Origin of the sequence: Burkholderia sp. BCC1047 (genome assembly GCF_902833155.1) — a bacterium.
GTDB lineage: Bacteria > Pseudomonadota > Gammaproteobacteria > Burkholderiales > Burkholderiaceae > Burkholderia > Burkholderia sola.
On record NZ_CADFEH010000001.1, the window covers coordinates 119040 to 176710 of the forward strand.

44 protein-coding genes and 1 pseudogene (1 of these 45 only partly in view) are annotated in these 57671 nt (G+C 68.2%); 15 read left to right on the forward strand and 30 right to left on the reverse strand.

The window, feature by feature from the left end:
* Positions 1 to 426, forward strand: partial view of a trimeric intracellular cation channel family protein gene (locus HWX55_RS00455; protein WP_175973094.1) — the 3' portion only. It extends 201 nt beyond the left edge of the window; 426 of the gene's 627 nt are visible here — the last part of the coding sequence; the start codon falls outside the window, past its left edge; its stop codon occupies positions 424 to 426.
* A gap of 9 nt (positions 427 to 435) precedes the next feature.
* Here HWX55_RS00455 and HWX55_RS00460 read toward each other — a convergent pair whose 3' ends face one another.
* Positions 436 to 861, reverse strand: coding sequence for a PACE efflux transporter (locus tag HWX55_RS00460; RefSeq protein WP_175973096.1), 426 nt, complete (start codon positions 859 to 861; stop codon positions 436 to 438).
* Between the two features lie 147 nt (positions 862 to 1008).
* On the opposite strand from HWX55_RS00460, the gene HWX55_RS00465 reads away from it, so the two are divergent.
* Positions 1009 to 1953: a LysR substrate-binding domain-containing protein gene (locus tag HWX55_RS00465; protein ID WP_175973098.1), complete on the forward strand. Its 945-nt coding sequence runs from the start codon at positions 1009 to 1011 to the stop codon at positions 1951 to 1953.
* Here the strand turns inward: HWX55_RS00465 and HWX55_RS00470 are convergent.
* The 3 genes from HWX55_RS00470 to HWX55_RS00480 all read right to left on the reverse strand — a co-directional run bounded on the left by HWX55_RS00470 (position 1940) and on the right by HWX55_RS00480 (position 4240).
* Entirely contained in the window at positions 1940 to 3094 is a 1155-nt protein-coding gene (locus HWX55_RS00470) for an exo-alpha-sialidase (RefSeq protein WP_175973101.1), read from the reverse strand. The genes HWX55_RS00465 and HWX55_RS00470 overlap by 14 nt on opposite strands.
* 77 nt (positions 3095 to 3171) lie before the next feature.
* A complete protein-coding gene (locus HWX55_RS00475; protein ID WP_175973102.1) occupies positions 3172 to 3441 on the reverse strand; it encodes a MoaD/ThiS family protein in 270 nt (89 codons plus the stop codon).
* 109 nt (positions 3442 to 3550) lie between these two features.
* Positions 3551 to 4240: an aspartyl/asparaginyl beta-hydroxylase domain-containing protein gene (locus HWX55_RS00480; RefSeq protein WP_124595454.1), complete on the reverse strand. Its 690-nt coding sequence runs from the start codon at positions 4238 to 4240 to the stop codon at positions 3551 to 3553.
* Positions 4241 to 4450: 210 nt separating this feature from the next.
* Here HWX55_RS00480 and HWX55_RS00485 point away from each other — a divergent pair, with 210 nt between their 5' ends.
* Positions 4451 to 4795 (forward strand): DUF4148 domain-containing protein, encoded by a 345-nt coding sequence (locus HWX55_RS00485; protein WP_175973105.1) that lies wholly within the window; start codon positions 4451 to 4453, stop codon positions 4793 to 4795.
* Positions 4796 to 4866: 71 nt separating this feature from the next.
* On the forward strand, positions 4867 to 5142 hold the full coding sequence (locus HWX55_RS00490) for a DUF4148 domain-containing protein (RefSeq protein ID WP_175973107.1): 276 nt from the start codon (positions 4867 to 4869) through the stop codon (positions 5140 to 5142).
* A 218-nt stretch (positions 5143 to 5360) separates the two neighbouring features.
* On the opposite strand, the gene denD is transcribed toward HWX55_RS00490, so the two are convergent.
* From denD to HWX55_RS00530, 8 genes and pseudogenes are all read right to left on the reverse strand, one after another.
* Entirely contained in the window at positions 5361 to 6332 is a 972-nt protein-coding gene (denD, locus tag HWX55_RS00495; RefSeq protein WP_175973109.1) for a D-erythronate dehydrogenase, read from the reverse strand.
* Between the two features lie 28 nt (positions 6333 to 6360).
* On the reverse strand, positions 6361 to 7137 hold the full coding sequence (gene otnI, locus HWX55_RS00500) for a 2-oxo-tetronate isomerase (RefSeq protein ID WP_175973111.1): 777 nt from the start codon (positions 7135 to 7137) through the stop codon (positions 6361 to 6363).
* 75 nt (positions 7138 to 7212) lie between these two features.
* On the reverse strand, positions 7213 to 8538 hold the full coding sequence (locus HWX55_RS00505) for an MFS transporter (RefSeq protein ID WP_175973113.1): 1326 nt from the start codon (positions 8536 to 8538) through the stop codon (positions 7213 to 7215).
* Positions 8539 to 8668: 130 nt separating this feature from the next.
* Entirely contained in the window at positions 8669 to 9307 is a 639-nt protein-coding gene (locus HWX55_RS00510) for an aldolase (RefSeq protein ID WP_175973115.1), read from the reverse strand.
* A complete protein-coding gene (gene otnK, locus HWX55_RS00515; RefSeq protein WP_175973117.1) occupies positions 9304 to 10602 on the reverse strand; it encodes a 3-oxo-tetronate kinase in 1299 nt (432 codons plus the stop codon). The genes HWX55_RS00510 and otnK overlap by 4 nt, the downstream gene beginning before the upstream one ends.
* Positions 10603 to 10621: 19 nt before the next feature.
* The gene (gene ltnD / locus HWX55_RS00520) at positions 10622 to 11710 is read right to left on the reverse strand and encodes an L-threonate dehydrogenase (protein ID WP_347879622.1); all 1089 of its coding nucleotides are present in this window, start codon (positions 11708 to 11710) and stop codon (positions 10622 to 10624) included.
* Positions 11673 to 12275, reverse strand: a pseudogene (locus HWX55_RS00525) (GntR family transcriptional regulator); the annotation flags it as partial. The gene ltnD and the pseudogene HWX55_RS00525, both read right to left, overlap by 38 nt.
* Before the next feature lie 189 nt (positions 12276 to 12464).
* Entirely contained in the window at positions 12465 to 13538 is a 1074-nt protein-coding gene (locus HWX55_RS00530) for a GlxA family transcriptional regulator (protein WP_175973119.1), read from the reverse strand.
* A 286-nt stretch (positions 13539 to 13824) separates the two neighbouring features.
* Here HWX55_RS00530 and HWX55_RS00535 point away from each other — a divergent pair, with 286 nt between their 5' ends.
* Genes HWX55_RS00535 through HWX55_RS00560 form a run of 6 tightly spaced genes read left to right on the forward strand, consistent with a single transcriptional unit; the run spans position 13825 to position 20869 of the window.
* On the forward strand, positions 13825 to 15210 hold the full coding sequence (locus HWX55_RS00535) for an L-serine ammonia-lyase (RefSeq protein ID WP_175973535.1): 1386 nt from the start codon (positions 13825 to 13827) through the stop codon (positions 15208 to 15210).
* 14 nt (positions 15211 to 15224) lie between these two features.
* A complete protein-coding gene (locus HWX55_RS00540) occupies positions 15225 to 16469 on the forward strand; it encodes a sarcosine oxidase subunit beta family protein (RefSeq protein WP_006480591.1) in 1245 nt (414 codons plus the stop codon).
* A gap of 21 nt (positions 16470 to 16490) precedes the next feature.
* Positions 16491 to 16802, forward strand: a complete 312-nt coding sequence (locus HWX55_RS00545) for a sarcosine oxidase subunit delta (protein WP_006749887.1) — start codon at positions 16491 to 16493, stop codon at positions 16800 to 16802.
* Entirely contained in the window at positions 16799 to 19810 is a 3012-nt protein-coding gene (locus HWX55_RS00550) for a sarcosine oxidase subunit alpha family protein (protein WP_175973121.1), read from the forward strand. Before HWX55_RS00545 ends, HWX55_RS00550 begins: the two co-directional genes overlap by 4 nt.
* Complete coding sequence (locus HWX55_RS00555) at positions 19800 to 20432, forward strand: sarcosine oxidase subunit gamma (RefSeq protein WP_050012237.1); 633 nt, start codon at positions 19800 to 19802, stop codon at positions 20430 to 20432. The genes HWX55_RS00550 and HWX55_RS00555 overlap by 11 nt, the downstream gene beginning before the upstream one ends.
* Positions 20429 to 20869 carry a dihydroneopterin aldolase gene (locus tag HWX55_RS00560; RefSeq protein ID WP_034186032.1) on the forward strand — a complete coding sequence of 147 codons (441 nt, stop codon included), beginning with the start codon at positions 20429 to 20431 and terminating at the stop codon, positions 20867 to 20869. Before HWX55_RS00555 ends, HWX55_RS00560 begins: the two co-directional genes overlap by 4 nt.
* Positions 20870 to 21002: 133 nt before the next feature.
* Here HWX55_RS00560 and HWX55_RS00565 read toward each other — a convergent pair whose 3' ends face one another.
* From HWX55_RS00565 to HWX55_RS00595, 7 genes are all read right to left on the reverse strand, one after another.
* Positions 21003 to 21419, reverse strand: coding sequence for a lysozyme inhibitor LprI family protein (locus HWX55_RS00565; RefSeq protein WP_175973123.1), 417 nt, complete (start codon positions 21417 to 21419; stop codon positions 21003 to 21005).
* A gap of 3 nt (positions 21420 to 21422) precedes the next feature.
* Positions 21423 to 22115: a lytic transglycosylase domain-containing protein gene (locus tag HWX55_RS00570; RefSeq protein ID WP_175973126.1), complete on the reverse strand. Its 693-nt coding sequence runs from the start codon at positions 22113 to 22115 to the stop codon at positions 21423 to 21425.
* Between the two features lie 157 nt (positions 22116 to 22272).
* Positions 22273 to 22668 (reverse strand): NAD(+)--rifampin ADP-ribosyltransferase, encoded by a 396-nt coding sequence (gene arr, locus HWX55_RS00575; RefSeq protein WP_175973128.1) that lies wholly within the window; start codon positions 22666 to 22668, stop codon positions 22273 to 22275.
* Positions 22669 to 22700: 32 nt separating this feature from the next.
* Positions 22701 to 23468, reverse strand: coding sequence for an ABC transporter permease (locus HWX55_RS00580; protein WP_175973130.1), 768 nt, complete (start codon positions 23466 to 23468; stop codon positions 22701 to 22703).
* Positions 23465 to 24418 carry an ABC transporter ATP-binding protein gene (locus HWX55_RS00585; RefSeq protein ID WP_175973132.1) on the reverse strand — a complete coding sequence of 318 codons (954 nt, stop codon included), beginning with the start codon at positions 24416 to 24418 and terminating at the stop codon, positions 23465 to 23467. The genes HWX55_RS00580 and HWX55_RS00585 overlap by 4 nt, the downstream gene beginning before the upstream one ends.
* A complete protein-coding gene (locus HWX55_RS00590) occupies positions 24415 to 25593 on the reverse strand; it encodes an ABC transporter permease (RefSeq protein WP_175973134.1) in 1179 nt (392 codons plus the stop codon). The genes HWX55_RS00585 and HWX55_RS00590 overlap by 4 nt, the downstream gene beginning before the upstream one ends.
* The gene (locus tag HWX55_RS00595) at positions 25590 to 26513 is read right to left on the reverse strand and encodes an ABC transporter substrate-binding protein (protein ID WP_175973136.1); all 924 of its coding nucleotides are present in this window, start codon (positions 26511 to 26513) and stop codon (positions 25590 to 25592) included. The genes HWX55_RS00590 and HWX55_RS00595 overlap by 4 nt, the downstream gene beginning before the upstream one ends.
* A 166-nt stretch (positions 26514 to 26679) precedes the next feature.
* Here HWX55_RS00595 and HWX55_RS00600 point away from each other — a divergent pair, with 166 nt between their 5' ends.
* Positions 26680 to 27609, forward strand: coding sequence for a 2-hydroxyacid dehydrogenase (locus HWX55_RS00600; protein WP_175973138.1), 930 nt, complete (start codon positions 26680 to 26682; stop codon positions 27607 to 27609).
* Positions 27610 to 27630: 21 nt separating this feature from the next.
* Here HWX55_RS00600 and HWX55_RS00605 read toward each other — a convergent pair whose 3' ends face one another.
* From HWX55_RS00605 to HWX55_RS00615, 3 genes are all read right to left on the reverse strand, one after another.
* The gene (locus HWX55_RS00605) at positions 27631 to 27999 is read right to left on the reverse strand and encodes an NUDIX hydrolase (protein WP_050012246.1); all 369 of its coding nucleotides are present in this window, start codon (positions 27997 to 27999) and stop codon (positions 27631 to 27633) included.
* A gap of 137 nt (positions 28000 to 28136) precedes the next feature.
* Positions 28137 to 30107, reverse strand: coding sequence for a Xaa-Pro dipeptidyl-peptidase (locus HWX55_RS00610; RefSeq protein WP_175973140.1), 1971 nt, complete (start codon positions 30105 to 30107; stop codon positions 28137 to 28139).
* Between the two features lie 630 nt (positions 30108 to 30737).
* Complete coding sequence (locus tag HWX55_RS00615; RefSeq protein ID WP_175973143.1) at positions 30738 to 31991, reverse strand: lipoprotein-releasing ABC transporter permease subunit; 1254 nt, start codon at positions 31989 to 31991, stop codon at positions 30738 to 30740.
* A gap of 313 nt (positions 31992 to 32304) precedes the next feature.
* Here HWX55_RS00615 and HWX55_RS00620 point away from each other — a divergent pair, with 313 nt between their 5' ends.
* Both HWX55_RS00620 and pbpC read left to right on the forward strand, forming a co-directional pair.
* Entirely contained in the window at positions 32305 to 38301 is a 5997-nt protein-coding gene (locus HWX55_RS00620) for an alpha-2-macroglobulin (protein ID WP_175973145.1), read from the forward strand.
* A 54-nt stretch (positions 38302 to 38355) separates the two neighbouring features.
* On the forward strand, positions 38356 to 40779 hold the full coding sequence (gene pbpC / locus HWX55_RS00625) for a penicillin-binding protein 1C (protein ID WP_175973146.1): 2424 nt from the start codon (positions 38356 to 38358) through the stop codon (positions 40777 to 40779).
* Positions 40780 to 40803: 24 nt separating this feature from the next.
* Here pbpC and HWX55_RS00630 read toward each other — a convergent pair whose 3' ends face one another.
* The 7 genes from HWX55_RS00630 to HWX55_RS00660 all read right to left on the reverse strand — a co-directional run bounded on the left by HWX55_RS00630 (position 40804) and on the right by HWX55_RS00660 (position 51251).
* Positions 40804 to 42210: a methyl-accepting chemotaxis protein gene (locus tag HWX55_RS00630; protein WP_175973148.1), complete on the reverse strand. Its 1407-nt coding sequence runs from the start codon at positions 42208 to 42210 to the stop codon at positions 40804 to 40806.
* A 212-nt stretch (positions 42211 to 42422) separates the two neighbouring features.
* On the reverse strand, positions 42423 to 43493 hold the full coding sequence (locus HWX55_RS00635) for a porin (protein ID WP_175973150.1): 1071 nt from the start codon (positions 43491 to 43493) through the stop codon (positions 42423 to 42425).
* A gap of 213 nt (positions 43494 to 43706) precedes the next feature.
* On the reverse strand, positions 43707 to 45689 hold the full coding sequence (gene acs / locus HWX55_RS00640; RefSeq protein WP_175973152.1) for an acetate--CoA ligase: 1983 nt from the start codon (positions 45687 to 45689) through the stop codon (positions 43707 to 43709).
* Positions 45690 to 45939: 250 nt separating this feature from the next.
* Entirely contained in the window at positions 45940 to 47832 is a 1893-nt protein-coding gene (locus HWX55_RS00645; RefSeq protein ID WP_175973154.1) for a sigma-70 family RNA polymerase sigma factor, read from the reverse strand.
* Positions 47816 to 48130, reverse strand: a complete 315-nt coding sequence (locus HWX55_RS00650; RefSeq protein WP_175973156.1) for a high-potential iron-sulfur protein — start codon at positions 48128 to 48130, stop codon at positions 47816 to 47818. Before HWX55_RS00650 ends, HWX55_RS00645 begins: the two co-directional genes overlap by 17 nt.
* A gap of 103 nt (positions 48131 to 48233) precedes the next feature.
* Complete coding sequence (locus HWX55_RS00655; RefSeq protein WP_175973158.1) at positions 48234 to 49439, reverse strand: transporter substrate-binding domain-containing protein; 1206 nt, start codon at positions 49437 to 49439, stop codon at positions 48234 to 48236.
* A 90-nt stretch (positions 49440 to 49529) separates the two neighbouring features.
* Complete coding sequence (locus HWX55_RS00660) at positions 49530 to 51251, reverse strand: methanol/ethanol family PQQ-dependent dehydrogenase (RefSeq protein WP_069617477.1); 1722 nt, start codon at positions 51249 to 51251, stop codon at positions 49530 to 49532.
* A 432-nt stretch (positions 51252 to 51683) separates the two neighbouring features.
* Between HWX55_RS00660 and HWX55_RS00665 the strand changes: the two genes are divergently transcribed.
* Positions 51684 to 54014, forward strand: a complete 2331-nt coding sequence (locus HWX55_RS00665) for a TonB-dependent receptor (RefSeq protein ID WP_175973160.1) — start codon at positions 51684 to 51686, stop codon at positions 54012 to 54014.
* Positions 54015 to 54068: 54 nt separating this feature from the next.
* Here HWX55_RS00665 and HWX55_RS00670 read toward each other — a convergent pair whose 3' ends face one another.
* The gene (locus HWX55_RS00670) at positions 54069 to 55046 is read right to left on the reverse strand and encodes an alpha/beta fold hydrolase (RefSeq protein ID WP_244140458.1); all 978 of its coding nucleotides are present in this window, start codon (positions 55044 to 55046) and stop codon (positions 54069 to 54071) included.
* Positions 55047 to 55397: 351 nt separating this feature from the next.
* Between HWX55_RS00670 and HWX55_RS00675 the strand changes: the two genes are divergently transcribed.
* On the forward strand, positions 55398 to 57446 hold the full coding sequence (locus HWX55_RS00675; protein WP_175973164.1) for a sigma-54-dependent Fis family transcriptional regulator: 2049 nt from the start codon (positions 55398 to 55400) through the stop codon (positions 57444 to 57446).
* The last annotated feature ends 225 nt before the right edge of the window (positions 57447 to 57671 follow it).

Genomic DNA, 57671 nt, shown 5'->3' on the forward strand with positions numbered 1-57671 from the left:
CGTTATCCGGCGCTCGCGTTCGCCGCCGGGCTGTTCGCCTTCGTGTTTCATGCGCGGGTCGCCGCGATCTCACCGTCGCTGCTGACGACGCTCGATGCGGCCGGCCTCGCATTGTTCGCGGTCGCCGGCGCGGTGAAGGCGCTCGAATTCCGTGTCCACCCGTTCATTGCAACGCTGATGGGCGCCGTGACCGGCTGCGGCGGCGGCGTCGTGCGCGATCTGCTGCTCGCGCGGATACCGGTCGTGCTGGTCACCGACATCTATGCGAGCGCGGCGCTGCTCGGCGCGGTCGTCGTTGTGTTGTGCCGGCGACTCGGTTGCCCGCCGGTCGTCGCGGCTGTGCTCGGCGGGCTCGCATGCTTTGCGTTGCGGATGGCGGTGGTGCGGTTCGGCTGGCAACTGCCGAAAATTGCCGCGGGCGCATAGGCGCCCGACTCACGACCCCTTCGTCGCCGCCGGCACGTCGAACACGCGATCGAACGCCCACTGGAACACGAACGCGTAGCAGAAGAAGAACGCGAACAGCGCGATATCGACGACGAACGCATCGAACCACGAGATGTCGAGCCACCACGACACGACCGGCACGAGGATGAAGATCAGCCCGCCCTCGAATCCGGTCGCGTGCAGGATCCGCCGCCCGAGCGTGCGCGCCGGCTGCCGGCGCGACGCTTCCCAGCGCTCGAACAGCGCATTGAAGATCATGTTCCACAGCATCGCGATCGCCGACATCGTCGCCGACAGCGCGCCCGAGTAGACGAGGTCCTGCTTGAAGATCGCCGCGATCGCGGGCGAGATGCAGGAAATGGCGATCGCTTCGTAGAGCACCGCCTGCGTGATCCTGCGCGATAGGCCTTGCACGGGGTTCCTCCAGTTCGACGGCAACCGCCGCGGCGACGTGCCGCGACGTTCCGGAAGGCTAGCCGCGTTGCGCAGCCGCTTCAATTCACCTAATCTCACCCGGATTGAATCGAATTCAACCCGGCCGTATCCGGCCCGCGAGGCCCCGTGTTCTCGAAAATTCCCCTGACCGCATTGCGTGTATTCGAATCGTCGGCGCGGCTCGGCACGTTCAAGGCCGCCGCGAAAGAACTGTCCGTGACGCCGGCCGCCGTGTCGCACCAGATCAAGTCGCTCGAAAGCCGCGTCGGCGTGCTGCTGTTCGAGCGCGGCGCGGGCGGCGTGCGGCTGACGGAAGAAGGCGAGCAACTGTTTCGCGCGAGTCACGATGCGTTGCTGGCATTGAGCCGCGGGCTCGATGCGCTGCGTCCGGACGCGGCCGATGCGCGCCCGCTCGTGCTGACCACCACGCCGGCGTTTGCTGCGATGTGGCTGATTCCGCGGCTCGGTGCGTTTCGCCGCGTCGATCCGCACCTGCACATCAAGGTCGAAACGGGGAACACGCTCGTCGATCTCGAACGCGATGCACGCGTCGATCTCGCGATTCGTGCGACGTCGCGCAGGTTTCCCGCGCTGCACGAAATTGCGTTGATCGACGAGTATTTCGGCGCGTATGCGGCCGCCGGGTTCGACGCGCATCGCACCGACGCGCCGCTCGACCTGATCGAAACCGTGTGGGATACGCCGCTACCGGTGTCGGTCGACTGGGCGTCGTGGTGTCGTGCGGCGGGCCGCGAAGCATGGCTCGAACGCGCGGTGTTTCGCCATTACGACGACGAGCATTACGCGTTGCAGGCCGTGCTGCACGGGCAGGGTATCGCGCTGCTCAGCTCGGTGCTGGCCGCCGAGCATGTCGAGCGCGGTGCGTTGGTGCCGATCGAGCCGGCGGTGCGGCTCGACGGTGCGCGTTTCGTCGCGCTGTGCCGGCCGGGGCGCGAGCGCGAGCCGCAGGTCAGGCGGTTTCTCGACTGGCTCGAAGCGGAAATCGTACGCACGCGCGACGCGGTGGCGCGGATGGCGCCGGACGATGCTCGCGCCGCTACCCGAAGCTGACGCAATACACCGGCGGCAAATGCGCCGATACCTGTCGCCAATGGTCGCCGCCATCGGCGGACGTCCATAACCCGCCGGTCGTCGATCCCATCGCGAGGTGCGTGCCGGAATCGTCCACCGCGAGCCCGTGCCGATACACGAGGTCGTACGCGGGCGCGGCCGGCAACCCGTTCGACAGGCTCTCGAAACTGCGGCCGCCGTCGCGCGTGCGCGTGACGACGAGCCGGCCGTTCACCGGAATCCGGCACGCGTCCTTCACGGCCGGCACGAACCACGCGGTATCCGGTTCGTGCGGATGCACGGCCACCGCGAAACCGAAGCTCGACGGCTCTGCTTCGATCCGTTGCCACTGTTCGCCGCCGTCGGTCGAGCGGAAGATCGCGCAGTGATGCTGCGTCCACAGCACGTCCGGATTGGCCGCGCACTGCACGACGCGGTGCGGGTCCTGCATGTTCGGCTCGCCGCGTCGCTCGGGCGGCATGTAGTCGGCTTCCATGCCTTCCGCCGTGACGCGCCATGTCGAGCCGCCGTCCGCGGTCTGCCACACGCCGCCGCACGAGATGCCGACGGTGACGTGCCGACTGTCACGTGGATCGACCATCAGCGAGTGAATGCCCGGCGCGTCGTACCCGCCGCCGCCCCATTCGAGGCGTTCGGGGCGATCCCACAGCGCGCGGTTCAGTACCCACGAATCGCCGTGGTCGTCGGAGCGGAACAGGCCGCCGGGAATCGTGCCGGCCCACAGCACGCCGGGCTCGTCCGTGCCGCCCGCTTCGAGCGACCAGATTTGCTGAAGCGCCCACGGCGGCTGCGGCGACCCGGCAGCGGCAGCTTCATCGTCGGTTTCGCCGCTGCCTGCGTGCGGATCGGCACGGGGAGGCGACGCGTCGGCGGGCTGCGGCGGATAAGCCGGGGCTGCACATTCCTCCCAATCGCCGGCGCCTGCACGCAGCCGATGCAGTTTCACGCCGAAATGGCCGAGATTGAGCGCCGCATACAGCGTGCCGTCGCGCGGGTCGGCAAGCGCCATGCTGACAGGCTCGCCGATGAAATGCGGTTCGCCGGGCGTCCAGCCGCCATGACCGTCCGGTTGCAGGACGAACAAGCCCTTGCGGGTGGCGACGAGCAGTCGATCGTTCATGTGCGGTGTCTCCGGATGTTCCGCCTTGTGGCGCGACGGTGCTTGGTATCGGGGAATGCGCCCGTGCATCGGTCCCTTTATCCGCCGGTCAGCGCCTGCACGACATACACGCGGCTGGCGGCCTCGAGCGCATCGGACAGATGTTGGCGGTCGCGGATCGGCTGGCCGTCGATGAATACCGACAGGTGCTTTCGCAGCGCGCCCTGGTCGTCGACGATGTAGCCGCGCAGCCGCGGCTGTTCGCTGAAAATGGTGTCGAATGCTTCGCCGACCGTATGCGCGTCGATGTCGCGCTCGGGCGTTTCGACGTGCCGCTGGATCGACGCGGCGAAGAAGAGGTGTGCCATGGCGGTAGGTGGCGGGAGCCGCACGAAGGGACGGCTTGTAGTTTAGGCGATCCGTTGGGCGCCGAAAGGCGGAACGCCGCCGCCGTGCGCGGCGTGGGTGGCGTCCTCGCTAAACCGGAATCGACCGTCCCCTGATCCGGATCCCGAGCCGCACGACGCCGATCACCGCATTCGATAGCCACATGAGCCAGCGCGGCATCCCGCGCCGGCGGATATCGAGCAGCAGCACGATCCGCACCGCGTCGCTGTCGTTCCACACCTCATGCGTGAACGTGTCGTCCCACAGCAGGAAGCGGCCTTCGTCGAGCCGGTATTCGCGCCCGTCGACCTTCAGCACGGCGGCCGGCGTGCCGTCCGCGCGGGTCGGCATCGACAGCACGAGATACCCGCGCAGGATGCCGCGAAACGGCCCGCGATGCGGCGGGATGTGCTTGCCGGGCGCGAGGAACGACAGCGACGCGGACAGCACGTCCGGCGACGCCGCGACGAGCGACGCGACGGTCGGGCAGCGCGACAGGTTGCGCGCGAACGGCTGGCCGTACGCCTGCATGATGAACATGCGCCAGTCGCGCGCGTCGTTGGCCGAGATGTCGTACTGCTCGCGCATGATTTCGTGAAAGCGCGGGATGCGCGGCATGTCGCGTGCGACGTCGAGCGCCTCCGCACGGATCGCGGGCCACGCGCGCACGAAGCGCTCGGCATCCGGGAACGCGGCCGCGTCGAGCACCGCGCCGCTGTCGATATGGCGGTCGTACAGCCTGCGCAGCAGGGCGGCTGCATGGTCGTAAGCGGCGGACATGGTCGATCGAGGGGCGGTCCGGATGAAGTGGTGGTCAGTCTGCCCGAAGCACGACGGGCACTGCGTTACGTCAGGTTACGCCGGCTGACGAATGAATGACAGTTCCATGAATGTTGGGTCGGCGCGAATGGAAAGCCGGGAATAAACCGCGCCTCTCCGTCGTCATACGGGTGTAGCACATCGTTTCGTTGACTGATGAAGGAGTGGAACATGAACACGCACAGGCTGGTGGCCGCCGCGGTGGCGGCGATTTCTCTCGCAGGTGTCGCGACGCAAGCGTCGGCACAGGCGCTCACGCGCGAACAGGTCCGGCAGGAACTCGTCGATGCGGAAAACAACGGGCTGCGCTTCGTGACCGATACGTCGTATCCGGACGTGAGCCCGCTGTTCCAGCACCAGGCCGATCGGATGCCGCAGCGGCAGGCGAGCACGGCGGTCGGCGGCGATCCGGCCATGTCGTCCGAAGCGGGCAAGCCGGCGGCGATGTCGCCGCGTCGAAGCGCCGCCGCATGCGTCGGCCCCGCGAGTTTCTGCACGATCTATTTCGGAAGCTGATCCGCCCGCCTGCATCCGCAGGTCACGCCTGTCCCGTGGTTGATCGATACATCACATTGATGGAGTTCATGATGAAAACATATATCGCACTACTGACGATAATCGGAGCGATCGTCGGTCAGTCGGCATTCGCGCAATCGGCCGCGCCGCTGACGCGTGCGCAGGTTCGCGACGAACTGATCCGCGTCGAAGCGGCCGGGTACGACCCGTCGAACGGCGAGGACGGCGCGTATCCGGCCGATATCCAGGCCGCGGAAGCGAAGCTCGCGGAGCAGGACCGCGCGCGGCTGGCGGCGTCGGCCGCGCGGGAGGCCGGACCCGGCATGCCGGCGCAGGTCGCCAACTAGGTGCCGGCATATACCCGTGTTGCGCGAGACCGTCGGCGTCGCGGCGGAACGCGGCACGTGCGCAGCGTGTCGCGCGGAGACGAATCGTGGGGACGGGGCGTGCGGTGTCGACGCGGTGCCGATGCGCCCCTTCATGCAGGCGGGCGGGGATGCAACGCGCGTCGTTGCGCGTCGGGGAATCGGTCTGGCCGCGTCGATGCGGCCAGACCCGGCGTCAATCAGCGCCGTTCGTCCGCGATATGACTGCGGATCACGTCCGCGAACGACGTGTCGCCCTTCAGCCCGAGCGCTTCCGCGCGCGACGTATCCCAACGGCCCGGCCAGCTGCCGACGATTTTCTCGACGCGTTCGTCGGGCACATGGCGGATCAGCTTCACGACCTCGTCGCCCGCGACGTCGCGCAGCGCCGCGATCATCTCGTCGACCGACACCGACAGCCCCGGCAGGTTGATCACGCGCTTGGTGCCGAGCGTCGCGCCGTCGATCTCGCACCCGGCGACCAGCGCTTCGATCGCGCTGCGCGGCGACAGCAGCCACAGCCGCGTCGAGCCGGGCACCGGGCACACGCTTTCCTCGCCGTTCAGCGGCTCGCGGATGATGCCGCTCGCGAACGACGACGCGGCCGCGTTCGGCCGGCCGGGCCGCACGCTGATGGTCGGCAGCCGCAGCACGCGGCCGTCGACGAAGCCGCGCCGCGCGTAGTCGCACAGCAGCAGTTCGGCGATCGCCTTTTCGGCGCCGTACGACGATTGCGGGTTCAGCGCGGTGTCGTCCTGCACGACGTCGGGCAGCGCGCCGCCGTACACCGCGACGGAGCTCGTGAACACGACGCGCGGCTGGTGGCCGCGTGCGCGGCACACCTCGAGCAGCGTGCGCGATGCGTCGAGGTTGATCCGCATGCCGAGATCGAAATCGGCTTCGGCCTGCCCGCTGACGATCGCCGCGAGATGGAAGATCGCGCCCGTCCGCGTGTCGATCGCGCTTTCGAGCACCGCGCGATCGGCGATGTCGCCGACGATCGACGTCACGCGCGCATCGCCGAAATCGCTGCCCTGGACGACGTCGAGCAGCACCAGTTCGTCGATCTTCTCGATGCGACCGTCGGGGCCGGTGAGTTCGCCGCGCTCGAGCAGCTTGCGTGCGAGACGCTGGCCGAGAAAGCCGGCGCCGCCGGTGATCAGTAATTTCATGTTCTTGACCCTCTGGGAAATACGGGAATTACAGGTATGTCTCGACCCAACCGAGGCCTTCCGACGTGCCGGCCTTCGGCCGATACTCGCAACCGATCCAGCCGTCGTAGCCGAGCGCGTCGATCAGCGCGAACAGATACGGGTAGTTGAGTTCGCCGACGTCCGGCTCGTGGCGTTCGGGCACGCCCGCGATCTGGATATGGCCGATGCCCGAGAAATCGCGCTTGAGCTTCATCGCGAGATCGCCTTCGACGATCTGGCAGTGGTAGCAGTCGAACTGCACCTTCAGGTTCGGCGCGCCGACTTCCGCGCGGATCGCCTGCGCGTCGTCCTGGCGGCTCAGGAAATAGCCGGGCATGTCGCGCTGGTTGATCGGCTCGATCAGGATCGTGACGCCGTGCGCGGTGGCGGCCTGCGCCGCATGACGCAGGTTCGTCAGATACGTATCGCGATGGCGTGCGCGGTCGGCGCCCGGCGGCACCATGCCGGCCATTACGTGCAGCTTCTTGTTGCCGATCACGCGCGCATAGTCGAGCGCCTGGTCGATGCCGCGGCGGAACTCGTCCTCACGGCCCGGCAGCGATGCAATGCCGCGTTCGCCCGCGGCCCAGTCGCCCGGCGGCGCGTTGAACAGCGCCTGTTCGAGGCCGTGCGCGTCGAGGCGCGCGCGGATGTCCTCGGCGGCGAAGTCGTACGGGAACAGGTACTCGACGGCCTTGAAGCCGTCGCGGGCGGCAGCGCCGAAGCGGTCGAGAAACGCATGCTCGGTGTACATCATCGAGAGGTTGGCAGCGAAGCGTGGCATGGCAGCGGGTCCTGTGAATGAATGGGGCGGGGCGCCGCGCGCCCCGTGTCGAATGATGAATCGGCCGGCGGCGGATCAGCGGTTCACGAGTTTGGCGGGTGTGAGCCACACCGCGATCGCGCCGATCACGAGCATTGCCGCGAGCACGTACATGCCGGACGCGGTGCTGTGCGTGGCGTCCTTCAGGTAGCCGATCACGTACGGGCTCGCGAACCCGGCGAGGTTGCCGACCGAGTTGATGATCGCGATCCCGGCGGCAGCCGCGGAGCCCGCGAGGAACGCGGTCGGCAGCGACCAGAACAGCGGCGCGCAGGTCAGCACGCCGCCTGCCGCGAGCGACAGGAACACGATCGACACCGCCGTATTGTGCGAGTACGACGCGGCGACCGCAAACCCGACCGCGCCCATCAGCGCCGGCACGATCAGGTGCCAGCGGCGTTCGCGGCGCTTGTCCGCGCTGTGGCCGAACAGGTTCATCACGACGATCGCGACGACGAACGGAATCGCCGACAGCAGGCCGATCTGCAGCGTATCGGTGATGCCGGTCGATTTGACGAGCGTCGGCATCCAGAACGTGAGCCCGTACTGGCCGGTGACGAACGCGAAGTAGATCAGCGACATCCACCACATGCGCGGATCCGAGAACACGGCCTTCAGCGAATGGCCGTGCTGCTGCTGTTCCTGCGGCTGCGCGGCGATTTCGTCCTCGAGCAACTGCTTCTCGCGCTCGTCGAGCCACTTCGCGCCGCGGATGCTGTTGTCGAGATACAGGATCGTCGCGATGCCGATGAGCACGGCCGGCACGGCTTCGATCATGAACATCCATTGCCAGCCGTGGAAGCCGGAGCCGCCGTGGAAGCGCTCCATGATCCAGCCCGACAGCGGATTGCCGAAGATGCCGGACACCGGAATCGCGGACATGAACACCGCGATGATCTTCGCGCGGCGATGCGACGGGAACCAGTACGTGAGGTACAGGATCACGCCCGGATAGAAGCCGGCTTCCGCGAGCCCGAGCAGGAAGCGCAGCACGTAGAACTGCGTCGGCGTCTGCACGAACGCGAACAGCGCGGACAGCAGGCCCCACGTGATCATGATCCGCGCGATCCAGATGCGCGCGCCGAGGCGGTGCATCAGCAGGTTGCTTGGCAGTTCGAACAGAAAGTAGCCAAGAAAGAAAATCCCCGCGCCGAGGCCGAATACGGTTTCGCTGAACGCGAGATCCTGCGACATCTGCAGCTTGGCGAAGCCGACGTTCACGCGATCGAGATACGCGACCACGTAGCAGAGCATCAGGAACGGCACGATGCGCCAGAACACTTTCTTGTAGGTGCGGTCGAGTTCGCCCGATTGGGCGGCCGCGGCGGGCGAGCGGCTTGCGGCCGCGTCGAGAGCAGTCATCGTCGTCTCCAATGATGTTATGTGCCGGCGGCGCGTACGCCGCCGGTCGTGTGTGTGCTGACGGAAAGGCCCGCGCACACGGCGGGTATGAAAATCGATACGGACTACTGGGTGATCGGGTCGCGGTGCGTTACCAGCGCGCACCGAAGCTCTGGCGCAGTTCGTCGAGCGCGGCGTCGGACAGCGGTTCGGGCTTCGGCTGCGTCATCAGCCACAGCCGCGCGGTTTCCTCGAGCTCCTCGAGTGCATACGACGCGTGCGAGACCGAAGGCCCCCACATCACCGGGCCGAGGCGATCGAGCAGCACGCCGCGCACCCGGTCGGCCAGCGCCGCGACTTCGGCCGCGACGGTCGGGTCGCCGGGGCGGCGGTAACGGATCAGCGGAATGTGGCCGACCTTCATCACGTAGTACGGCGTGATCGGCGGCAGCACGTCGGTATCGCGCCACACGCCCGCGAGCGTCAACGCGACGAGATGCGTCGAATGCGTGTGGACGACGCCATGCGCCTCCGCGTTGCGTGCGTAGATGCCGCGATGCAGCGCGAGCGTCTTCGACGGCTTGCCGCCCGACACGGGCTGGCCGTCGGCGCCGACCTTCGCGATGTCGTTCGGGTCGAGCCGGCCGAGGCACGCGTCGGTCGGCGTGATCAGCCAGCCGTCGTTCAGACGCGCGCTGATGTTGCCGGCGCTGCCGACCGCATGGCCGCGCGCATACAGGCTCGCGCCGACCACGCAGATCTCTTCGCGCAGTTTTGCTTCGTCGCTCATCGTGCGGCTCCATCCAGCGCGCGCAGCGCCTTGTCGAAAAAGTCCGTCGTGCCGAAGTTGCCGGATTTCAGCGCGAGGCCGAGCGGCTGTGCGTCGATGGTGGCCGTGGCCGGCACGCCCGGATCGAGCTGCGCGCCGATCTGCAGCGACTTCACATCGAGCGCCTGCACGACGGCGCCGGACGTCTCGCCGCCCGCGACGACGAACTTGCGCACGCCGAGCTCGCGCAGCCCGCGGGCGATCGCCGCGAGCGTGCTTTCGACGAGATGGCCGGCCGCGTCGACGCCGAGCGCCTGCTGCACGGCCTTCACTTCGTCGGGCGTGGCCGTTGCGTAGATCAGCACGGGCTGCGGCAGGTGCGAGCGCGCAAAGGCGAGCGCCTGCTCGACGACGGGCTCGCCGCGCGACGCCGCGAGCGGATCGATGCGGAAGCTCGGCCGCGTGGCGCGCCACGCGGCGACCTGCGCGTTGGTGGCCTTCGATGCGCTACCGGCGAGCACGGACGACGGGCCGTCGATGCGCGGCAGCGATGCCGCGTTGTCGCGCTCGGGCAATTGCTCCGCGCGGCGGAAATTCGCGGGCAGGCCGAGCGCGATGCCCGAGCCGCCGGTGACGAGCGGCAGGCCCGCGCATGCTTCGCCGAGTACGTAGAGGTCGCGGTCCGACAGCGCGTCGGCAATCGCGAAGCGCGCGCCTTCCGCGCGCAACTGGTCGATCCGCGCCCGCACGGCGGCCGCGCCGAGCGCGATCGTGTCGTAGCGGATCAGGCCGACCGGCGACTTCGTCTGCCGTTGCAGTACGCGTACGAGGTTTGCGTCCTGCATCGGCGTGAGCGGATGATGCTCCATCCCCGATTCGTTCAGCAGCACGTCGCCGACGAACAGGTGGCCGCGGTAGATCGTGCGGCCGTTCTCCGGGAACGCCGGGCACGCGATCGTGAAGTCGCCGCCGCCCGCGTCGAGCAGCGCGTCGGCCACCGGCCCGATGTTGCCCGCGTCGGTCGAATCGAACGTCGAGCAGTACTTGAAGAAGAACTGGCGGCACCCTTGCGCGCGCAACCATGCGTACGCGGCGAGCGATTGCGCGACGGCGTCGGCGGCGGGGATCGTGCGCGACTTCAGCGCGACGACGATCGCGTCGGCGTCGACGATCGTGTCGGTCGCGCTGTCGGCGGGCACGCCGATCGTCTGCACGGTACGCATGCCGCTCTTGACGAGCATGTTCGCGAGATCGGTCGCGCCGGTGAAATCGTCGGCGATGCAGCCGAGCAGGGGACGGGAAGCGGAAGCGGTCATGGCAGGCACGTCGTTCGAATCAGCGGGCGGGCGGCAGCGTGATGCCGGGGAAAGTCTTGATCACGGCGGAATCGTCCTCGCCGCCGTGGCCGGCGCTCGACGCGCTCATGAACATCTGGTGCGCGGTGGCGGAGAGCGGCAGCGGGAATTTGCTGCGGCGCGCGGTATCGAGCACGAGGCCGAGATCCTTCACGAAGATGTCGACGGCCGACAGCGGCGTGTAGTCGCCGTTCAGGATGTGCGGCACGCGGTTCTCGAACATCCACGAATTGCCCGCGCTGTGCGTGATCACGTCGTACAGCGCGTCGGCGTCGACGCCTTCGCGCAGGCCCAGCGCCATCGCTTCGGCGGCGGCCGCGATATGCACGCCGGCCAGCAACTGGTTGATGATCTTCACTTTCGAGCCGATGCCGTGCGCGTCGCCGAGACGGTACACCTTGCCGGCGATCGCGGCGAGCACGTCCTCGCAGCCCGCATACGCGGCGGCCGGGCCCGACGTCATCATCGTCATCTCGCCGGAGGCCGCGCGCGCGGCGCCGCCGGATACCGGCGCGTCGAGCATCTGCAGGCCGGCCGCTTCGATGCGTGCGCCGAGCGCGACCGCGAATTCGGGCGCGACGGTCGCGCTCGCGATCACGACGCCGCCCGGCTTCATCGCCGCGACCGCACCGTGTTCGCCGAACAGCACCGTTTCCGTTTGCGCGGCATTGACGACGAGCGTGACGACGACGTCGCACCGGGCGCCGAGTTCGGCCGGCGTCGCGCACGCGATGCCGCCTTCGGCGGCGAACGCCTGCAGCACGGTGTCGCGCACGTCGCATGCGTGGACGCGCAGGCCGGCGCGCAGCAGCGAGCGTGCGACGCCGAGGCCCATCGCGCCGAGGCCGATGACTCCAACATTTCGTGACATGGTCAACCTTGATCGATTCGAAAGAGGTTCTGGATAACGGCGGCGGGCGCCGCCGGCTTCAGCAGATGCCGGCTTCCGCGAGACGGCGGGCCGCGTTGTACATGTGCGTGCGCGCCGCGTTGCGCGCGGCCATCGGGTCGCGTGCGCGGATCGCGTCGGCGATCGCCGCGTGTTCCTCGCGCACCTGCCGCGAGAAATCCTCGCGCGTCGCTTCGTTGCTGCGCGTGACCTTCACGCCGGCTTCGAGATACTGGTTCAGGAACTGCAGCGTCTTCAGGAAATACGGGTTGCCGGTGACGGCCGCGATCGTGCGGTGGAATGCGACGTCCTCCGCGACGCCGTCGCGCCCTTCGGCAACGGCTTCGTCGATCTTGCGCAGCGCGTCGTCGATGTCGGCCATGTCGTCGGCGGTGTGGTGCAGCGCGGCTTCGGCCGCGACTTCCGCCTCGATCGCGCGGCGCACCGCGAGCAGGTGCGGCAGCGAACTCGCCTCGACGGCTTCCGCGTAGTCGATCCGCAGCGGCCGGATCGCGCCGTGCTGGTTCACGAACACGCCGCTGCCCTGGCGCGGCTCGACCACGCCTTCGTTCTTCAGCCGCGAGATCGCCTCGCGGATCACGGTGCGGCTCACGCCGAATTCCTGCGCGAGCACGGCTTCAGTCGGCAGCTTGCCGGTGGCCGAGAAGCTGCCCACTTCGATCTGCTTGAGCAGTTGCTGCGCGACGTGGTCGCTCATCGCCCGGGCGGGAATTTTCTCGAACATGATGCTCAGGTTTGTAAGGTGATGTGGTCATCATACAAATTTGAGCGCGCATCAGCATCCGGGATAACCCTCGTTCAAGAGAGGTAACGTCGGCTAAATTGATTGAAACCGGTTCCAAAATAATCGAATCCGACGCGAACGTGTGTCGTTCTGCAATCGATCAGGGAAGGGGCGGGCTGCCTGGCCCCGTCAGTCGGCGATGTCCTCGACGGGGTCGGCCGACGCGTCGGGCATCGCGGCCACTTCGGCCACGTCGCCGCCGCGCTCGCGATACGTCGCCGGCGGCACGCCGAACTGCTTGCGGAATTCGCGCCCGAGGTGCGACGCATCGGCGAATCCGCAACTCGACGCGATATCGGCGACCGTGCGGTCCGAACTCGTCAGCAGCCACGCGGCCGTGCGCAGCCGCACCTGTTTCGCGAAGGCCTGCGGGCTCCTGCCGGTCTCGGCCTTGAACAGCCGTTCGAGCTGCCGCGTCGACAGGTCGAGCTTGCACGCGAGTTCCTCGAGCGGCAGCGCACGCCCGACGTGCTGTTCCATCAGAAGAATCGCGCGCTTGACCTTCGGGTGCGTCGCCGGCTCGAGCCCCGGCGGATGCGGCTGCGGCGCATTGCCTTTCTGCATCTCGCCGACGAGCAGGATGCGCAGCGCCTTCTGCACGGTCGCGTGATCGAAGTGGCGCAGCAGGATCGCGGCGGCGACGTCGATCGACGCACGGCCGCCCGAGCACGTGATCCGGCGCCGGTCGATCACGAACAGCCGGTCGGCGATCAGCAGGTCGGGATCGGCGGACGGAAAGCGCTCGATGAAATCCCAGTAATGGAACCAACTCACGCAGGTGCGGTAACCGTCGAGCACGCCGGCGCGCATCAGCGTGAACACGCCGGTGCAGATGCCGACGACCGTTGCGCCGCCCGCCGCCGCGCGGCGGATGAACTCGAGCGTTTCAGGGCCGGCCTGCGGCCCCGAATGCAGCAGCCCGCCGACCACCACCACATAGTCGAACGGCTCGGCCGCGTCGAAGGTTTCCCACGGCGTGATCTGGATCCCGCAGCTCGCGCGCACCGGCGCGAGCGTTTCGCCGATCACGCTCCACGCGCAGCGCACGGGCTTGCTGTAGTCGCCGTCGTCGGCCGACAGCCGCAGCATGTCGACGAAGCCGGAGAAGGCCGTCAGCGTGAAGTTCGGCAGCAGCACGATGCCGAAGCGGATGCGCCGCGGCGCGGGTTCTGCGAGGGGGGAAGCGGGTACGTCGGGGGTCATCGCGGCCAATCTCGTCACGCCGGGCAGGCGGTCTCACTCGTTTCACACTGTTTGCGGGTTGCGGCTGCCGGAGGCGGCGCGGATGCAGCCAGCGTCGCCGATCGGCCGCGGCCGGACTTGTGGTTTTTCGTCGCGAACCATCGCCAAAACGCACTTTCGGGCCGGCCGGCACGGCGCTTGGCGGCGGTATCCCACGCCGATGCCGTTTTTGTTCTATCGGCCGATTTTACGCTTTGATGTACTGGTGCCCAACGACATTTCACGCATGCAACCCAAAGGAAGCCAGATGAACGTCAGCGCGTTCGACCTGTTCAAGATCGGCATCGGCCCGTCCAGTTCGCATACGGTCGGCCCGATGATCGCCGCGTGCCGCTTCGCGTCGCACGTCGAGGACGCGAACCTGCTCGGCTTCGTGCGCCGTGTGCGGGTCGAGCTGTACGGCTCGCTCGGCGCGACCGGCAAGGGCCACGGCACCGACAAGGCCGTGCTGCTCGGCCTCGAGGGCCACCTGCCCGACACGATCGATCCGGACCTGATCGAGCCGCGGCTGGCCGCGATCCGCGCGGAGAAGTCGCTGTCGCTGCTCGGCAGGCAGACGGTGCGCTTCGACGAGAAGGAACACATCGGCTTCTATCGCAAGCTGATGAGCGGCACGAGCATCGTGCACCCGAACGGGATGCGCTTCCAGGCATTCGACGAGCATGGCCAGCTGCTGGTCGAGAAAGAGTATTACTCGGTCGGCGGCGGCTTCGTCGTGAACCGCGACGGCGATCGCGTGAACGGCGTGCGCGCGGCGGTCGAGGTGCCGTATCCGTTCCGCACCGGCGACGACCTGATGCGCCAGTGCCGCGAGCACGGGCTGTCGATCGCCGAACTGATGCTGCGCAACGAAAGCGCGCTGCGCCCCGCCGACGAAGTGCGCGCCGGGCTGCTCGCGATCTGGCGCACGATGGCCGCCTGCGTCGAGCGCGGCTGCAAGGTCGAGGGCGACCTGCCGGGGCCGATGCGCGTGAAGCGCCGCGCGGCCGAACTGAACGGCCGCCTGCGTTCGCGTTCCGAAGAGTCGCTGCGCGACCCGCTGTCGATGCTCGACTGGGTCAACCTGTACGCGATGGCCGTCAACGAGGAAAACGCGGCCGGCGGCCGCGTCGTCACCGCGCCGACCAACGGCGCGGCCGGCGTGATCCCCGCGGTGCTGCACTACTACGTGAAGTTCGTGCCGGGCTCGAATGAAGCCGGCATCGTCGAATTCCTCCTGACGGCCGCGGCGATCGGGATCATCTACAAGGAAACCGCGTCGATCTCCGGCGCGGAAGTCGGGTGCCAGGGCGAAGTGGGCGTCGCGTGCTCGATGGCCGCCGCCGCGCTCGCCGCCGTGATGGGCGGTACGCCCGACCAGGTCGAGAACGCGGCCGAGATCGGCATGGAGCACAACCTCGGGATGACCTGCGATCCCGTCGGCGGGCTCGTGCAGATCCCGTGCATCGAGCGCAACGCGATGGGTGCGATCAAGGCGCTGAACGCGTCGCGCATGGCGCTCAAGGGCAACGGCCAGCACTACGTATCGCTCGATTCCGTGATCAAGACGATGCGCGAAACCGGCGCCGACATGAAGACGAAATACAAGGAAACGTCGCGCGGCGGCCTCGCCGTGAACGTCATCGAATGCTAACGAAGGATCCAAACATGAGCCGCTACTCGATATTCAGCCTGTTCCGCAACGGCCTCTCGTATCACGAGAACTGGGAAAAGCAGTGGAAGAGCCCGGAGCCGAAGAAGGAATACGACGTCGTGATCGTCGGCGGCGGCGGCCACGGCCTCGCGACCGCGTACTACCTCGCGAAGGAGCACGGCATCACGAACGTCGCGATCCTCGAGAAGGGCTGGATCGGCGGCGGCAACACCGCGCGCAACACGACGATCGTGCGCTCGAACTATCTGTGGGACGAATCGGCCGCGCTGTACGAGAAGGCGATGAAGCTGTGGGAAGGGCTGTCGCAGGATCTCAACTACAACGTGATGTTCAGCCAGCGCGGCGTGATGAACCTCGCGCACACGCTGCAGGACGTGCGCGACACCGAGCGCCGCGTGAACGCGAACCGGCTGAACGGCGTCGACGCCGAATTCCTGACGCCCGCGCAGATCAAGGAAATCGAGCCGACGATCAACCTGAACAGCCGCTACCCGGTGCTCGGCGCGTCGATCCAGCGCCGTGCGGGCGTCGCACGCCACGACGCGGTGGCCTGGGGCTTCGCGCGCGGTGCGGATCGCGCCGGCGTCGACATCATCCAGAACTGCCAGGTGACGGGCATTCGCCGCGAAGGCGGCGCGGTGGTCGGCGTCGATACGGTGAAGGGTTTCATCAAGGCGAAGAAGGTCGCGGTGGTCGCGGCCGGCAACACGACGACGCTCGCCGACATGGCCGGCGTGCGTCTGCCGATCGAAAGCCACCCGCTGCAAGCGCTGGTGTCCGAGCCGATCAAGCCGGTCGTCAACTCGGTGATCATGTCGAACGCGGTGCACGCGTACATCAGCCAGTCCGACAAGGGCGACCTCGTGATCGGCGCCGGTATCGACCAGTACACGGGCTTCGGCCAGCGCGGCAGCTTCCACATCATCGAAAGCACGCTGCAGGCGATCGTCGAGATGTTCCCGGTGTTCTCGCGCGTGCGGATGAACCGCCAGTGGGGCGGCATCGTCGACGTGTCGCCGGACGCGTGCCCGATCATCACCAAGACCGACGTGAAGGGCCTGTATTTCAACTGCGGCTGGGGTACCGGCGGCTTCAAGGCGACGCCCGGCTCGGGCTGGGTGTTCGCTCACACGATCGCCCGCGACGAACCGCATCCGCTGAACGCGCCGTTCGCGCTCGACCGCTTCTACACGGGCCACCTGATCGACGAGCACGGCGCTGCCGCCGTCGCGCACTAACCGCACTGAGGAGAAAGAAACATGTTGCTGATCGAATGTCCGTGGTGCGGGCCGCGCGCCGAATCCGAGTTTACGTGCGGCGGTGAAGCCGACATCGTGCGCCCGGTGGCGAACGAGACGATGACCGACCGCGAATGGGGCGAATACGTGTTCATGCGCGAGAACAAGCGCGGGCTGCACAAGGAGCAATGGCTGCATACGCAGGGCTGCCGCCGCTGGTTCAAGGTGACGCGCGACACGGTCACCTACGATATCAAGGGCTACGAAAAGTTCGGCGGGGCTGCCAACAGCGCAGCTGCCGGCAACGCACACGAAGAGGGCACGAGCAAATGAGCCAGAAAGACCGCCTCGGCACCGGTGGCCGCATCAATCGCGCGATTCCGTTGACGTTCACGTTCAACGGCCGCACGTATCAGGGCTTCCAGGGCGACACGCTCGCGTCCGCGCTGCTCGCGAACGGCGTGCACTTCGTCGCGCGCAGCTTCAAGTACCACCGTCCGCGCGGGATCGTGACGGCGGACGTGGCAGAACCGAATGCCGTCGTGCAGCTGGAGACCGGCCCGTACACCGTGCCGAACGCGCGCGCGACCGAGATCGAGCTGTACCAGGGGCTCGTCGCGACGAGCGTGAACGCGGAGCCGACGCTCGAGAACGACAAGTACGCGATCAACCAGAAGTTCTCGCGCTTCATGCCGGCCGGGTTCTACTACAAGACCTTCATGTGGCCGCGCAACATGTGGCCGAAGTACGAAGAGAAGATCCGCGAAGCGGCCGGCCTCGGCAAGGCGCCCGAGGTGCTCGACGCCGATCGCTACGACAAGTGCTACGCGCACTGCGACGTGCTCGTGGTCGGCGGTGGCCCGTCGGGCCTCGCCGCCGCGCATGCGGCAGCAACCGCTGGCGCACGCGTGATCCTCGTCGACGATCAGCGCGAACTCGGCGGCAGCCTGCTGTCGTGCCGTGCGGAGATCGACGCGAAGCCCGCGCTCCAATGGGTCGAGAAGATCGAGGCCGAGCTGCGCAAGCTGCCCGACGTGACGATCCTGTCGCGCAGCACCGCGTTCGGCTATCAGGACCACAACCTCGTGACGGTCACGCAGCGCCTGACCGATCACCTGCCGGTATCGATGCGCAAGGGCACGCGCGAACTGCTGTGGAAGGTCCGCGCGAAGCGCGTGATTCTCGCGACCGGCGCGCACGAGCGGCCGATCGTATTCGGCGACAACGACCTGCCGGGCGTGATGCTCGCGGGCGCGGTGTCGACCTACGTGCATCGCTTCGGCGTGATGCCGGGCCGCAACGTGGTCGTGTTCACGAACAACGACCGTGCATACCAGACCGCGCTCGACCTGAAGGCGTGCGGCGCGAAGGTAACGGTCGTCGATTCGCGCGCGTCGTCGAACGGCGCGCTGCCGGCGGCGGCCAAGCGGCAGGGCGTGACGGTGATGAGCGGTGCGGTCGTCACGGCCGCTTCGGGCAAGTGGCGCGTATCGTCGGTCGACGTCGCGTCCTACTCGAACGGCCAGACCGGCGGCAAGCTGCAGACGCTGCCGTGCGACCTCGTCGCGATGTCGGGCGGCTTCAGCCCGGTGCTGCACCTGTTCGCGCAGTCGGGCGGCAAGGCGTGCTGGAACGACGAGAAGGCGTGTTTCCTGCCGGGCAAGCCCGTTCAGGCGGAAGCGAGCATCGGTGCGGCGGCCGGCGAATTCGGGCTGGCCCGTGCGCTGCGGCTCGCGGTCGATGCGGGCGTGGAAGCGGCGAAGGCCGCGGGCTTCACGGCCGCGCAGCGCCCGGTCGCACCGCAGGTCGCCGAAGCCGTCGAAGGCGCATTGCAGCCGTTGTGGCTCGTCGGTAGCCGCGAGGCGGCGGCGCGCGGGCCGAAGCAGTTCGTCGACTTCCAGAACGACGTCGCAGCCGCCGACATCCTGCTCGCCGCGCGCGAAGGCTTCGAGTCGGTCGAGCACGTGAAGCGCTATACGGCGATGGGCTTCGGCACCGACCAGGGCAAGCTCGGCAACATCAACGGGATGGCGATTCTCGCGGGCGCGCTCGGCAAGACGATTCCGGAAACGGGTACGACGACGTTCCGCCCGAACTACACGCCCGTGTCGTTCGGTACGTTCGCGGGCCGCGAGACGGGCGATTTCCTCGACCCGATCCGCAAGACGGCCGTGCACGAATGGCACGTCGAGCACGGCGCGATGTTCGAGGACGTCGGCAACTGGAAGCGGCCGTGGTATTTCCCGAAGAACGGCGAGGATCTCCATGCGGCCGTGAAGCGCGAATGTCTCGCGGTGCGCAACAGCGTCGGCATCCTCGACGCGTCGACGCTCGGCAAGATCGACATCCAGGGCCCGGACGCGGTGAAGCTGCTGAACTGGATGTACACGAACCCGTGGAACAAGCTCGAAGTGGGCAAGTGCCGCTACGGGCTGATGCTCGACGAAAACGGGATGGTGTTCGACGACGGCGTGACCGTGCGCCTCGCCGACCAGCATTTCATGATGACGACCACCACCGGCGGCGCGGCGCGCGTGCTGACGTGGCTCGAGCGCTGGCTGCAGACCGAATGGCCCGACATGAAGGTTCGTCTCGCGTCCGTCACCGATCACTGGGCGACGTTCGCGGTGGTCGGCCCGAAGAGCCGCAAGGTCGTGCAGAAGGTGTGCCAGGACATCGACTTCGGCAATGAAGCGTTCCCGTTCATGAGCTATCGCAACGGCACCGTCGCCGGCGCGAAGGCGCGCGTGATGCGGATCAGCTTCTCGGGCGAGCTGGCCTACGAAGTGAACGTGCCGGCGAATGCGGGCCGCGCGGTGTGGGAAGCGCTGATGGCGGCCGGCGCCGAGTTCGACATCACGCCGTACGGCACCGAGACGATGCACGTACTGCGCGCGGAGAAGGGCTACATCATCGTCGGCCAGGATACCGACGGCTCGATCACGCCGTTCGACCTCGGGATGGGCGGGGTCGTCGCGAAGTCGAAGGACTTCCTCGGCAAGCGTTCGCTGTCGCGTTCGGACACCGCGAAGGAAGGCCGCAAGCAGTTCGTCGGCCTGCTGACCGAAGACGAACAGTTCGTGCTGCCGGAAGGCGCGCAGATCATCGCGAAGGACACGCAGGTGTCGGCCACCGATCCGACGCCGATGATCGGCCACGTGACGTCGAGCTACTACAGCCCGATCCTGAAGCGCTCGATCGCGCTCGCGGTGGTGAAGGGCGGCCTGAACAAGATGGGCGAGAGCGTCGTGATTCCGCTGGCCAACGGCCGCCGCATCACCGCGAAGATCTCGAGCCCGGTTTTCTACGATACCGAAGGGGTGCGTCAGCATGTGGAATGAAACGAGAAACCAGACGCAGGTGGCGGGCGCGGGCGGCGTGACGCTTGAATCGCCGTTCGTCGGCGCGGCCGACGTGCTGAAGCCGCACCAGGCGCGCGCTTCGAAGAAGTTCACGCTGCGCGAGCGGCCGTTCCTCGATCTCGTCAACGTGCGCGGCGAGTTGGGCGATCCGGCATTCGTCGCCGCGTTCGAGCGCGTGGTCGGCTGCCGGCCGCCCGCGGAGCCGAACACGGTGGCGCGCGGCGCCGAGTACGACGTGCTGTGGCTCGGCCCCGACGAATGGCTCGTGCGGTCGAACGGGCCGGTTCAGGCCGGCGTGCTCGAGGCGAAGCTGGCCGAGGCCGTGCAGGGCTTGTACGCGGCGGCCGTCGACGTCGGCAGCGGCTACACGGTCGTCGAGATCACCGGCGAACGCGTGCGCGACGTGATCGCGCGCGGCTGCCCGCTCGATCTGCATCCGCGCGTGTTCAAGCCGGGCCAGTGCGCGCAGTCGCACTACTTCAAGTCGCCGATCACGCTGATCCCGACCGGCGACGACACGTTCGAGATCGTCCTGCGCCGCAGCTTCGCCGACTATTTCGTGCGGATCATGCTCGACGCCGCGGCGCCGCTCGCATCATGAAGCCGTTCGACGAACCGTTCGTGGCGATCGACGCGCCGCGCCTGCGCGGGCGCGGCTGGAGCGTGTTCGTCGACGAACTGAAGGTGCCCGCGCGGATCGGCATTCACGCGCACGAGCATGAAGCGCCGCAGCCGATCGTGATCGATGCGCGCCTCGGGTATCGCTGCGAGCCGAGCGAGCAGGGCGAGTGGATCGATTACGACGGCTACTGCGCGCGCGTCGCGTCGTTTCTGTCGCACAAGCCGCATACGCGGTTGCTGGAGACGCTCGTTGCGGATATCGCGGTGCTGTCGTTTCGCGAATGGCCGGCGCTGGAGTCGCTGACGCTGTCGGTGTACAAGCCGAAGATCCGGCCGGGGACGAAGCGCGTGGGTGTGTCGCTGGACTGGACGCGCGGGGATTACCTGCGGTGGACGGGGGCGGCGGGGCAGCTTTGATCAGAGGGGGACCGGATCAAGGCACGAGGGAGGTGGTCCGGCGACTCCATGGGGCGGCGGCGCGAATGCGCCGCCGTACTCGTTTATAGTTCCTGAAATATCGGAACAATTGGCGATATGGCACGGCCGGCGGTCAGTTCGGCTGCGTCAGTTGCGCTTCCCACTTCTTCAGGATGCGCACGCGTGCCTGACTGAAATCCACCCAACAGTTGAGCCAGGCGTCACTCGGAATCGTCTGCTGCGGATTGGCGGTCTTCACGTAGTCACAAGTATCGCCGGCAAAGGCGGCCCAACTCGTCTGCGATTTCGCGAGTCGGGCGGCAGCGTCGGGGTTGCGTTGGCGCAGCTTGCGAGCGAGCGACCGGTACGCGCTGTCCACTTGCTGCTGCTGCTGATCGAGCACGCAGCGCCGCACGGCGTCCATCGTCGGCCCTGCCTGTTCGCAGTCGACGACAGCGAAAGCCGATACAGGGCCGGCCGACAGCGCGACAATGGCGAACAGCCGGACCGCGCGGTGTCGGGCCGGGGCCGTGCGAACGGGGGTGCCCATTGCTTACTTCGCGTTGCGGCTCGCGGCCGGCGCCGCTGACGGATCGCTGACCGGCACCATGTGCGCCTTCGCGTTGTTCGCATCGTTCGCGGTATTCGCGCTTTTCGCATCGTCCTCGGGCTCGAGCACGAACCGGAACGAGTCGACCCGCTGCATCACTTTCGCCGCATACGCACTGGATCCGCCGCTGTAGCTCCTCAACCCGGCCTGCACGTTGCCGCCGGCCGCTTTCACATAGCCCGACAGAATGCGCGAGCCGACCTCGACGTTCGCATTCGGCTCGGTCAGGTCCTTCACGTCGCGCAGCATGCCGCGGTGCGCGGACGGCACGACCTGCATCAATCCGGTCGCGCCATGCTGGCCGCGCGCCTTTTCCTGGAAGCGCGATTCGATCGAAATAATCGCGTAAACGAGTGCTGGCGGCAGCGAATATTTCGTCGCAGTGACGCTCACGATATCGGCGAGCTTCGCAGCCTTTTCTCTTGCGACGCCGAATTTCTTCGTCAGGTAGGACGTGATGCGGCGGTTTGCTTCGTTAGGCTGATCGTTGGCGTTCGCGAGCGGTGCGGACGCGACAGTCGGCGCGGATGCCGGTGCGTCGGGCGCGGAAGCCGGCAAAGCGGGCGCCTGCTGCGCCGCGGCCTGTTGCGCAATGCCGAGCGAAAGCACGATCAGCCAGAAGAACCGTCGTCGCATGGTCGAGTGCGGGGAAATGGGAGGCGCATAGTATATCGACCAATCGCGGCGCGTGGTCGAGCGCCGGCTCGAATGAAAGCGACGTGTAGGCTTGTCACGTTCGCGATCGTCGACGTGCCGATCGTTGCGTGGACACGCATCGGAGTCAGGACGAGCGCTAGTTGATGATCTCGCCGATGCCGGTTTCGATGCGGATTCTGAGTTGCTGGATGAACGCCGGATCGTACGGTTCCCAGCTATCGAGTTCGCCAACGATCTTCAAAGGCGATGTGCTTCGATACGATCGCGTCGGATTGCCCGGGAATTTCTTGTCCGTGACGTTCGGGTCGTTTTCGAATTCGCCGGTGGGTTCGACGATGTAGACCCGCGGCCGGCCATCGCCTTTGGCCATTTCCGCAGCCAGGCCGGCGCCTTTGGGCAGGGCCGTGAAATAAATGTGATTCATCACGACGTCATCCCGATAATTCGATCTGAAGCCTGCCGTCAGCAAGTCGCCGGTCCGCAGATCCGCTTTCGTGCCGTGAAAAAACGGGCCGGTGTCCAGGGCAGCCATGGTTTCTCCTTCGAAAAATTTCGCGACGGCTGCTACGTGCGCCGCGCGCTCGCCACCCGCGCGATCGCGCCGATCGCATCGCTGACGAGCACCGCGAGCAAGCCGACGATCACGCCGCCTTGCAGCACGAACGCGGTGTTCGACGTCTGCAGGCCCGCGATGATCACGTCGCCGAGCCCGCGCGCGGCCACCGTCGAGCCGATCGTCGCGGTGCCGAGATTGATCACGACCGCGAGGCGGATGCCGTTGACGATCACCGGGAACGCGAGCGGCAGCTCGACGGACACCAGCTGCTGCCAGCCGCTCATCCCCATCCCGCGCGCGGCGTCGACGACGTCGCGCGGCACGTCCTCGATCCCCGCGATCGTGCTTTCGAAAACCGGCAGGAGCCCGTACAAAACGAGCGCGATCAGCACGGGTTTCAGGCCGAAGCCGACTGCCGGCACGGCCAGCGCGAGCACGGCGACCGGCGGGAAGGTCTGGCCGATATCGACGACGCTGCGCGCGACCGGCAGGAAATCCGCGCCGAACGGCCGCGTGACCGCGATGCCGGCCGCGACCGCGACGATCGTGCCGATCAGGCTCGACAGCGCGACCGTGCCGAGATGCGCGAGCGTGAGATCGAGCAGGCTCGCGCGATCGTAGATCACCGGCGCGCCGTTGTCCGCGAACGGAGCGAACAGACCCTGCAGCCACACGGGGCGCAACAGCAGCACGAGCAGCAGCGCGAGCGCGGCCGCGCGGGCGACGTACGCGGGAAGCGCCGACCGCTTGGGGCCCATGCTGCCGCGCGTCGTCATGCGGGCTGCCTCGCGTGCGAGCGGATCGCGTCGAGCGTGATGCGGCGGGGGCCGTGTGCGTGGCGGTTGCCGTCGGCCGTATCGTCGACGGGCAGCGCGTCGACGCCGCGCCACAACAATTCGGACACCGCATCGCGCAGCGTGCGCGTCGCCGCGATCGGTTCGCCGGCGGCATGGCCGGCTTCGGCCACGGCGTCGATCGGCGTGAGCGCGAGCAGGCGCAGCGGCCGGTCGACGCCCGCGACGAGTTGTTCGACGACACCCGCCGCCGGCTTGCCGAGAATCTCGGCCGGCGACGCGACCTGCAGCAGCCGGCCGCCGTCCATCACCGCGATCGTGTCGCCGAGCTTCAGCGCTTCCTCGATATCGTGCGTGACGATCACGACCGTGATGCCGAGGCGGCGCTGCAGCGCGAACAGATCGTCCTGCGCCTTGTTGCGGATGATCGGGTCGAGCGCGCCGAACGGTTCGTCCATCAGCAGCATCGCGGGCTCGGCCGCAAGGGCGCGCGCCACGCCGACGCGCTGCTGCTGGCCGCCCGACAGTTCGTGCGGGAGCTTGCCCGCGAATTCGGCCGGCGCGAGATGGAACAGGTCGAGCAGTTCGTTCACGCGCGCGTCGATGCGCTCGGCCGGCCAGCCGAGCAGGCGCGGCACGGTCGCGATGTTGCGCGCGACGCTCCAGTGCGGAAACAGCCCGTGCCCCTGGATCGCATAGCCGATGCCGCGCCGCAATTGCTCGGGCGCGACGGTCGCCGTATCGACGCCGTCGATGCGGATCGTGCCGCTGGTCGGTGCGATCAACCGGTTGATCATGCGCAGGAGCGTCGACTTGCCGCTGCCCGATGCGCCGACGAGCGCGGTGATCGTGCCGCGTTGCATCGTCAGCGATACGTCGTCGACGGCGACCGCGTCGCCGAAGCGTTTGCCGACTCGTTCGATCTCGATCATCCTGCACGCCCCTTCGCGAGCGACGTCGCGGCTTCGAACACGACCGCGGCCGCCAGTGCGAGCACGATCGTCGGGATCGCGCCGAGCAGCACGAGATCGGCGGCCGATTGCCCGATCCCCTGGAAGATGAAGGTGCCGAACCCGCCGCCGCCGATCAGCGCGGCCACCGCGGTCAGCCCGATGTTCTGCACGAGCACGATGCGCACGCCGCTCAGGATCACCGGCAGCGCGAGCACGAGATCGACGCGCAGCAGCCGCTGCGCACGCGTCATGCCCATCGCGCGCGCGGCTTCGGTCACGTGCGGCGGCACCTGTTCGAGCCCGACCACGACGCTCGATGCGATCGGCAGCAGCGAGTAGAGGAACAGCGCAAGCACGGCCGGCGCGACCCCGATGCCGCGGATGCCGAGCGCGGCCGCGAGCGGCACGTGCGCGGCGAGCAGGCCGAGCGGCGCCATCATCAGCCCGTACATCGCGATGCTGGGGATCGTCTGCACGATATTGAGCGCGGGCATCGCGACGGTGCGCACCGTCGCGATGCCCGCGCAGGCGATGCCGAGCGGCACGCCCGCGACGAGCGCGGCGGCGACCGAGCCGCCCGCGAGCGACACGTGACGGATCGCTTCGCGCCAGAAATCGTCGCTGCGCACCGCGTATTCGCGCATCACGGAGAGGCCGTCCCACCAGCCGCTCGCGAGCGGCACCGAAACCGCTGCTATCGCGACGGCGAGCGCGGCGAGGCGCCGCCACGGGCCGAACGCGAGGCGCGCGAGCGCGTCGGCGATCAGCACGGCCGATGCGAACAGCAGCAGCCAGACGCCGGCGTCGGGCGACACGCGGGCCAGCATGTCGTCGGGTGCGACGACATGCGCCGCGGCCGCGCCGACCGCATACGCGAGCGTCGCGAGCCCCGCGCAGCCGGCCGCGAGCCGCCACGCGGGACGGCTCGCCGTCATCACCCACAGCGCGCCGACGGTCCACAGCGCGGCGAGCACGGCGCCCTGCATCGGCGGCAACGCGGCGAACACCGACAGCCCGGTGCCGGCCGCGATCCGGTTCGGCCGCAGCACCGCGAACGACAGCCCGAACACCGCGACGATCGTCAGCATGCCGATCAGGATGCCGACCTTGTCGAACGTGACGCGCCGCGCGGACGCTGCCGCGCGCGCCGTCATTTCACGAAACCCTTCGCTTTCAGGTAGCTTTTCGCGACGCCGGCCGCCGGCTCGCCGTTGAGCTGGATGCGGGCGTTCAGCGATTGCAGCGTTTTCAGGTCGAGGCTCGCGAACACGGGCTTGAGCAAGTCGGCGATCTGCGGATGCGCTTTCAGCGCGGCTTCGCGGATCACCGGCGCCGGCGCGTAGACGGGCTGCACGTGCTTGTCGTCGTCGAGCACCGCGAGGCCGCTCGACGCGATGCCGCCGTCGGTGCCGTAGACCATCGCGGCGTTCACGCCGTCGGTCTGGTTCGCGGCGGCCTTGATCGTCGCGGCCGTGTCGCCGCCGGACAGCACGACGAGCTGCTCGGGCTTCAGCTTGAAGCCGTACGCTTTCTCGAACGACGGCAGCGCGGATGCGCTGTTCACGAATTCGGCCGACGCCGCGAGCTTCACCTTGCCGCCGCCGGCTACCCACTTGCCGAAATCGGAGAAGGTCTTCAGGTGCTGCGACTGCGCGACGGGCGCGAGCAGCGCGACGCCCCACGTGTTGTTCGCGGGCGCCGCGGCGAGCCACACGAGATGGTTCGCCGCGTAGTCGAGTTGCTTCGCGGTGTCGTAGCCTTGGCTCGCGTTCTTCCACACCGGATCGTCGGCCTTGTTGAAGAAGAATGCGGCGTTGCCCGTGTATTCGGGGTAGACGTCGATCTCGCCGCTCGTGAGCGCCTTGCGCACGATCGGCGTCGTGCCGAGCGCGATCTTCTCGGTGACGGGAATGCCGTGGGCTTTCAGCACCTGCGAAATGAGGTTGCCGAGCAGGTTGCCTTCGGTGTCGATCTTCGACGACACCACGACGGGCGTGTCGGCGTGCGCGCCGGGCGCCACGATCGCGGCGGCGAACGCGAGGCCCAGGATCCGGGCGGGCAGGGCGAGCTTCATCGGGGCCAATCTCCAGGAGGGGGCGTACGCCGAAAGTTACTTGACTGAGCGGGCTTTGGCAAACCGCGTGCGGCGGCGTGTCCACAGCCGATGTGAGGATAACCCGCAACCGCCGTACGGGCTTGTTACACTGGAATTCACTCCCCGCCTGCGGACATTTGCTGACATGAAGCCCGAGCTGCTGGTCCTCATCGCATTGCGCGGCGACGCGCATCGCGAGATCGCCGCGTCGTTCGACGTGCGTTATGCCCCGACTCCCGACGCGCGCGAACGCGCGATCGCCGAACACGGCAGCACGATTCGCGCGGTGCTGACCAACGGCAGCACGGGGCTGACCGCCGCCGAGATCGACCGGCTGCCGCAGCTCACGTTCGTCAGCGCGCTCGGCGCGGGCTACGAGCACATCGACGTCGCGCACGCGAAGGCGCGCGGCATTGCCGTGGTCACGGGCGCCGGCACCAACGACGATTGCGTCGCCGATCACGCGTTCGCGCTGCTGCTCGCGGCGGTGCGCAACGTCGTGCAGCTCGATGCGAAGACCCGCGCGGGCGTGTGGCGCGACGGGCTGTCGATGCCGCCGAACGTGTCGGGCAAGAAGCTCGGCATCGTCGGGCTCGGCAAGATCGGCGAGAAGTGCGCGCGTCGCGCGGTCGGCTTCGACATCGAGATCGGTTATCACAACCGGTCGGAGAAGCCCGTGCCGTACCGCTATTTCGACCGGGTCGACGCGCTCGCGCAGTGGGCCGATTTCCTGATCGTCGCGACGCCGGGCGGCGCGGGCACGCGGCATCTGATCGATCGCACCGTGCTCGACGCACTCGGCCCCGGCGGTTTTCTCGTCAACGTGTCGCGCGGCAGCGTTGTCGATACCGCTGCTTTGGCAGACGCGCTGCGCGAGCGGCGCATCGCGGGCGCGGGGCTCGACGTGTACGAAGGCGAACCCGAGCCGCCGCGCGCGCTGACGGATCTCGACAGCGTCGTGCTGACGCCGCACATGGGCGGCTGGTCGCCCGAGGCGCTCGATCGTTCGGTGCGGCAGTTTCTCGACAACGCGGCGCGGCACTTCGCGGGGCAGCCGGTGTTGACGCCGGTGTGAGCGCCGGGCAGGGGCGTCTACTCAGTTCGCCTGCCTGCAGAATTCCCAGTAGAAATCCGGCAGGTTCGCCGGCTTGTCGGCATCGAGATCGATCCAGCCGAACTGGTTGTGCTCGTCGCTCAGCACGATTTCATGACGATCGACTTCGCACAGGAAGCACACGATCAGTACGCGCTTGCCCGGCACGACCTCGCACGAACGGCTGCCTACGTAGCGGATCGCCGATGCGACGATCCCGCATTCTTCCTGCACTTCGCGTGTGACGGCGGCTTCGAGCGATTCGCCCGCTTCGGGCCAGCCGCCCGGCAGTTCCCACTCGTCGCGGGGATTGCGCAGAAACAGGACCGAGCGTCCGTCGCGGACGATGGCTTTGGCGCTGAGGGGAATCATGTGGGCCCACCGTTGGCTGTCGAATTCCGCAGCCTATCGCAGGCGTTCCATTCATGCAGCGATCCCCCGCCCGCATCGACGGGCATGCGGGCGGGGGACGCGGCGCCGTTACGCCGGCAGTGGCAGACGGCGCACGATTACGCGCCCGTCGACGGCGAAGCCAGCGGCACCGTCACCGACGTGCCGGCCGGATCGAGCGTCAGCCCGGTGCTCGGCGTCGGCCGCAACGTCGCTTCATAGTCGCTGGAGAGGACGACGAGTCCCAGCCGGTGGCCGGCTTCCAACTGGTAGTCGCGCGGCATGAACGTCAGCTTCAGGTCGTACGGCATGCCGGGCAGCACCGGTTGCGACACCCACTCGGACAGCCGGTTGCGCGGGTCGGTCCATGCGCGCGTGACGATCGTCGCCGTGCCGTCCGGCGCACGGTCGACCAGTAGCGCCGTCACGTTCGCGACGCCCGTGAAGGTCAGCCTGACGCGCGCGGTCGCGGTGCCGGACAGGCGTGCCGCGGCCGTCAGCGGTGCGGTCTCGAAGCGGCTGCGGTTTTCGCCGGTCGGCGTGTTCGCCAGCGTGAGCGCGGGAATGCGCGCATCGTCGGTGAAGCGCGCGAGCGGGCCGCCGCTCGGCAGTCGCAGCAGCGTGCCGGTGCTCGCGCCGTCGCCGCCCGCGAAGTACGTGACCGGCGTCGCGTGGCGCGCGGCCCAGTCGGCTTCCTTCAGCAGCGTGCCGTCCGCCTGCGCGACCACCGCGCGCGGATCCTGCTCGACGCCGTTGTCATAGCCGATCAGGTAGCGCGTGAACCACCGGTTCACCTCCGCCGTCCATGCGTCGGCCATCGCCGGCACACGGGTCGGATCGGTGTGCTTCAGGCGATGCAGCCACAGCTGGGTCGGCACGCCCTGACGTCGCATCGCCAGATACCACGACGTCGACTGGTCGACACGCACGTTGTCGTCGGTGAGCCCTTGCGCGACGAGCGCCGGCGCGACTGCGAACGCGGTCGGAATGTCGCGCGCGGCCCAGAACGGCGAATAGTCGCCGGTCTTGCGGTCTTCCTGCTGCAGCGCTTCGTCGATCAGGTGCGTGCACCGCTCCGGATGCGCGTTCGTCAGCAGCGCCTTGATGTACACGTCGACATCCTCGCCCTGATAGCCTTCCGGTGCGCGCACGAGGCCGCCCGAGCGGTAGTAGCCGTACATGTTCGACAGCCCCGCGATCGGCACGATCGCGTCGAGCCCGCGCGTGCGCAGGCTCGCGACCATCTTCGGCAGCGTGCCGTCGTACGACACGCCGTACATGCCGACGTGGCCGGTCGACCAGTTCGCGACGACCGTCTTGCCGTTCGCGTCCTTCGCGGTCGCGTCGCGACCGAGCCAGCGGATCACCGACGCCATCGCGACCGATTCGTCGCGCGTCAGGATCGTCGGGCAGCCGTCCGAGCCGGCGGTGCCGAGCGAATCCGCATAGACGATCGTGAAGCCGCGCGGCACGAAGTAGCTTTCGATCCACGAGCGGCCGGCGGCGGCCGCCTCGAGCTGCTGCAGCATCCGGGTTTGCGGTGCGGCGGCGAGGATGCGCGTGGAGGCCGATGCCGCGGCGCCGGCGGTCGCGGCCGGATGCGGCGTGCCGTCGAGTTCGACGTCGACGTCGTGGTTGGGGCTGTCGGCGAGCCCCGCGTAATACGGGCTCGCGAGCACGATGACGGGCGTGCGTGCGCCGTTCGCGGTCTCGGACGGCCGCACGATGCGCACGTGGATGCGGTCGCGCGTGCCGTCGCCGTCGGAATCGACCGGTGTGTCGACCCACGCGTTCTCTTCGATCGTGCCGCCGGACAGCGACGGCTGCACCTGGCCGTTGCTGATCACCGGCTTGTAGCGGCCGCCGCTTGCCGGATTCGCGTAAGGCACGCCGGACGGCGAAAAGCGCGACGCGAGCGATTGCGTACTGGACTGATCGGCCGCGGCGGCGGCCCCCTCCTGTTGGCCCTGCGCGAGCGCTGATGCACCCGCCACGCTGCCGCCGTCGTCGCCGCCGCACGCGGCGAGCGTCGCGGCCGCCACGAGTGCGGGCAGCCATGCGCGTCGCACTCCGGTTCGATGAATGTTCATGGAATCGACCTCGTCTCTTGTGATTGTCTGGAACCGGCCGGCTCGCGATACGCCCCCTGCGGCCTGGCCGGGTACTGCGTCGGATGAAGCTGAACTGCACCATCAAAAACGGCGGACGAGACGGATGACGATCTCGCCCGCTGCCGGCGCGCGTCAGGCGGCGCGCATCCGGCCGGCGTCGAGGCGAGCGCATCGCCCCGAACGGAAATCGTCAGTGCGGCGGTTCGCTGCGAATACAGGAGTGCGAATCAAATGCCGGCATGCCCGGGCTTCCTTCAGGTTTCGGATGAAACGGAACGGCACGATGCGATGAGGCGGGAGTGTTGCGAACGGCGGTGCTGCAACGGCAGGAAAGCGCGACGCGAGTCGGCACGCTGGCCGGATTGCTTTCCGGAAGCTTGCGCAAAAGTTATCTCAGTGAAATGTCCGTGTCAAACTTTTTTAGCTTAAGTCAAACAAAGTTTCAACTTGAGCGTCGGGAGCGGCGCAACTTCCCCGGAAGTCCTGCGGCATGCGCACGGCGCTGGTCGACGTCGGCTTCGACGTGCTCGCCGGCTACGCGCCGGACGGCGGCAACAGCATCGGCTTCCACGAGACCGCGTAACGCCGCGCCAATCGAGCCGCTCGCGCCTACTCGTCGCGCAGCGCCTCGGCCGGCCGCACCCGCGCGGCGCGCCAACTCGGGTACAGCGTCGCGACGCACGACATCAGGAACGCGGCCGACGCAATCTCGATCACGTCGAGCGCCGACAGCTTCGACGGCAGCGCGCTGAGGAAATACACGGACGGCGTCAGGAAGCGGATGCCGAGCAACTGTTCGACCGCCGGCAGCACCACCGGGATGCTCACCGCGATCGCGCAGCCGAGCGCGACACCCGCCAGCGTGCCGGCGAGGCCGATCGTCATCCCCTGGATCGCGAAGATCTTCATGATCGAGCGGGGCGGCGCGCCGAGCGTGCGCAGGATCGCGATGTCGCCCTGCTTCTGCGTGACCGTCATCACGAGCGACGACACGAGGTTGAACGCGGCGACCGCGACGATCAGCATCAGGATCAGCGACAGCATCCGTTTCTGCAGCCGCTCGGCTTCGAACCACGTGCGGTTCTGCCGCGTCCAGTCGCGGATGTACAGGTTGCCCGACAGCGTGCGCGACAGCGCCAGCGCGATCTCGGGCGCGCGCTGCAGATCGTCGATACGCAAGCGGATGCCGGTCGGCGCGCGCACGTTGGACAGTTGCTGCGCGTCGCGGATGTGGATGTACGCGAGTGCGCTGTCGTACTGGTAGTGGCCGGACTCGAACGTGCCGACCACGTGGAACTGGCGGAACCGCGGCAGCGCGTCGCCCAGGCGCGCGGTGTTGCCGGGCGCGAAGAACGTGATGCGGTCGCCGATCTTCACGTGCAGCGCGTCGGCGAGCGCGGCGCCGAGCACGATGCCCATTTCGCCCGGCACGAGCGCGTCGAGGCGGCCCGTCTTCAGCTTGCGCGCGATCTCGGACACGCGCGGCTCGAGCACCGGATCGATGCCGCGCAGCGCGACGCCCGTCACGTTGCCCGCGTTCGTCAGCAGCGCCTGCGCGTCGACATAGGGCGCGACCGCACGCACTGAAGCATTCTGTAACGATTCGTGCGCGGTCAGCCGCCAGTCGGGCATCGCGCCGGACGGCGAGAAGATTTCCACGTGCGCGAGCACCGACAGCATCCGGTCGCGCACCTCGGTGCGAAAGCCGTTCATCACCGACAGCACGACGATCAGCGCGGCCACGCCGAGCGCGATGCCGGCCATCGCGGCGCCGGCGATGAACGACACGAAGCCGTCGCCGGCCGAGCGCCGGCCGCCGCGCGCGTAGCGCAGTCCGATCTGCCATTCGAACGGGAGTTTCAAGCGGTTTCCTTTCAATTCGATTCGATCCTGCCGAGCCGCGCATTCTAGCGAACGCGGCGCGGCCGTGTGCAGAGGTTGGACATCGGCGGCCCGCCACCCGCCCGATACCGGCCCGATCGGCCGGTCACCGGCTGCCGTTGCGCGGCGGCACGCCGATATTTCCATCGTTTCGGGTCTGATCGATAATGGCGCCCAGCATCCGGTCGAACATACCAAATCATCACGGCGCAACCGGGCCGCGCCGTCACAGACCCATAACGATTCGGGGAAGGTTGCCGCTTGGGCAGCATGTCCTTGACAAGGAAATAACAAAATGGATTTGCTGCGTTTCCTGCTGCTCCTGCCGATTCGCGCGGCGGGCTTCGTCTGGTGGCTGCTCGGCTGCGCGCTGCGGCCGCTGGTCGGCGACGTGTCGTGGACGGCGCCCGCGTGGATGGGCGTCACCGCCGCGGCCGTGCGCCGCCGCCCGTGGCATGCCGGCGGCATCGTGCTGCTCGCGGCCGCGCTCGGTTACGGCGGCTACTGGTTCAAGCACCGCCCGAAGCCGCCGGAGCCCGAAACCGTCGGCTTCACCGTGAAGGCGCCGGCGATCACGACCTACGAGGTCGACGATGCCGACAAGCCGAAGATCACCGTGCATCCGCTGGAAGTGGCGTTCTCGCGATCGGCCGCGCCGATCGAACAGGTCGGCAAGCCGGCCGGCGACGGCATCGAGATGACGCCCGCGCTGAAGGGCGCGTGGGAGTGGGCCGACGACAAGACGCTGCGCTTCACGCCGGCGGCCGACTGGCCGGTCGGCGCGCACGTCGAGGTGCGCTTCGCCGTGCATCGCGTGTTCGCGCCGCAGGTGACGATGCGCGACGATCGTTTCGCGTTCGACGTGCCGGCGTTCGCCGCGACGTTCGGCGACAACCAGTTCTACCAGAACCCCGAGAATCCGGCGGAGAAGCAGGCGCTGCTGCAGTTGCGCTTCAACTACCCGGTCGATCCGGCCGAGTTCGAGAAGCGCATCGGCCTCGCGCTGGTCGGCCGCGACGGCAAGACCGTGTCGCCGCTGCGCTATACGGTCAACTACGACAAGATGAAGACGAGCGCGTGGGTCTACTCGCAGCCGCTCGAGATTCCGCACGATCCGCTGGCGGTGCGGCTCGACGTCGACAAGGGCGTGAAGAGCGCGCGCGGCGGCAACGGCACGCCGGATGTGCTGCACGCGTCGGTCGACGTGCCGGGGCTGTACAGCCTGTCGATCGGCAATATCGCGCCGACGCTGGTCGACAACGAGCGCTACGAGCCGGAGCAGGTGCTCGTCGCCGAAGCGTCCGACGGCGTGCGCAGCGCGGAGCTGGCCGCGCGCGCGAAGGCGTGGGTGTTGCCGAAGCGCAAGCCGGGCGTCGATCAGTCGGACGACGATCCACCGTACGAATGGAACCTGGCCGACGTCAGCGACGCGGTGTTGAAGCAGTCGAAGCCGCTGCCGCTCGAAGCGGTGCCCACCGAGAACGACTACGCGACGCTGCAAAGCTTCAAGTATCACGCGACGCCGGGCGATCGTATCGTCGTGCGAATCGAGGGCAACCTGAAATCGGCGGGCGGTTACCTGCTCGCCGAGGCGGCGACGACCGCGTTCACGGTGCCTGACTATCCGAAGCTGCTGCGCTTCATGGCCGACGGCTCGCTGCTGTCGATGAGCGGCAGCAAGCGGCTGTCGGTCGTGTCGCGCAACCTGCCGGGGATGAAGGTCGAGATCGGCCGCGTGCTGCCCGACCAGATTCAGCATCTCGTGAGCTTCAACAACGGTACGTACGCGCGGCCCGAACTGTCGTATTCGTTCAGCGAGGATCACATCGTCGAGCGTTTCGTGCAGACTCGCGCGTTCCCGGCCGGCGACCCGGGCCGCGCCCATTACGAAGGCGTCGACCTCGGCCAGTATCTGAAGGACGGCAAGCGCGGCGTGTTCCTGCTGCACCTGTCGAAGTACGATTCGGCGGCCGAGAAGAAGAAGGCCGACGACGCGAAGGATGGCGACGCGGCGTCCGATGACGGCAGCCACGATCAGTCCGACGACGCCGATTCGGGCGACAGCAGCGGCAACGGCGACGACGGCGACAACGCGCTCGGCGATACGCGCCTGATCGTCGTGACCGATCTCGGGATGCTGGTCAAGAAGGCGCTGGACGGCAGTCAGGACGTGTTCATCCAGTCGATTCGTACCGGAAAACCGGTTGCGGGCGCAACGGTATCGGTACTCGCGGTGAACGGTCAGGCGCTGTTCACGCAGACGACCAGCGCCGACGGCGTCGTACATTTCCCCGCGTTCAAGGGGCTTGACCGGGAGAAGCGGCCGCAGCTCTACGTCGTGAAGAAGGACGCCGACCTGTCGTTCCTGCCGGTGGCCGGCCGCGACCGCCAGCTCGACTTCTCGCGCTTCGACGTCGACGGCGAACGCAACGCGACGGGCCAGGGGCAATTGTCCGCGTACCTGTTCTCGGATCGCGGGCTGTACCGGCCCGGCGATCCGTTCCACATCGGCCTGATCGTGCGCGCAGCGAGCTGGGCGCGCAGCCCGGCCGGCGTGCCGCTGCAGGCGGAGATCGTCGACCCGCGCGGGATGACCGTCGAGCGCAAGCCGGTGACGGTCGACGCGACCGGTTTCACCGAACTCGGCTACACGACCGCCGAAACGGCGCCGACCGGCACGTGGACGGTCAACCTGTATATCGTGAAGGACGGCCAGCCGGGCGCCGAGCCGATCGGCAGCACGACGGTGCAGGTGAAGGAATTCCTGCCCGACCGGATGAAGGTCGACGCGAAGCTGTCGCAGCAGGTCGTCGAAGGGTGGGTGAAGCCGAAGGGGCTGAAGGGCCTCGTCGATGCGCAGAACCTGTTCGGCACGCCGGCCGAGAAACGCCGCGTCGCGGCGACGCTGACGCTGCGCCCCGTGTGGCCGTCGTTCCGCAGCTGGCAGGGTTATCACTTCTTCGACGCACGCCGCGCGAAGGAGGGCTACACGACCGCGCTGCAGGACGGCACGACCGACGACAAGGGCCATGCCGAATTCGATCTCGATCTCGACAAGTACGCGGACGCGACCTATCAGCTCTACTTCCAGGCGAAGGCGTATGAAGCGGAAGGCGGGCGCAACGTCGCCGCGAACGCGCAGACGCTCGTGTCGAACAACGACTGGCTCGTCGGCTACAAGTCGGTCGACGATCTCGGCTACGTGAAGCGCGGCAGCCCGCGCACGGTGCGGCTCGTCGCGATCGATCCGGGCGCGAAGGCGATCGACGTGAAGGACCTGCGCGCGCAGCTCGTCGAGCAGCGTTACGTGTCGGTGCTGACGAAGCAGGATTCCGGCGCGTACAAATACGATTCGCGGCTGAAGGAAGTGCCGGTCGACGAGAAACCGCTGTCGATTCCGGCAGCCGGACTCGACTACGCGCTGCGCACCGACAAGCCGGGCAACTACGTGCTCGTGATCCGCCGCGCCGATGGCGCCGCGGTGAACCGGATCGAGTATTCGGTCACGGGCGCCGCGAACGTCACGCGTTCGCTCGACCGCAACGCGGAGCTGCAGGTGAGCCTCGCGAAGCACGACCTCAAGCCGGGCGAACAGGTGGAAATCGCGATCCGTGCGCCGTATGCGGGCAGCGGCCTGATCACGATCGAGCGCGACAAGGTGTATGCGCATGCGTGGTTCCACGCGGACACGACGAGCTCGATCCAGCACATCACGGTGCCGGCCGGCTTCGAAGGCAATGGCTACATCAACGTCCAAACCATTCGCGATCCGTCGTCGGACGAGATCTTCATGAGCCCGCTGAGCTACGGCGTCGTGCCGTTCTCGGTGAACCTCGATGCGCGCCGCAACGCGGTGAGCGTCGATGCGCCGGCGCTCGTGAAGCCGGGCGATACCGTCAACTTCACCGTGCATTCGGCGAAGCCCGCGAAGGTCGTGGTGTTCGCGGTCGACGAGGGCATCCTGCAGGTCGCGCGCTACAAGCTCGGCGATCCGCTGAAGTTCTTCTTCCGCAAGCGGATGCTCGAAGTCGGCACGTCGCAGATCCTCGACCTGATCCTGCCGGACTTCGAGAAGCTGATGGCGATGGCCGCGCCCGGCGGCGACGCCGACGACGCGATCGGCCGCCAGTTGAACCCGTTCAAGCGCAAGCGCGACAAGCCGGTCGTCTACTGGTCGGGGATCGTCGACGTGAACGGCGACACGCGCCTGAGCTACACGGTGCCCGACTACTTCAACGGAAAGCTGCGCGTGATGGCCGTGTCGGTGTCGCCGGATCTCGTCGGCACGTTCGAAGGCGCGACGACGGTGCGCGGCGATTTCGTGCTGTCGCCGAACGTGCCGACGACGCTCGCGCCGGGCGACGAGGCCGATGTCAGCGTCGGTGTCGCGAACAACCTGACGGGCGTCGGCAATCAACCGGTGCTGATCGCGGTCACGCTGAAGACGGGCCCGCAGCTGCAGGTGATCGGGCCGGCGACGCAGAACGTCGCGCTCGCGCCGCAGCACGAAGGCGTCGCGCTGTTCCGCGTGAAGGCGACCGATACGCTCGGCTCCGGCGCGCTGTCGTTCGGCGCGCGCTACGGCGCGAAGGGTGCGCAGCAGCGTGTCGACGTGTCGGTGCGGCCGGCCGCCGCGTTCCGCACGCAGCTCGACATCGCGCGGCTCGACCCGGGCAAGAAGACGGGCGTGCCGAACCTGCGGTCGATGTACGACGCGTATGCGTCGCGCGACGCGAGTATTTCCACCGCGCCGCTGGTGCTGACCGAAGGGTTGTCGTCGTATCTCGTCAACTTCGAGCATTCCTGCAGCGAGCAGATGGTGAGCGCGGCCGTGCCGCGCGTGTTCGCGGCGAAATGGCTGTCGGCGCGCGCACTGACGAGCGCGATGCATGCGCCCGAGGCCGGCGTCGATGCGGCGAATGCGAGCACGATCGCGCAGTTCCTCGGTGTGCTCCGCAGCCGACAGAACGCGCAGGGCGGCTTCGGCCTGTGGAGCGCGACGCCCGATGCCGATCCGTTCGTGTCCGCGTATTCGATGCACGTGCTGCTGGATGCGCGCGAGCGCGGCGTCGCGGTGCCGAAGGACATGCTCGACGCGGGCAACGCGTATTTGCAGCGGCTCGCCGCGAACGATTCGCTCGGCTCGCTCGACCTGTTGCGGCAGCGCGCGTACGCGGTGTACCTGCTGACGCGCCAGGGCAACGTGACGACCAACAGCCTCGCGGCCGTGCAGAAGCGGCTGCAGGCGGCCTATCCGAACGACTGGAACAACGATCTCGCGGCCGCGTGGCTCGCCGCGTCGTATCAGTTGCTGAAGCAGGACAAGGAGGCCGCCGCGCTGATCGCCGGGCCGCAGGCGTTGCTCGAACGCAAACGCGCGTCCGACGGCGGTGACGCGGCCGGCTACTACATCGACCCGCTGACGCGCGATGCGAGCGTGCTGTACCTGCTCGCGAAGCACTTCCCGGAGCGCGTGCGCAAGCTGTCGCCGCGCGCGATGGACAACCTCGCCGCGCCGCTCGTCGACAACCGCTTCAACACGCTGTCGTCGGCGATGACGATTCTCGCGCTCGACGCGTATGCGGCGTCGAACGCGGGCCAGCTCGACCGGCTCGCGATCAACGAGGTGCGCGCGGGCGCCGCGCCGAAGGACGTGTCGTCGATTCAGGCGAACCTCGTGCGCTCGGGCACGTGGGCGGCCGGCGCGTCGCGCGTCGACTTCGTCAACGGCAGCGCGCTGCCGGCGTGGTGGGTCGCGAGCCAGTCGGGCTACGACCGCGGCACGTCGACGAAGGCGATCAGGAACGGGCTGGAGATCGTGCGCGACTACACGGATACCGACGGCAAGCCGCTCGCGAGGATCGCGCTCGGCCAGGAGATCGACGTACACCTGAAGATTCGCGCGACCGGTTCGGCGAACGTCGGCAACGTCGCGATCGTCGACCTGCTGCCGGGCGGCTTCGATCCGGTGATCGCGCCGCCGCCGGTGACCGATACGCAGGACGGCAACGGCGACGGCAGTGCGTCGGCGCCGGTGGCCGATGCACCGTGGCATTCGCCGATCGGCGTGAAGGGCTCGACGTGGCAGCCGCAGTTCGCCGATATCCGCGAGGATCGCGTGGTGATCTACGGCACCGCGACGACCGACGTGCGCGAGTTCGTCTACCGGATCAAGGCGAGCAACGCGGGCCGCTTCATTGCGCCGCCCGCTTACGGCGAATCGATGTACGACCGCCGCGTGCAGGCGCAGGCGCCGGGCGGCACGGCGCTGACGGTGGAGCGCGTGCGATGACGGGGCGGTTTCATCCGCGTTGCAGGTCGCGCACGTCGCCAGGAGCGGCCGCGCGTGGCTGACGGATCCGTGCTCCGGCGCGCGCTGCACGGCGCCGGCCGCTGGCTGCATCGCTGGCAGAACTGGCTCGTCGGCGCGCTGCTCGTGTTCGGCGTGCTGGCCGCGTGCCGGTTGTGGCCGCATCCGCCGCTGCGCGACTGGAAACCGTCGTCGGTCGCGGTGACGGATGCCCAAGGCCGGCTGCTGCGCCTGACGCTCGCGAAGGACGACCGCTACCGGCTGTGGGTGCCGCTCGACCGGATGTCGCCGCAGCTCGTCGAAGCGGTGATGCTGCACGAGGACCGCTGGTTCCGGTGGCATCCGGGCTTCAACCCGTACGGGCTCGCGCGCGGCGCGTGGATCACGTACGTACGCGGCGGCAATCCGCAAGGCGGCTCCACGCTGACGATGCAGCTCGCGCGTTCGCTGTGGAAGCTGAACACGCGCACGTCGGCCGGCAAGCTCGAACAGGTCGCCCGCGCGGTGCAGCTCGAACTGTTCTACTCGAAGCGGCAGATTCTCGAAGCGTATCTGAACGACGCGCCGTACGGCCGCAACGTCGAAGGCGCGGGCACCGCGAGCGTCGTCTATTTCGATCGGATGCCGGACGCGCTGACGTTGCCCGAAGCGCTCGCGCTCGCGGTGATTCCGCAGGACCCGGCGCGACGCGTGCGCGGCGGGCAGGACGAGATCAACCGTGCGCTGGCCGCGTCGCGCAATCGGCTCTATGCGCGCTGGCTGACGAAGCACCCGGGCGATGCGTCGCTCAAGCCGTTGTTCGCGTTGCCGCTCGCGATGCGGCCGCTGTCCGCGCTGCCGTTCGACGCGCCGCATGCGGTCGACCAGGCGCTGGCCGCGCGCAGCGCGTGGCGCACAATGTCGAGCGGCGCGGCGGCCGATGGCAACCGCGACGGCGATGGCGGCGCCCGTCTTGCGATGACGCTCGATCTCGACCTGCAACGCACGCTCGAACGGCAGATTTCACGCTACGTCGCGCGCAACGATACGCGCGGCGTGCGCAACGCGGCGGCCATCCTCGTCGATACGCGCGACATGAGCGTGAAGGCGCTGGTCGGCTCCGCGGACTTCTTTGACCGGACGATCGACGGGCAGGTGAACGGCACGCTCGCGCGGCGCTCGCCGGGCTCGACGCTCAAGCCGTTCATCTATGCGCTCGGCTTCGACCAGGGCGTGCTGCATCCGCAGACCGTGCTGCGCGACGTGCCGACGTCGTTCGGCCCGTATGCGCCGGAGAACTTCGACGGTCATTTCCTCGGGCCGATCACGGCGACCGACGCGCTCAACCGCAGCCGCAACGTGCCGGCCGTGTGGGTCGCGTCGCAGCTCAAGTCGCCCGACCTGTACCGGTTCCTGCAGGACGCCGGCGTGCGCCGGCTCGCGAGCGCGCAGCACTACGGGCTCGCGCTCGTGCTCGGCGGCGGTGAAGTGACGATGCAGGATCTCGCGGCGCTGTACGCGATGCTCGCGAACCGCGGCGAGTTCCGGCCGCTGCGGCTGCGCGCGGACGAGCCGGCATTGCCCGGCCGGCGCCTGCTCAGCGCCGAGGCGAGCTACATGACGATGGACATGCTGCGCCAGCACCTGCGCCCCGACGAGACGAGCGGCGCGCAGCCGTCGAGCGTGCCCGTGTACTGGAAGACCGGCACGTCATGGTCGTTCCGCGACGCTTGGACGGCCGGCGTGTTCGGCCCGTACGTGCTGGTCGTGTGGGTCGGCAATTTCGACAATTCGACCAATACCGCGTTCGTCGGTGTCGATGCGGCCGCGCCGCTGTTCTTTCAGGTCGTCGATGCGATGAATGCCGAGCGGGCCGTCGTCGAGCCGCCGCGGGCGGTGCCGCCGAAACTGAAGCGCGTGCGCATCTGCCTCGCGAGCGGCGACCTGCCGAACGAGTGGTGTCCGCAGCAAGGCTGGACGTGGTTCATCCCCGGCACGTCGCCGATCCGCGTGAGCACCGTGCACCGGCCCGTCGTGATCGACGACGCGACGGGGAAGGCCGCGTGCCCGCCGTACGACGGCAAGCGCACGCATACGGAGGTCTTCGAGTTCTGGCCATCGGACTTGCAGCAGGTGTTCGCGCAGGCCGGCATTCCGCGCCGGCGGCCGCCGCAGAATGCGGATTGTCGCGATGCCGGGCAGGTCGAAGGCGACCCGCCGCGCATCACGTCGCCGCTGCGCGGCAGTACGTATGCGATGCGCGTGAAAAGCGCCGATGACACGCGCATCGCGTTCAATGCGACCGCCGATGCGAGCGCGCATGCGCTGTACTGGTTCGTCAACGACGCGTATGTCGGCCGCAGTGCGCCGGGCGATGCGCTGTTCTGGCAGCCGCGCACGGCCGGCAGCTATACCGTGCGGGTGGTCGACGATCACGGGCGCAGCGACCAGCGACCGCTGGGCGTGGGACTGGAGCAGTAACGCGCGCGGCCCGCCCGCGCCGGTTCAGACCGTGTAGCCGATGCGCAGCACACCCCACGGCCGCCCGCCGACGACGATCGGCGCGGACACGTCCTTCATCAGCACGAACTGGCCGTTGCCCATGTCGCGCCGATAGGTTTGCAACAGGAACGGCTTGTCATGCGCGACGGACATGCGCGCCGTGCGGTCCGTGTAGATCCGGCGGTTCCGGCAATTCGCCGCATTCCATGCGGCGTCCGCACGCTGCGGCAGAGAAAACTTCCGGTTGTGGGTCGGCAGGTAGCACTGCCGGTCGAAGCTCGCGCAATAGACGACGCGTGTGTCGACGTCGAGCACCGGCTCCTGGATCGCCGGCAGCACGCGATCGGTGAACGCCGTGAAGCGCGTCATGAACTGTTGCGGGTCGGTGCCCGGAATCGGTTCGTAGTGCGCGTCGAAGAGCGCGTCGAGTGTGATATCGCCGCGGGCGACCGCGTCCTCGAAGAGCTTGCTGATCTTGGCGGCCGTGCTCCGTGCGGTGTCGATCAGGCGCGTGTCCGGCGATTCGATGCCGGTCGCGGCGGTGAGCTCGATCAGCGTCTCGGAGACGGAGAGCAGATTGCCGAGGCGGTCCTTGGCCTGCGAGAAGTTGTCGGCCGAATTCTCGACGCCGGACGCCATCTCGCCCACCTGCTCGTCGAGACGGTGGCACTGCGCCTCGATCTCGTCCGTCAACGACGCGATCTGTTCGGCCTCGCCCGCGAGCTCGGTGATCGCGTGCCCGGTCGCGTGCACGACCTCGCCGATCGTGCGCGTGCCCTCGCGCACGCGATGCGCGCGGGCGGCGTTGTCGGTGCCTTCCGCGAGCAGGTGTTCGGTCTGCTCGGCGAGCCGCGCGAGCGTCGTCTCGATCTGGGCCGTCGCCTGCCCGGTTTTCGCGGACAGGTTCTTGACCTCGGCCGCGACGACCGCGAAGCTGCGGCCCGACTCGCCGGCGCGCGCGGCCTCGATCGCGGCGTTCAGCGCGAGCAGGTGGGTCTGTCTCGCGATGACGGAGATTTCCTCGGACACCGCCCGCACGTGACCGAGCGCGTCGCGCAGCGCGCCCATCTGGTCGCTGATCGTGGTGACGCCCTCGACGAGGCCGTGAATGTCGGCGAGCGACGCCTCGATCGTCTGCTGCGACTGCCGGACCGCATTCGACGCATTGGCGCTGACGTCGCGCACCTGCTGCGCGGCCTCGGCGATCCGGTGGTTGCCGCGCAGCGTGACGGCGGCCGATTCGCGCAGCGTATGGCAGACCTCCGCCTGCCGGGCGACGCGTGCCGCGACTTCCTCGACGTGGCCCGATACGTCGCAGATCTCGATGCCGAGCCTGCCGGCCTGTTCGGCGATGTCGCCGACGAGCGCGCGCGACGAACGGCGGCCGCGGCCGATTCCGAAGAAGTTCACGTTGCTGGGTCTCCTTGAGGGCATGCGCGCCGGGTTCCCGGCGGATGTTGCGCATGCGTTCCTGACTTGACGGCCGCGCGGCCGAGGACTTGAGGTCGGGTAAACATCGAGATCGGTGCGCAGGATGACTGGGCCCGCGCCCGGCGGGGCGTTTGCGCGACGTTTCCGTGGCCGGACGGGCGGCGCGTGGTGGCCGCCCGTCCTCGGGGGTATCAGAACACGTGATGGATGCCGGCGTTGACGCCGACCGTCGTGCCCGGCAACCCGTACAACGCACCGCCCGTGATGCCGAGGCCCGTATTCATCGCGCCGTGGTTGTTGACCACGCCGACCTGCGCATACAGGCCCGTTCGTTTCGACAGGCTGTAGTCGGCGCCGACCGCGGCCAGCAGCGAATGGTTGTGCGAATCGTTGCGGTCGGTCGTGTACCACGCGCCCGTGTTCAGATCGAGGGCCGGCGTGACGCGATAGTCGAGGCCGGCGCTATACACGTTGTTGCTGAACGAGCCGGCGACCTTGTAGCTTGTGAACGACGCCTTGCCGGTTACCGGCCCGAACGTATAGGCGGCGCCGATCGTGCGGCCGACGAACGCGACCGTGCTCGGCACCGGCGTCGGCGACGTGCCGCCGTTGCCGTCGTAGAGCGCCGCGTTGATCATGAAGCCGCCGTTCGTATAGGTAAGGCTGCCGGAATACTGGCGTCCCGCCTGGAAGTCGCCGGCCTTGCCGCCGAAGCCGAACATCGCGCTGGCCGTCAGCCCGGCGATCGTCGGGCTCGTGTACGAAATCGCGTTCGGGTTGAAGAGGCCCGTGACGAGCACGTTGTCGACGTACGGCACCAGCGCGGCGCCGAAGTGCGAGACGTTGCGCGGATCCGATCCGAGGATCGCGAGCACGAACGGCGAGAACTGCAGACCGACCTTCGTCTCGCCGAATCCGCCGTCGATCCCGACCCACGCCTGCCGGCCGAAGAAGTTGCCGTTCGAATGGCCGAACGCGCCGTCGGTGATGTTGAAGCCGCTTTCCAGCTTGAATCGCGCGTGCAGCCCGCCGCCGAGATCCTCGGTACCCGTGATGCCGAAGTTGGTCGGCGTCATGCCCGTGTCAGTCAGCGCGAACTGGCGCCCGGCGTTGCCGCCGGTTGCCGAATCGAGCGATCGGCTCGTATAGAGCAATGCGGCGTCGAGATCGCCGTACAGCGTGACGCTGCTCTGCGCGAAGCTGCTGGTGCTTGCGGCCGCGCCAAGCAGCGCCGCGCACATCGTCCGTGTCATTCCCTTCATCGTCTGTCTCCGTTTTGTGAGTGTTGTAATACGTACGACTAATTAAAAATGCAGTGGCGAAAGCGCTGCGATCCGCCTGCATGCCGTGCCGTCGGGGAACGCACGGCGATGCTCGTCGCCGGCGCGAGCGCGGCCGCGCCCGGCGTGGTGAACGGGCAAGCGGTCGTGCTTCGGCGCCGCGGTGAAGCGATAGGCCCGCCGTGGCGGGCGGTGTCACATCGAGTGGTTCAACTGCTCGAGGATGGCCGGATTCTCGAGCGTGGACGTATCCTGCGTGATCGCCTCGCCCTTCGCGAGCGAGCGCAGCAGGCGCCGCATGATCTTGCCCGAGCGCGTCTTCGGCAGGTTGTCGCCGAAGCGGATGTCCTTCGGCTTCGCGATCGGCCCGATCTGCTTGCCGACCCAGTCGCGCAGCGTCTTCGCGAGCGCCGCCGCTTCGTCGCCTTCCGGGCGCGAACGCTTCAGCACGACGAATGCAACCACCGCCTCGCCCGTCGTGTCGTCCGGACGGCCGACCACCGCCGCTTCGGCAACCAGTTCATGCGACACCAGCGCCGACTCGATCTCCATCGTGCCCAGCCGGTGGCCCGACACGTTCAGCACGTCGTCGATCCGGCCCATGATCGTGAAGTAGCCGGTCTCCTTGTCGCGCACGGTGCCGTCGCCGGCCAGATACAGCGTGCCGCCGAGTTCTTCTGGGTAATAACTCTTCTTGAAGCGCTCCGGGTCGCCCCAGATCGTGCGGATCATCGCGGGCCACGGACGCTTGACGACGAGAATCCCGCCTTGCCCGTTCGGCACGTCCTGGCCGGTCTCGTCGACCACCGCGGCCATGATGCCCGGCAGCGGCAGCGTGCATGAGCCCGGGACGGTCGGCGTCGCGCCCGGCAGCGGCGTGATCATGTGGCCGCCGGTTTCGGTTTGCCACCACGTGTCGACGATCGGGCAGCGCTCGTGGCCGACGTGCTTGTGGTACCACATCCACGCTTCCGGATTGATCGGCTCGCCGACCGTGCCGATGATGCGCAGGCTCGACAGGTCATAGCTCTTCGGGTGGACCTTGTCGTCGGCTTCGGCCGCCTTGATCAACGAACGGATCGCGGTCGGCGCGGTGTAGAACACGGTGACCTTGTGATCGCCGATCATCTTCCAGAAGCGGCCGGCGTCCGGATAGGTCGGCACGCCCTCGAACACGACCTGCGTGCCGCCGCATGCGAGCGGCCCGTACGTGATGTACGTGTGGCCCGTGACCCAGCCGATGTCGGCCGTGCACCAGAACACGTCGTCGGGTTTCCAGTCGAAGGTCCACTTCATCGTCTGCGCGGCCCACAGCAGGTAGCCGCCCGTGCTGTGCTGCACGCCCTTGGGCTTGCCGGTCGAGCCCGACGTATACAGGATGAACAGCGGATGCTCGGCGCCGACCCAGGTCGGCTCGCACGTGTCGGCCTCGCCGTCGGTCAGCTCGTGCATCCACAGGTCGCGCTCCGCATGCCAGTCGATCTGGCCGCCGGTGCGGCGATAGACGATCACGCTCTTGACCGCTTCGCAGCCGCCCATCGCGATCGCCTCGTCGGCGATGCTCTTGAGCGGCAGCGTCTTGCCGCCGCGCGCCTGCTCGTCGGCGGTGATCAGCGCGACCGCGCCGACGTCGACGAGCCGCTCGTTCAGCGATTTCGCGGAGAAGCCGCCGAACACGACCGAGTGCGTGGCGCCGATGCGCGCGCAAGCCTGCATCGCGACGATGCCTTCGATCGACATCGGGATATAGATGACGACGCGATCGCCCTTGCCGATGCCGCGTTTCTTCAGCGCATTCGCGAAGCGCGACACGCGCGCGAGGAGGTCCGCATAGGTGACGCGGGTGACGGTGCCGTCGTCGGCCTCGAAGATCACCGCGACGCGCTCGCCGTTGCCGGCTTCGACGTGGCGGTCGAGGCAGTTGTACGACGCGTTCAGCTCGCCGTCGTCGAACCATTTGTAGAACGGCGCGTTGCGCTCGTCGAGCACGGTCGTGAACGGCTTGTGCCACGTGAGGCCTTCGCGCGCGAGACGCGCCCAGAAGCCTTCGTAATCCTGCTCGGCCTCGGCGACGAGCGCGCGATAGGCCGGCATGCCGGAAATGGTCGCCGTCTGCTCGAGCGCCGCGGGCGGCGCGAACTGACGGGTTTCGTGAAGAACCGATTCGATCTTGGACAAGCGAGTCTCCCTGCGTTCGTGTAATTCCTGACGGTGCTCGGGAAAACGCAACATACGTGCCAGTTGCGCGACCGGAGCGCGGCTGCGGCGAAAGCCGCGACAGCCGGGCGCGTGACGCCCGATCCAGCCAAGCCGTAGGGTTTGCGGACGGTAGCGCGATGCGGCGCGGCGTTCACAAATGCAGCAGGCGTGTTGCAGTCCTGAGCAGTTCGGTGTGCGAGCCGTCATGTGCTCGCTCGGCACGGGCGCGTCAGGCGAGCAGCGAGCGCAGCGCTGGTGCGTGCCTGAATTGCCGGATGCGTTCGAGCGCCGCCACCTCGAGCTGACGAACGCGTTCGGCCGACAGGTTCAGTTGCCGACCGATCTCGCGCAGCGAATACTCGTTGTCGACGTCGATCCCGTAGCGCAGGCGAAGAATCCATGCTTCGCGCGCGGGGAGGCAATCGATCAGCGCCGCGACTGCCGTGCGCAACTGGCCGGCGCTCGCGGCTTCTTCCGGCGTCGGCGCGTCGGGGTCGATCGTGACGTCGCACAGCGTGAGGTCGTGATCGGGCGAAACCGGCAGGTCGGCCGAGATCGGTTCGCGCACGATACCCATCAGCTCGCGCACCTTGTCGACCGGCAGCCGCATCTGCGCGGAAAGCGCGCGCGCGTCGGCGACGTCGCCGGTTCGTTGCCGATGGATGCGTGCGAGCCGCGACAGCTTGTTGAGCGTATCGACCGTATGCGCGGGCACGCGTATCGTGCGCCCCAGATCGGCGAGCGCATGGGTGATCGCCTGCCGGATCCACCAGGTCGCATAGGTCGAGAATTTGAAGCCGCGCCGGTGATCGTAGCGATCGACGGCCTTCATCAGCCCGATATTGCCTTCCTGGATCAGGTCGGAGAACGGCAGGCCGCGATCGGCATAGCGTTTGGCGACCGACACGACGAGCCGCAGGTTGCTCTGGAACAGCTTCGTTCTCGCGGGTTGCATCGCGCGCTCGATACGCGAGCACCGCGCGTCGAGTGCGATCGCGATGTCGAGCGGCAACGGCGACTGAGCGGCGACGCGCGCGAGCGCGCCGCGCGCGTCGATCAGCGCCGGCGCATGGCGGGCGAGGGCGCCGGCGCAGTCGGGATGCGCGGTGCCGCATGCGTGCAGCCATGCGTATACGTCGTCGCACGGCGCGAAGAGGTCGTGGCGCGCGGAATCGGCAGGTATGCCCGCAGCGGCCAGCGTGTCGACGAGCCGCTTTTCGAACGTGTGCGCTCGGCTCGCGCGCTCGCGGTTCGCTTGCCCGATGCGTTCGATCGCGCGCGACGTGAAGCGGATGGCGCCGGTCAACGCGGCCGCTTCGCGCAGCAGCGCCCGGCTGGCGGCCGACGCGAAACCGTCCGTGTGCAATGCATGCTGCATGGCCGGCGCCAGCGCGCCGGCGCGCTCGAGCGCTTCGACGACCGTATCGCGCCACGCGTCGCTGTCGACGGAAGGGCCGGCTGCATCGTCCGGCGCTGGCGGCTCCATGGCCGGATCGTCGGGCAACATCGACGGCGCACTTGCAGGCGATTCGACATCACCGGCGAATCCGGTCACGTAAACCGACGCGGCCACCTTGCCGGCACGGATGTCGTCCGCGATCGCCGCGACGGCCGCGAGCGCCGCCGGATCGCGGCTCAATGCGTCGATGCATGCGGTACGGCCGCTTTCCAGACGAAGCGCGAGCGCGATCTCTTCGTCGCGTTCGAGCAGCGGCGTCGCGCTCATTTCCCGCAGATAGAGTCGGACCGGATCGTTGGTCCGGCCCGCGAGCAGGTCGTCGGCCGCGAGCGGCGTCGATGCGTCGGCGAGCGGCGACGCGACTTCCGACACCTGCGCAAAATGGCGGTCGAGTGTCCATCCGGTGTGCTCGCCGGCATGCTCGCGTACGTCGATGCCGAACTCGCGCAGCATCGACGCGGCTGCGTCGACGTCCGCGCGTTCGGCCGCGCTATCCGGCAACGCGTCGGGCAACGCATCGGCGATTTCGCCGTGCGTCACGTATCCGCGGTCGATGCCCAGCGCGATCAGCGCATGCAGATGCACCGCGCGTTCGGCGTCCGCGCCGCGACGCGACGCGTCGTCGCGCTCGCGGGCGAGCCCGGCATCAAGCGAGCTTCGCATAGACGTTGCACCAGCCTTCGGCGGCAACCGTCTTGCCCGCGAACATCGGGCACGTGCCGACGGATTCGCCCGCGGCAGCCTTGTAGAAGCGGCAGTTCGAACACGTCTGGCCGGCCTGGTACTTCGGGAACTTGCTCGCGTCGACGGTCGTCGCCTTTGCGCGGTAGCCGAGCGTCTTCGCGGTCGCGTCGTTTTCGTCGACGGGCGGGGCGGCCGCGAATGCGCGCGTGCCGGCCGCGAGCGCGGCGCACAGGCCGGCGGCCTGCACGATGAAGGTTCTGCGATGGCGGGAGATCATGATGTCGTCCTGAACGAAATGAAATGAAAAGAGAAAGCCGGGCCCGCGCGCCGGGCAGGCTGCCCGGCGCGGCGGTCGACCGAAACGAAAGCGGGCGGGAAAGTTACTTGCGCGGCCCGGCGATGAGCGGCGCCTTCGACGCGTTGGCGATATCGGCGGTCAGCTTGCTCTGCGACGCGTCGTAGCCGTTCGAGTAAAGCAGGAACGCCATCAGGTCCTCGTATTCCTGTGCGGTCATCTTGCCGGGGCGATCGGCCGGCATGTTGCTCGACATGTACAGGAAAATGCCGCCGACCGTGATGTGCGACTTGCCCTCGGGCGCGAACGATTCCCCGCTCAGCGCGGGCGCGGTATTGCCCTCGAGCTGGTCGCCGTGGCATTTCGCGCACGCATCGCCGTAGAGCTTCTTGCCGTGCTGCACCTGAGCCTGGTCGAACGACGGGACGCCGCTGCCTTCGCTCGTCGACACCTTGATGAAGCCGCTCCTTGCCGGCCGCTGCGCGGACGCGATCGCGCCGTCGAGAAATCGGCCGGGCGCGTGCGTGGCGGCGGCTTGCGCGATGTCGGCGGGAAGCGTCCAGCCGCGCGTGAGCGATGCGAGACGGCCGTTGCCGCTCATCTGCGCCAGCGTGGCGTCGATGCGCTTTTGCAGCGCGTCCTTGCCCGGCCCGAATGCGAATGACAGTTGCCAGTCCGAGTATGGCGATGCAGTCGCCGCCACCTTGAACCGCTGTTTCGGATGGGCACGCTCGTACGCGACGACGCTCGGGTACCAGACGATCGCGCGCTGCGCGCGGCCCGCGGCGAGCGCGCCGATCGTTTTCTCGCTCGTGTTCTCGAGGTCGAAGCGCGCGTTCGTCTGCTGCGCGGCGATCAGTTGCGACGGGCTGCCGTACGTGGCCGCGATCGTTTCCTTGGCACCGGACGGCGCTGGCGCATCGGGCAGCGACACGCTGACGTAGCCGGAGCGCAGATAGCCCTGCGAGAACGTCATTTTCGATCCCGACGCATCGGCGATCGCCGAACGAGGGAAACCGGCGATCACGTCGCAGTCGCGTTCGAGCGATTTCGTCAGCTCGCTGGCGGAGATGCCGTCGTCGTCGCCGTTGTCGTCGACGCCGCGTGTGTTGAAGGTCGCGGCGATGCCCGCGGCGCGGAACACTTCCCGAGCCACGGAGCGATCGAGCGCAGTGGTCGGGCTGCCGGGCAGCGTGCAGACGCGCACGCCGGCCGACGCGGCTGCCGGTGTCAGCGCCACGCCCACGGCGAGCAGACTGGCGACGGTAACGGAAGTGAGGCGAGTATTCATGGTGGTGTGTCCGGTTGAAGCGGGTGGGGCGTCGCGCCCGCATCGGGCGCATGCGGGCGCGACTCGGCGCGAATCGGGCGTGGCGCCGGTTCAGTTCAGCGCGAACACGTAGAGCGTGCCGCCGCGCGGAACGTCCTTCGCAATGTCCGCCATCGGGCCACCCCAGATCGGGTTCGCGCCGCCGTAGCCGGCGAGCACGGCGACATATTCCTTGCCGTCGACCTCGTACACCGACGGCTGCGAAATGATGCCGCTCGCCAGTTGCGGGCTTTCCCACAGCACCTTGCCGGTCGCCGTATCGAACGCATACAGGTGGCCGTCGAGCGAGCCGCTGAACGCGAGGCCGCTCGCGGTGGTCGCGACACCGCCGTTCCACGGCTTCTTCGACCAGTGGCTCCACAGCTTCTTGCCGGTGTTCACGTCGATGGCCGTCAGTTCGCCGTAGCCTTCGCTGCCCGGTTCGGGCTTGATCTCGAAGCCTTCGCCGAGATACGGCAGCCCTTCCATGTAGCTGACCGACTTGCCGGTCAGGCTCATGCACGCATGCAGCGCGGGCACGACCGCGATGTTGCGTTCCTGGTCGTACGAGATCGACCACCAGTTCTTGCCGCCGAGGAAGCTCGGGCACGTCTCGATCGTCGTGCCGGCCTTCGGGAACTTCGATGCGTCCTGGATCGGCTTGCCGTCTTCCGTGTAGCCGGTGACCGACAACGCTTTCACGAACGGCGTCGCGTAGATCAGCTTGCCGGTCGTGCGGTCGATCGCATGGAAGAATCCGTTGCGGTCCGCGTGAATGATCGCGTCGTAGTCCTTGCCTTTGTACTTGATGTCCGCGAGGACGGCCGCGTTCACGCCGTCGTAGTCCCACGTGTCGTTGTTCGTGTACTGGTAGTGCCACTTCAGGTTGCCGCTCTTCGCATCGAGCGCGAGCAGCGAGTCGGAATACAGGTTGTCGCCGGGGCGCAGCGCCGCGAGCCACGGGCCGGGATTGCCGACGCCCCAGTACAGCGTGCGCGACGCGGCGTCGTACGTGCCGGTCAGCCACGCGGCGCCGCCGCCGTGGCTCTGCATGCCGTCGGGCCAGGTTTCCGCGCCCTTTTCGCCGGCGGCGGGGATCGTGTAGCGTTTCCAGACCTGCGAGCCGTCTTCCGGATTCAGCGCGGCGATGTAGCCGCGAATCCCGTATTCGCCACCGGACGTGCCGACGACGATCGCGCCGTCGATCGCGAGCGGCGCGAGCGAGAACGCGTAGCCGAGGCCCGGCTCGAACATCTGCTTCTTCCACACGAGATTGCCGGTCTGCGCGTCGAGCGCCGCGATTTCGCCGTTCAGCATCGCGATGTAGACGTTCTTGCCGTACAGCGCGACGCCGCGGTTGACGACGTCGCAGCACGCGGTCTTGAACGACGCCGCGCCGAGTTTCGGCTCGTATTTCCACAGCTGCTTGCCGGTCTTCGCATCGAATGCGTAGACGTTGTCCTTCGGCGTCGTCACGAACAGGTAGTTGCCGTTGACGATCGGCGTGGCCTCGAAGCCCTGCTTCAGATCGGCGGGGAACTTGTACGCCCACACCTGCTTGAGATCCTTCGCGTTCGACGTGTCGATCTGCTTGAGCGGCGAATGCGAGCGGCCGTCGTAGGTGCGGTAATAGGTCAGCCAGCCCGGATCGCCGTGTGCATCGGTCAGGCGCTGGTAGGTCACGGCCGGGTAGTCCGCGGCCGCTTCGACGAGGCCGGGGTTCAGCGCGACGGCGGCTGCCACCGCGATGCCGATCGTCGCCAGCCGGCTCGCTGAAGCCGAGAGTTTCTTCATGGTTGTCTCCTGGGTCATTGTGGTCGCACCGCCGCGAACGATTCGTCGCGCCGGCACGGTTGGGGTTTCCGGGCCGAGTGCACTGCCCGTCACGCAAATCGCATGCCATCGCGGCAGGAAGCCGGTGTGGCGCGGCACACCGGCGTATCGCTTGCGATGGGCCGATCGACGACCCGCGCCGTGGCGTCGGCGCAGGTGTTGCATTCAGGTACACCGTCGCGCGCGAAGTGTTGCCAAACATGACAGGTGGCGCAGTCCGTAGAACAGCGGGACATCGGCCGAATGCATGCGTTTCGCAAAGCGAGGGGCGACGCGGCGCGCACCGCTTGCGCTCGCGGCGCTGGCACGGTTCTCGCACGCGGGCTTCGCGACCACCCGGCGCCGCGCGGTGCATCGCGCGGCCCGGCGGAAAACAAGTGCGGAGACAACGGAATGATCAGGAGACCAAAGGCCGCCGCGCGCGCCGGCGCGACGCGGCGCGGCCGGCGTGCGCGATGCATCGGCACGACCGTCGGCGCGCTGGCGCTGTTCGGCCTGCCGCCCGGCAGCGTGCGCGCGCAGCAGCAGGCCGACGGCAGCGCGATCGCGCCGCCCGAGCCGGCCATCGTGCTGCCCGCGGTGGTCGTCGTCGGCACGACGCCGCTGCTCGGGATCGGCACGCCGTTGTCGGAGGTGCCGGCGAACGTGCAGACGGTGCGCGCGGCGGAACTCGACGCGCAGCACCGCGCGACGCTCGCCGATTTCTTCGCGGCGAACCTGCAGAGCGTGACGATCTCGGACGCGCAGGGCAACCCGTACCAGACGGACGTCAACTATCGCGGCTTCACCGCGTCGCCGCTGCTCGGCACGCCGCAGGGGCTGTCGGTGTTCGTCGACGGCGTGCGCGTGAACGAGCCGTTCGGCGACGTCGTGAACTGGGACATCCTGCCCACGCAGGCGATCGACCGCGTGCAGCTGATTCCGGGCTCCAACCCGGTGTACGGGCTCAACACGCTCGGCGGTGCGCTCGCGATCACGACGAAGAACGGCAGGTCGAGCCCGGGCGGCGAAGCGGAGGTGTCGGGCGGCGCGTGGGGCCGCAAGACCGCGAGCATCGAGCAGGGCGGCACGATCGGGCCGAACCTCGACTACTACGCGAGCGCGAACGTCGCGAACGACGGCGGCTGGGCCGACCATAACGCGAGCCGCGTGCGGCAGGCGTTCGGCAAGCTGCGCTACACCGATGCGGACACGACGCTGTCGATCGCCGCAGGCGGCGCGGACAACACGCTGTCCGGCACCCAGACGATCCCGCGCTCGTTCCTCGACAACCGGAAGCAGGCCTATACGTATCCGGACCGGAACCGCAACAGCGCCGGCTATCTGACGCTGTCGGGCGAGCGCTTTTTCGGGGAAAACGTCGAGCTGAGCGGCAATGCGTACTACCGGCACCTGCGCAACACCAACACGAGCAGCAACAACAATACGGATTACGGATCGATGGACGACGACGGCACGGTCGACACGATGCAGGGCAGCAACGCGCGCTCGACGATCGTCACCGACAGCTACGGCGGCAGCGTGCAGCTCACGCTGCTCGGCAAGCTCGGCGGGATGGCGAACCGGCTGGTCGCGGGCGTCTCGGCCGATGTCGCGAACTCGAGCTATGTTGCCTCATCGCAGGACGCGTCTTTCACCGACGCGCGCGCGGCGATCGGCATCGGCGATTTCGTCCCGCAGACCAGCGCGAAGACGCGCAACGCGAATGTCGGCGTGTACGTGAGCGACGCGCTGTCGCTGACGCCGCACTGGACGCTGACGCTGTCGGGCCGCTACGACTGGTCGAAAGCGCAGATCGGCGACGAGAGCGGCGTGCAGCCGCTACTCGACGGCACCCATGTGTTCTCGCGCTTCAACCCGGCGGTCGGGCTCAACTGGAACCCGGTCGCGGGCTTCACCGCGTATGCGGCCTACAACGAAGGCATGCGTTCGCCGACCGCGATCGAACTCGCGTGCGCGGACCCGGCCGCGCCGTGTTCGCTGCCGAACGACTTCATCGCCGACCCGGCGCTCAAGCCGGTGATCTCGAAGACGTTCGAAGCCGGCGTGCGCGGCCGCATCGGCGCGGCGACGACCTGGAGCGCCGCGGCCTACCGCACGACGCTGGCCGACGACATCCAGTTCATCAGCAGCCCGGCCAGCGCGCAAGGCTACTTCCGCAACGTCGGCGATACGCGGCGGCAGGGGATCGAGCTCGCCGGCCGCACGCGGTTCGGCCCGCTCCGTGTCGGGCTGTCGTACAGCCATGTCGATGCGACCTACCGATCGTCGTGGACCGAACACAGCCCCGCGAATTCGGCGGCCGACGCGAACGGCAACGTGACGGTCAAGCCGGGCGACCGCATCCCCGGCATTCCCGCGCATACGGTGAAACTGCGACTCGACTACGCGGCGACGTCCGCGTGGGACATCGGTGCGAATGTTGTGTGGCGCAGCGGCGTGTACGCGCGCGGCGACGAGAACAACGGCGACGTGAACGGCCGGATCGCCGGCTACGTGCTGGTCGATCTCGACATGCGTTACCGGGTCACGAAGCGCTTCGAGGTGTTCGCGAGCGTGACGAATCTGTTCGACAAGCGCTACGCGAGCTTCGGCGCACTCGGCCAGAATTTCTTCAACGGGCCGAACCATACGTTCGACGGCGCCAATCCGGTGAACGAGCCGTTCGTCGGGCCGGGCGCACCGCGTGGCGCGTGGGCCGGTATGCGCTATGCGTGGGATTGAGCGCGATGCGGCTGCGTGTGCGGTCCCGTCGCGACACGAACGAGCGCGGGGTCGTCACGTGAACGGCACCGTCGCGAACATCGCGTTCACGGCGCGGGCGACGCTGCGCGCCAATGCGGGATCGCTTGCCAGATGCCCGGCCTTCACGCGTTCGATTTCCGCTTCGGGCACCGCGCGCGCGAGGCGCTCGACGTTGCCGACCGGGCAAACGGGATCGTCCATCCCGTGCGCGGCGAACAGCGGCACATGGGCCAGTGCGGCCCGTCGCGCGAGCGCGAGCACGCGGCGCTCGCCGAGCCAGCAATCGCGTTGCAGGTAGTGCGCCTGGATCCGGTATTTGTCGATCAGCCGGCCGACGGTCTGGTTCGACTGGATCGGACGCATGGGCGAGCGGCGGGTGCGTGCCAACGCGAGGATCGCGTTTTCGTATGCGTGCCACGCGAGCGCGACCGCGCGCTGCCGGGCTGCGCTCGCGCCGGGGCGCAGCCCGGCAGCGCAGCGCGACAGCAGGCGCTCCGGCCGGCCGCCGCCTGCCGCGGTATGCAGGCGCCGCCATTCGCGCGGCGCACGGATGCGGGACGTCACGAAGAGTCCGCGGACTTCGCGTGGCGACGTCAGGAACAGGCCGCGCAGCACGACGCCCGTTACCCGTTCCGGATGCGTGCCCGCATACGCAAGCGCGAGCGCGGCGCCCCACGATCCGCCGACGACGCCCCAGCGTGCAATGCCGAGCTGCTCGCGCACCGCTTCGACATCCGCGATCAGCCGCGCGGTGGTGTTGTGACGCGTGCCGCCGCGCGGTGTCGACGCGCCCGCGCCGCGCTGGTCGACGAGCACGACGCGCACGCGGGCAAGGTCGAACAGCCGCAGGATGCCGGCCTGGCTGCCGCTGCCGGGTCCGCCGTGCAGCACGACGACCGGATGGCCTTGCGCGGCGCCGGCCACGGCGAACGCGATCGATTGCGCGTCCCGGTGCAGGTGTCGGCGAACGGGCGTGGGCGGTGACGTCGATGCGTCGGGCAAGGCCCGCATGGCAGGCGACGGCGTGGATCGAATCGGGCGACGCGTCATGTCGATAGGGTTCGGGCGGAATCGGAAGGCAACCGTCACGTGGCCGGGCAGCGGCCGGATGGTTTCTACGATCAAGCCAGAAACGCGCCAGCCGCGAGGATCGGGATTCGCACGGGTAGTCACGCGTCGGGAATTCGCGGTATCACGGAGGCCTGCCCGTCGCGCGACGCGACACGACACACCCGGCCGCGCCCGGATGATTCATTACATCATCCTTTCAGTTTATCGCGCGGCGCCGGCGTGGCCCGATGCTTGCTTGCAATGACGGCAAAGAGTCCGGCAGTTGACCGGAAGGATCCCCCGGAGGAGACAATGCGCGATGACGTAGAGCAGGCGGCCGGGTCACGGGCCGCGCATCCCGCTGGCTGGCCCGCGCCGTCGATCCAGAAGGCCCACGAGCGCTCGGAGACGTTCGGCCTCCAGGTGTCGGCACGACCCGACTACGACGTGCTGTCGAACGCGGCGCTGGTGCTCAAGCGCGAGCAGAGCCGGGTGCTGTGCGTGCACGCGATGCCGGTGATGGAAACGCTGCACGAGCAGATCGTCAACACGCAGAGCATGATCGTGCTGACCGATGCGGAAGGGCTGATCCTGCATTCGATCGGCGACGACGATTTCCTGCGCCGCGCGGAGAAGGTCGCGCTGCGCCCGGGCGCGAACTGGGCGGAGAGCCGGCAGGGCACCAACGCGATCGGCACGGCGCTGGCCGAGCTGTGCCCGATGGTCGTCCACGGCGACCAGCACTTTCTGGCCGCGAACCGCTTCCTGACCTGTTCGAGCGTGCCGATCCTCGATCCGTACGGCGACGCGATCGGCGTGCTCGACGTGACGGGCGACCACCGCAGCTATCACCAGCACACGATGGCGCTCGCGAAGATGTCGGTGCAGATGATCGAGAATCATCTGTTTACGACGACCTTTCAGGAAACGCTGCAGGTGTCGTTCCATGGCCGCCCCGAGTTCCTCGGCACGCTGATGGAGGGGATCGTCGCGTTCACCGCCGACGGGCGCTTCCTGTCCGCCAATCGCAGCGCGCAGTTCCAGCTCGGCATGCCGCTCTCGGCTCTGCGGGCGCACACGCTGTCGTCGCTGTTCGACATCACCAGTGCGCAGCTGATCGACCGCATGCGCGCGAGCACCGACCGGCACCTGATGCTCAATCTCGGCAACGGCGCGGTGGTCTGCGCGCGCGTGCACTTCCGCCGCGCGACGCTCGCCGAAGGCAGCCGGCCGACGGACGTCCACGACGCGGGCGCGCCGGCCGCGCGCGCGAACGCGGTGCCCGCGCCGGCGGCCGGCACGTCGGCCGGCCTGTCGCGGCTCAACTATCTCGACACCGGCGATGCGCAGGTCGCGTGCGTGATCGCGAAGGTCCGCAAGGTGATCGGCAAGGACATCCCGATCCTGATCACCGGCGAGACCGGCACCGGCAAGGAACTGCTCGCGCAGGCGATCCACAACGACTCGCCGCGGCGCGACGCGCCGTTCGTCGCGGTCAACTGCGCGTCGATTCCGGAGACGCTGATCGAGTCCGAGCTGTTCGGCTACGAGGAAGGCGCGTTCACCGGCGCGCGTCGCAAGGGGGCGATCGGCAAGCTGCTGCAGGCGAACGGCGGCACGCTGTTCCTCGACGAAATCGGCGACATGCCGTATCCGCTGCAGGTGCGGCTGCTGCGCGTGCTGCAGGAGCGCCTCGTGAACCCGCTCGGGTCGACGAAGACGATTGCCGTGGACATCGCGATCATCTGCGCGACGCACCGCGACTTGCGCGAGATGATCGCGCAGAACCGTTTCCGCGAGGATCTCTACTACCGGCTGAACGGCCTCGTGGTGCGCCTGCCGCCGTTGCGCGACCGCACGGATCTCGCGGTCGTCGTGCAGAAGATGCTGCAACGCGAGGCGTTCGCGGGGCCGGGCGGGCCGCCGCTGTCCGTCGCGCCGGACGTGATGGAGTTGTTCGTGCGCTGCACGTGGCCGGGCAACTTCCGCCAGCTCGGCAACCTGCTGCGCACGGCGGCGGCCATGGTCGACGACGATGGCGAAATCCGGCGCGAGCACCTGCCGGACGACTTCTTCGATGACCTGCGGTGCGGCGATGCCGTGCAGACCGGGCAGGCCGTGCCGGCCACGCCCGATTCGCCCGCCGCGGCGAGCACCGGGGCCGGGCCGGGCGCCGCGGACGCGTTGCCTTCCGTCGATGCGCGCCTGCAGGACGTCGCCGCGTCCGCGATCGCCGCCGCGCTGGCCCGTCACGGCGGCAATGTGTCCGCCGCGGCGCGCGCGCTCGGCGTCTCGCGCAACACGATCTACCGGAAGATGCCGGCCGCCGACGCGGGGCGCCAGCCGTCCGACGAAAGCTGACGCGCTCGTCGCGCTGTGCGCGACCTGTCACAGCCGGTGTGTCAAGTTGCAACACCGGTGTTCAACGATTCAACACCTGTGACCACGCGCGGACAGCGTTCCGCCGGGGTGGCGGACCGCATTCGCGCGAATCGTGTCGGCTATTCGTAAGGATTTCGCCGCGATGCCCGGATGATGGCCGTCTACCGCCGCCGGGCCGCCGAAAAGCGGCTTCGGCACGCTCCT

What these genes read in the sequence shown, in the direction of transcription:
- HWX55_RS00470 (WP_175973101.1), bottom strand. Translation starts at nt 3,094, where the DNA reads ATGAACGATCGACTGCTCGTCGCCACCCGCAAGGGCTTGTTCGTCCTG.
- HWX55_RS00475 (WP_175973102.1), bottom strand. Translation starts at nt 3,441, where the DNA reads ATGGCACACCTCTTCTTCGCCGCGTCGATCCAGCGGCACGTCGAAACG.
- HWX55_RS00480 (WP_124595454.1), bottom strand. Translation starts at nt 4,240, where the DNA reads ATGTCCGCCGCTTACGACCATGCAGCCGCCCTGCTGCGCAGGCTGTAC.
- HWX55_RS00485 (WP_175973105.1), top strand. Translation starts at nt 4,451, where the DNA reads ATGAACACGCACAGGCTGGTGGCCGCCGCGGTGGCGGCGATTTCTCTC.
- HWX55_RS00490 (WP_175973107.1), top strand. Translation starts at nt 4,867, where the DNA reads ATGAAAACATATATCGCACTACTGACGATAATCGGAGCGATCGTCGGT.
- denD (WP_175973109.1), bottom strand. Translation starts at nt 6,332, where the DNA reads ATGAAATTACTGATCACCGGCGGCGCCGGCTTTCTCGGCCAGCGTCTC.
- otnI (WP_175973111.1), bottom strand. Translation starts at nt 7,137, where the DNA reads ATGCCACGCTTCGCTGCCAACCTCTCGATGATGTACACCGAGCATGCG.
- HWX55_RS00505 (WP_175973113.1), bottom strand. Translation starts at nt 8,538, where the DNA reads ATGACTGCTCTCGACGCGGCCGCAAGCCGCTCGCCCGCCGCGGCCGCC.
- HWX55_RS00510 (WP_175973115.1), bottom strand. Translation starts at nt 9,307, where the DNA reads ATGAGCGACGAAGCAAAACTGCGCGAAGAGATCTGCGTGGTCGGCGCG.
- otnK (WP_175973117.1), bottom strand. Translation starts at nt 10,602, where the DNA reads ATGACCGCTTCCGCTTCCCGTCCCCTGCTCGGCTGCATCGCCGACGAT.
- HWX55_RS00530 (WP_175973119.1), bottom strand. Translation starts at nt 13,538, where the DNA reads ATGACCCCCGACGTACCCGCTTCCCCCCTCGCAGAACCCGCGCCGCGG.
- HWX55_RS00535 (WP_175973535.1), top strand. Translation starts at nt 13,825, where the DNA reads ATGAACGTCAGCGCGTTCGACCTGTTCAAGATCGGCATCGGCCCGTCC.
- HWX55_RS00540 (WP_006480591.1), top strand. Translation starts at nt 15,225, where the DNA reads ATGAGCCGCTACTCGATATTCAGCCTGTTCCGCAACGGCCTCTCGTAT.
- HWX55_RS00545 (WP_006749887.1), top strand. Translation starts at nt 16,491, where the DNA reads ATGTTGCTGATCGAATGTCCGTGGTGCGGGCCGCGCGCCGAATCCGAG.
- HWX55_RS00550 (WP_175973121.1), top strand. Translation starts at nt 16,799, where the DNA reads ATGAGCCAGAAAGACCGCCTCGGCACCGGTGGCCGCATCAATCGCGCG.
- HWX55_RS00555 (WP_050012237.1), top strand. Translation starts at nt 19,800, where the DNA reads ATGTGGAATGAAACGAGAAACCAGACGCAGGTGGCGGGCGCGGGCGGC.
- HWX55_RS00560 (WP_034186032.1), top strand. Translation starts at nt 20,429, where the DNA reads ATGAAGCCGTTCGACGAACCGTTCGTGGCGATCGACGCGCCGCGCCTG.
- HWX55_RS00565 (WP_175973123.1), bottom strand. Translation starts at nt 21,419, where the DNA reads ATGGGCACCCCCGTTCGCACGGCCCCGGCCCGACACCGCGCGGTCCGG.
- HWX55_RS00570 (WP_175973126.1), bottom strand. Translation starts at nt 22,115, where the DNA reads ATGCGACGACGGTTCTTCTGGCTGATCGTGCTTTCGCTCGGCATTGCG.
- arr (WP_175973128.1), bottom strand. Translation starts at nt 22,668, where the DNA reads ATGGCTGCCCTGGACACCGGCCCGTTTTTTCACGGCACGAAAGCGGAT.
- HWX55_RS00580 (WP_175973130.1), bottom strand. Translation starts at nt 23,468, where the DNA reads ATGACGACGCGCGGCAGCATGGGCCCCAAGCGGTCGGCGCTTCCCGCG.
- HWX55_RS00585 (WP_175973132.1), bottom strand. Translation starts at nt 24,418, where the DNA reads ATGATCGAGATCGAACGAGTCGGCAAACGCTTCGGCGACGCGGTCGCC.
- HWX55_RS00590 (WP_175973134.1), bottom strand. Translation starts at nt 25,593, where the DNA reads ATGACGGCGCGCGCGGCAGCGTCCGCGCGGCGCGTCACGTTCGACAAG.
- HWX55_RS00595 (WP_175973136.1), bottom strand. Translation starts at nt 26,513, where the DNA reads ATGAAGCTCGCCCTGCCCGCCCGGATCCTGGGCCTCGCGTTCGCCGCC.
- HWX55_RS00600 (WP_175973138.1), top strand. Translation starts at nt 26,680, where the DNA reads ATGAAGCCCGAGCTGCTGGTCCTCATCGCATTGCGCGGCGACGCGCAT.
- HWX55_RS00605 (WP_050012246.1), bottom strand. Translation starts at nt 27,999, where the DNA reads ATGATTCCCCTCAGCGCCAAAGCCATCGTCCGCGACGGACGCTCGGTC.
- HWX55_RS00610 (WP_175973140.1), bottom strand. Translation starts at nt 30,107, where the DNA reads ATGAACATTCATCGAACCGGAGTGCGACGCGCATGGCTGCCCGCACTC.
- HWX55_RS00620 (WP_175973145.1), top strand. Translation starts at nt 32,305, where the DNA reads ATGGATTTGCTGCGTTTCCTGCTGCTCCTGCCGATTCGCGCGGCGGGC.
- HWX55_RS00635 (WP_175973150.1), bottom strand. Translation starts at nt 43,493, where the DNA reads ATGAAGGGAATGACACGGACGATGTGCGCGGCGCTGCTTGGCGCGGCC.
- HWX55_RS00645 (WP_175973154.1), bottom strand. Translation starts at nt 47,832, where the DNA reads ATGCGAAGCTCGCTTGATGCCGGGCTCGCCCGCGAGCGCGACGACGCG.
- HWX55_RS00650 (WP_175973156.1), bottom strand. Translation starts at nt 48,130, where the DNA reads ATGATCTCCCGCCATCGCAGAACCTTCATCGTGCAGGCCGCCGGCCTG.
- HWX55_RS00655 (WP_175973158.1), bottom strand. Translation starts at nt 49,439, where the DNA reads ATGAATACTCGCCTCACTTCCGTTACCGTCGCCAGTCTGCTCGCCGTG.
- HWX55_RS00660 (WP_069617477.1), bottom strand. Translation starts at nt 51,251, where the DNA reads ATGAAGAAACTCTCGGCTTCAGCGAGCCGGCTGGCGACGATCGGCATC.
- HWX55_RS00665 (WP_175973160.1), top strand. Translation starts at nt 51,684, where the DNA reads ATGATCAGGAGACCAAAGGCCGCCGCGCGCGCCGGCGCGACGCGGCGC.
- HWX55_RS00670 (WP_244140458.1), bottom strand. Translation starts at nt 55,046, where the DNA reads ATGCGGGCCTTGCCCGACGCATCGACGTCACCGCCCACGCCCGTTCGC.
- HWX55_RS00675 (WP_175973164.1), top strand. Translation starts at nt 55,398, where the DNA reads ATGCGCGATGACGTAGAGCAGGCGGCCGGGTCACGGGCCGCGCATCCC.